The organism is Phyllobacterium sp. GQ127, from assembly GCF_059758635.1.
Map to the genome: position 1 here is coordinate 173015 of NZ_JCAXDZ010000005.1, position 57671 is coordinate 230685.

The 57671-nt window shown below is 53.9% G+C and carries 50 protein-coding genes (2 of these 50 running past the window's edge); 22 read left to right on the plus strand and 28 right to left on the minus strand.

Features of this window, described 5'->3' with window-relative positions; all coding sequences use genetic code 11:
• The 3 genes from AC6CHM_RS18535 to AC6CHM_RS18545 all read right to left on the minus strand — a co-directional run.
• Window positions 1-773: the 5' portion of a carbohydrate kinase family protein gene (locus tag AC6CHM_RS18535; RefSeq protein WP_337355006.1), read on the minus strand. 163 nt of this gene lie to the left of the window's left edge; only the first 773 of its 936 coding nucleotides appear in the window; the start codon lies at window positions 771-773; the stop codon falls past the left edge of the window.
• Between the two features lie 17 nt (window positions 774-790).
• Complete coding sequence (locus AC6CHM_RS18540; protein ID WP_498173991.1) at window positions 791-1228, minus strand: RbsD/FucU family protein; 438 nt, start codon at window positions 1226-1228, stop codon at window positions 791-793.
• Window positions 1229-1293: 65 nt separating this feature from the next.
• Window positions 1294-2442 carry an ROK family protein gene (locus AC6CHM_RS18545; RefSeq protein WP_336442021.1) on the minus strand — a complete coding sequence of 383 codons (1149 nt, stop codon included), beginning with the start codon at window positions 2440-2442 and terminating at the stop codon, window positions 1294-1296.
• 322 nt (window positions 2443-2764) lie between these two features.
• Between AC6CHM_RS18545 and AC6CHM_RS18550 the strand changes: the two genes are divergently transcribed.
• From AC6CHM_RS18550 to AC6CHM_RS18575, 6 genes are all read left to right on the plus strand, one after another.
• Window positions 2765-3781, plus strand: coding sequence for a sugar ABC transporter substrate-binding protein (locus tag AC6CHM_RS18550; protein WP_115053843.1), 1017 nt, complete (start codon window positions 2765-2767; stop codon window positions 3779-3781).
• Window positions 3782-3969: 188 nt separating this feature from the next.
• Window positions 3970-5055 (plus strand): ABC transporter permease subunit, encoded by a 1086-nt coding sequence (locus tag AC6CHM_RS18555; protein WP_115053670.1) that lies wholly within the window; start codon window positions 3970-3972, stop codon window positions 5053-5055.
• A complete protein-coding gene (locus AC6CHM_RS18560; RefSeq protein WP_115053844.1) occupies window positions 5055-5846 on the plus strand; it encodes an ATP-binding cassette domain-containing protein in 792 nt (263 codons plus the stop codon). The genes AC6CHM_RS18555 and AC6CHM_RS18560 overlap by 1 nt, the downstream gene beginning before the upstream one ends.
• 84 nt (window positions 5847-5930) lie before the next feature.
• Complete coding sequence (locus AC6CHM_RS18565) at window positions 5931-6620, plus strand: D-lyxose/D-mannose family sugar isomerase (protein ID WP_115053671.1); 690 nt, start codon at window positions 5931-5933, stop codon at window positions 6618-6620.
• Window positions 6608-7267 (plus strand): nucleoside/nucleotide kinase family protein, encoded by a 660-nt coding sequence (locus AC6CHM_RS18570; protein WP_440808844.1) that lies wholly within the window; start codon window positions 6608-6610, stop codon window positions 7265-7267. The genes AC6CHM_RS18565 and AC6CHM_RS18570 overlap by 13 nt, the downstream gene beginning before the upstream one ends.
• A 57-nt stretch (window positions 7268-7324) precedes the next feature.
• Window positions 7325-8422 carry an SEL1-like repeat protein gene (locus tag AC6CHM_RS18575; protein ID WP_498173995.1) on the plus strand — a complete coding sequence of 366 codons (1098 nt, stop codon included), beginning with the start codon at window positions 7325-7327 and terminating at the stop codon, window positions 8420-8422.
• Window positions 8423-8533: 111 nt separating this feature from the next.
• Here AC6CHM_RS18575 and AC6CHM_RS18580 read toward each other — a convergent pair whose 3' ends face one another.
• Window positions 8534-12157, minus strand: a complete 3624-nt coding sequence (locus AC6CHM_RS18580; protein ID WP_498173997.1) for an autotransporter domain-containing protein — start codon at window positions 12155-12157, stop codon at window positions 8534-8536.
• 190 nt (window positions 12158-12347) lie between these two features.
• Window positions 12348-13169 carry an IclR family transcriptional regulator gene (locus AC6CHM_RS18585; protein WP_498173999.1) on the minus strand — a complete coding sequence of 274 codons (822 nt, stop codon included), beginning with the start codon at window positions 13167-13169 and terminating at the stop codon, window positions 12348-12350.
• Between the two features lie 247 nt (window positions 13170-13416).
• Between AC6CHM_RS18585 and AC6CHM_RS18590 the strand changes: the two genes are divergently transcribed.
• From AC6CHM_RS18590 to AC6CHM_RS18620, 7 genes are all read left to right on the plus strand, one after another.
• The gene (locus AC6CHM_RS18590; RefSeq protein WP_498174001.1) at window positions 13417-14184 is read left to right on the plus strand and encodes an SDR family NAD(P)-dependent oxidoreductase; all 768 of its coding nucleotides are present in this window, start codon (window positions 13417-13419) and stop codon (window positions 14182-14184) included.
• Window positions 14181-15110: a 2-dehydro-3-deoxygalactonokinase gene (locus AC6CHM_RS18595; protein ID WP_498174003.1), complete on the plus strand. Its 930-nt coding sequence runs from the start codon at window positions 14181-14183 to the stop codon at window positions 15108-15110. The genes AC6CHM_RS18590 and AC6CHM_RS18595 overlap by 4 nt, the downstream gene beginning before the upstream one ends.
• Window positions 15107-15748: a 2-dehydro-3-deoxy-6-phosphogalactonate aldolase gene (locus AC6CHM_RS18600; RefSeq protein WP_498174005.1), complete on the plus strand. Its 642-nt coding sequence runs from the start codon at window positions 15107-15109 to the stop codon at window positions 15746-15748. The genes AC6CHM_RS18595 and AC6CHM_RS18600 overlap by 4 nt, the downstream gene beginning before the upstream one ends.
• Window positions 15749-15750: 2 nt before the next feature.
• Entirely contained in the window at window positions 15751-16626 is an 876-nt protein-coding gene (locus tag AC6CHM_RS18605; RefSeq protein WP_498174007.1) for an SMP-30/gluconolactonase/LRE family protein, read from the plus strand.
• Between the two features lie 122 nt (window positions 16627-16748).
• Window positions 16749-17252: a DUF892 family protein gene (locus AC6CHM_RS18610; protein ID WP_115053680.1), complete on the plus strand. Its 504-nt coding sequence runs from the start codon at window positions 16749-16751 to the stop codon at window positions 17250-17252.
• Between the two features lie 98 nt (window positions 17253-17350).
• Entirely contained in the window at window positions 17351-17497 is a 147-nt protein-coding gene (locus tag AC6CHM_RS18615; protein ID WP_307275307.1) for a hypothetical protein, read from the plus strand.
• Between the two features lie 152 nt (window positions 17498-17649).
• Window positions 17650-18786: an anhydro-N-acetylmuramic acid kinase gene (locus tag AC6CHM_RS18620; RefSeq protein ID WP_498174183.1), complete on the plus strand. Its 1137-nt coding sequence runs from the start codon at window positions 17650-17652 to the stop codon at window positions 18784-18786.
• A gap of 201 nt (window positions 18787-18987) precedes the next feature.
• Here AC6CHM_RS18620 and AC6CHM_RS18625 read toward each other — a convergent pair whose 3' ends face one another.
• Window positions 18988-20289 carry an MFS transporter gene (locus tag AC6CHM_RS18625; protein ID WP_115053681.1) on the minus strand — a complete coding sequence of 434 codons (1302 nt, stop codon included), beginning with the start codon at window positions 20287-20289 and terminating at the stop codon, window positions 18988-18990.
• Window positions 20290-20545: 256 nt separating this feature from the next.
• Between AC6CHM_RS18625 and AC6CHM_RS18630 the strand changes: the two genes are divergently transcribed.
• Complete coding sequence (locus AC6CHM_RS18630) at window positions 20546-21130, plus strand: glutathione S-transferase C-terminal domain-containing protein (RefSeq protein WP_498174010.1); 585 nt, start codon at window positions 20546-20548, stop codon at window positions 21128-21130.
• Window positions 21131-21287: 157 nt separating this feature from the next.
• Window positions 21288-22373, plus strand: a complete 1086-nt coding sequence (locus AC6CHM_RS18635) for a GGDEF domain-containing protein (RefSeq protein ID WP_115053683.1) — start codon at window positions 21288-21290, stop codon at window positions 22371-22373.
• A 9-nt stretch (window positions 22374-22382) separates the two neighbouring features.
• Here AC6CHM_RS18635 and AC6CHM_RS18640 read toward each other — a convergent pair whose 3' ends face one another.
• The 15 genes from AC6CHM_RS18640 to AC6CHM_RS18710 form a co-directional block, all read right to left on the minus strand.
• Window positions 22383-23153, minus strand: a complete 771-nt coding sequence (locus AC6CHM_RS18640) for an amino acid ABC transporter ATP-binding protein (RefSeq protein WP_115053846.1) — start codon at window positions 23151-23153, stop codon at window positions 22383-22385.
• Window positions 23153-23833: an amino acid ABC transporter permease gene (locus tag AC6CHM_RS18645; RefSeq protein WP_115053684.1), complete on the minus strand. Its 681-nt coding sequence runs from the start codon at window positions 23831-23833 to the stop codon at window positions 23153-23155. The genes AC6CHM_RS18640 and AC6CHM_RS18645 overlap by 1 nt, the downstream gene beginning before the upstream one ends.
• Window positions 23834-23920: 87 nt before the next feature.
• Window positions 23921-24691, minus strand: a complete 771-nt coding sequence (locus tag AC6CHM_RS18650; RefSeq protein ID WP_115053685.1) for an amino acid ABC transporter substrate-binding protein — start codon at window positions 24689-24691, stop codon at window positions 23921-23923.
• Window positions 24692-25082: 391 nt separating this feature from the next.
• Window positions 25083-26153 (minus strand): ABC transporter ATP-binding protein, encoded by a 1071-nt coding sequence (locus tag AC6CHM_RS18655; protein ID WP_498174013.1) that lies wholly within the window; start codon window positions 26151-26153, stop codon window positions 25083-25085.
• 16 nt (window positions 26154-26169) lie between these two features.
• Window positions 26170-27018, minus strand: a complete 849-nt coding sequence (locus AC6CHM_RS18660; protein WP_307275296.1) for a carbohydrate ABC transporter permease — start codon at window positions 27016-27018, stop codon at window positions 26170-26172.
• Window positions 27018-27947 (minus strand): carbohydrate ABC transporter permease, encoded by a 930-nt coding sequence (locus AC6CHM_RS18665; RefSeq protein WP_115053688.1) that lies wholly within the window; start codon window positions 27945-27947, stop codon window positions 27018-27020. The genes AC6CHM_RS18660 and AC6CHM_RS18665 overlap by 1 nt, the downstream gene beginning before the upstream one ends.
• A 247-nt stretch (window positions 27948-28194) precedes the next feature.
• The gene (locus AC6CHM_RS18670; protein WP_498174185.1) at window positions 28195-29466 is read right to left on the minus strand and encodes an ABC transporter substrate-binding protein; all 1272 of its coding nucleotides are present in this window, start codon (window positions 29464-29466) and stop codon (window positions 28195-28197) included.
• A 38-nt stretch (window positions 29467-29504) separates the two neighbouring features.
• A complete protein-coding gene (locus tag AC6CHM_RS18675) occupies window positions 29505-30692 on the minus strand; it encodes a PLP-dependent transferase (RefSeq protein WP_115053690.1) in 1188 nt (395 codons plus the stop codon).
• Window position 30693: 1 nt separating this feature from the next.
• Window positions 30694-31443 carry a FadR/GntR family transcriptional regulator gene (locus AC6CHM_RS18680; protein ID WP_498174016.1) on the minus strand — a complete coding sequence of 250 codons (750 nt, stop codon included), beginning with the start codon at window positions 31441-31443 and terminating at the stop codon, window positions 30694-30696.
• 480 nt (window positions 31444-31923) lie between these two features.
• A complete protein-coding gene (locus AC6CHM_RS18685) occupies window positions 31924-33528 on the minus strand; it encodes an ABC transporter ATP-binding protein (RefSeq protein WP_115053691.1) in 1605 nt (534 codons plus the stop codon).
• Window position 33529: 1 nt separating this feature from the next.
• On the minus strand, window positions 33530-34660 hold the full coding sequence (locus AC6CHM_RS18690; protein ID WP_115053692.1) for an ABC transporter permease: 1131 nt from the start codon (window positions 34658-34660) through the stop codon (window positions 33530-33532).
• Window positions 34653-35576, minus strand: a complete 924-nt coding sequence (gene oppB, locus AC6CHM_RS18695) for an oligopeptide ABC transporter permease OppB (protein ID WP_115053693.1) — start codon at window positions 35574-35576, stop codon at window positions 34653-34655. The genes AC6CHM_RS18690 and oppB overlap by 8 nt, the downstream gene beginning before the upstream one ends.
• A 54-nt stretch (window positions 35577-35630) precedes the next feature.
• Window positions 35631-37226: an ABC transporter substrate-binding protein gene (locus tag AC6CHM_RS18700; protein WP_115053694.1), complete on the minus strand. Its 1596-nt coding sequence runs from the start codon at window positions 37224-37226 to the stop codon at window positions 35631-35633.
• A 386-nt stretch (window positions 37227-37612) separates the two neighbouring features.
• Window positions 37613-39211 carry a peptide ABC transporter substrate-binding protein gene (locus AC6CHM_RS18705; RefSeq protein WP_115053695.1) on the minus strand — a complete coding sequence of 533 codons (1599 nt, stop codon included), beginning with the start codon at window positions 39209-39211 and terminating at the stop codon, window positions 37613-37615.
• Between the two features lie 233 nt (window positions 39212-39444).
• On the minus strand, window positions 39445-40905 hold the full coding sequence (locus AC6CHM_RS18710) for a cryptochrome/photolyase family protein (protein WP_498174187.1): 1461 nt from the start codon (window positions 40903-40905) through the stop codon (window positions 39445-39447).
• Between the two features lie 149 nt (window positions 40906-41054).
• Here AC6CHM_RS18710 and AC6CHM_RS18715 point away from each other — a divergent pair, with 149 nt between their 5' ends.
• Entirely contained in the window at window positions 41055-42242 is a 1188-nt protein-coding gene (locus AC6CHM_RS18715) for a TIGR02281 family clan AA aspartic protease (protein ID WP_498174020.1), read from the plus strand.
• 287 nt (window positions 42243-42529) lie between these two features.
• Here AC6CHM_RS18715 and AC6CHM_RS18720 read toward each other — a convergent pair whose 3' ends face one another.
• Together AC6CHM_RS18720 and AC6CHM_RS18725 are read right to left on the minus strand one after the other, a co-directional pair.
• A complete protein-coding gene (locus tag AC6CHM_RS18720) occupies window positions 42530-44155 on the minus strand; it encodes a cisplatin damage response ATP-dependent DNA ligase (protein WP_498174022.1) in 1626 nt (541 codons plus the stop codon).
• A complete protein-coding gene (locus AC6CHM_RS18725) occupies window positions 44155-45171 on the minus strand; it encodes a ligase-associated DNA damage response exonuclease (RefSeq protein WP_498174024.1) in 1017 nt (338 codons plus the stop codon). Before AC6CHM_RS18725 ends, AC6CHM_RS18720 begins: the two co-directional genes overlap by 1 nt.
• 279 nt (window positions 45172-45450) lie before the next feature.
• Between AC6CHM_RS18725 and AC6CHM_RS18730 the strand changes: the two genes are divergently transcribed.
• The 4 genes from AC6CHM_RS18730 to AC6CHM_RS18745 all read left to right on the plus strand — a co-directional run bounded on the left by AC6CHM_RS18730 (window position 45451) and on the right by AC6CHM_RS18745 (window position 49428).
• Window positions 45451-47970 carry a ligase-associated DNA damage response DEXH box helicase gene (locus AC6CHM_RS18730; RefSeq protein ID WP_337354807.1) on the plus strand — a complete coding sequence of 840 codons (2520 nt, stop codon included), beginning with the start codon at window positions 45451-45453 and terminating at the stop codon, window positions 47968-47970.
• Window positions 47967-48683 (plus strand): ligase-associated DNA damage response endonuclease PdeM, encoded by a 717-nt coding sequence (gene pdeM / locus AC6CHM_RS18735; protein ID WP_498174026.1) that lies wholly within the window; start codon window positions 47967-47969, stop codon window positions 48681-48683. Before AC6CHM_RS18730 ends, pdeM begins: the two co-directional genes overlap by 4 nt.
• A gap of 83 nt (window positions 48684-48766) precedes the next feature.
• Window positions 48767-48994, plus strand: coding sequence for a CopG family transcriptional regulator (locus AC6CHM_RS18740; protein ID WP_115053850.1), 228 nt, complete (start codon window positions 48767-48769; stop codon window positions 48992-48994).
• The gene (locus tag AC6CHM_RS18745; RefSeq protein ID WP_498174029.1) at window positions 48994-49428 is read left to right on the plus strand and encodes a TA system VapC family ribonuclease toxin; all 435 of its coding nucleotides are present in this window, start codon (window positions 48994-48996) and stop codon (window positions 49426-49428) included. The genes AC6CHM_RS18740 and AC6CHM_RS18745 overlap by 1 nt, the downstream gene beginning before the upstream one ends.
• Window positions 49429-49637: 209 nt before the next feature.
• Here AC6CHM_RS18745 and AC6CHM_RS18750 read toward each other — a convergent pair whose 3' ends face one another.
• The 3 genes from AC6CHM_RS18750 to AC6CHM_RS18760 all read right to left on the minus strand — a co-directional run bounded on the left by AC6CHM_RS18750 (window position 49638) and on the right by AC6CHM_RS18760 (window position 52755).
• Window positions 49638-50399, minus strand: a complete 762-nt coding sequence (locus AC6CHM_RS18750; RefSeq protein ID WP_115053701.1) for an ABC transporter permease — start codon at window positions 50397-50399, stop codon at window positions 49638-49640.
• Entirely contained in the window at window positions 50396-51322 is a 927-nt protein-coding gene (locus tag AC6CHM_RS18755) for an ABC transporter ATP-binding protein (protein WP_307275253.1), read from the minus strand. Before AC6CHM_RS18755 ends, AC6CHM_RS18750 begins: the two co-directional genes overlap by 4 nt.
• A gap of 212 nt (window positions 51323-51534) precedes the next feature.
• On the minus strand, window positions 51535-52755 hold the full coding sequence (locus tag AC6CHM_RS18760; RefSeq protein ID WP_115053703.1) for an MFS transporter: 1221 nt from the start codon (window positions 52753-52755) through the stop codon (window positions 51535-51537).
• Between the two features lie 295 nt (window positions 52756-53050).
• Here AC6CHM_RS18760 and AC6CHM_RS18765 point away from each other — a divergent pair, with 295 nt between their 5' ends.
• Together AC6CHM_RS18765 and AC6CHM_RS18770 are read left to right on the plus strand one after the other, a co-directional pair.
• Entirely contained in the window at window positions 53051-53947 is an 897-nt protein-coding gene (locus tag AC6CHM_RS18765; RefSeq protein WP_115053704.1) for a bile acid:sodium symporter family protein, read from the plus strand.
• Window positions 53948-54062: 115 nt separating this feature from the next.
• Window positions 54063-54890, plus strand: a complete 828-nt coding sequence (locus AC6CHM_RS18770; RefSeq protein ID WP_498174032.1) for an AraC family transcriptional regulator — start codon at window positions 54063-54065, stop codon at window positions 54888-54890.
• A gap of 3 nt (window positions 54891-54893) precedes the next feature.
• Here the strand turns inward: AC6CHM_RS18770 and AC6CHM_RS18775 are convergent, their stop codons facing one another.
• Together AC6CHM_RS18775 and metH are read right to left on the minus strand one after the other, a co-directional pair.
• On the minus strand, window positions 54894-55841 hold the full coding sequence (locus AC6CHM_RS18775; RefSeq protein ID WP_498174034.1) for an NADP-dependent oxidoreductase: 948 nt from the start codon (window positions 55839-55841) through the stop codon (window positions 54894-54896).
• A 13-nt stretch (window positions 55842-55854) separates the two neighbouring features.
• Window positions 55855-57671 carry the end of a methionine synthase gene (gene metH, locus AC6CHM_RS18780; RefSeq protein WP_498174036.1) on the minus strand. 1960 nt of this gene lie beyond the right edge of the window, so 1817 of the gene's 3777 nt are visible here — the last part of the coding sequence; the start codon falls outside the window, past its right edge — the gene reads right to left on this strand; its stop codon occupies window positions 55855-55857.

Genomic DNA, 57671 nt, shown 5'->3' on the forward strand with positions numbered 1-57671 from the left:
CCGGCGGTAAATGTATCGCCAGCGCCCACCGTATCGACAACCTCAACACGCTGCGCATCGACATGCACGGTCTGATCCTGCGTATAGCCGGTAACGCCATCAGCGCCATGGGTAACGAGAATGAGTTTCGGTCCCTGTTGATCTGCCGCAACGATCCAGCGTTTTGCGATTTCGTCCATCGTTCCGGCTTCACCGAACCATCGCATATCCTCATCGGAAATCTTGACAATATCGGTCATGGCGATCATGCGGCGCATGCGGGCGAGATGCTTTTCCTTGTCAGGAATGAAACCGGGTCGGATGTTCGGGTCGAGCACGATGACGCGCTTTTCATGCTCGCGCGCCATCAGCGCTTCATAGGTCGCGCCGCAAGGTTCCGGAATGAGACTGATCGCCCCAAATTGCACTGTGGTGACATTATCGTCCAGCACCGGCAAATGGTCTGTTGTCAGGGACCGCCCCGCGCTGTTTTCATCATAGAAAATATAGCTGGCCTGTCCGTCAACAAGCCGCACGAAAGCCAATGTGGTCGGCTGCGGCGAAATATGCGCATAGCGTGTGCCAACATGGTTTTGTGCCAGGCTGTCCCGCAACATCTGGCCAAAGAAATCCGAAGAAATTCCCGAAAAGAATTCGGTTGGCACCCCAAGCCGTCCGAGGGCAATCGCCGTATTGAAAACAGCGCCGCCGACATAAGGAGCAAAAGCAGCTTCTCCGGCGCCGGTCTGGCGCGGCAGCATGTCGATCAGGGCTTCACCACAACATAAAATCATAGAATATCTCTCTGGATTCAGGACTTATCTGGATAAATCACACCCTTGCGGATGATGATATTGGCATAAAGTCGAGGTTCACCTGTCGCAACAATCGTGTGCGCCTTTTTGATGCGCGCATAGAGTGCCTCGCCATTGAGCGCAACCAATTCAAACCCCGGCGCGCGTCTGGAGCAGACAGCCTGCATTTCGTGGTGAACGGGGTCGGCGCGGTCCGGATCGCCCATTACGGAAGCGCGGAACAATGCCTGTGGTACGAAGTCATCGACAGGCAGCACTTGCAAGATTGCATCGAGAAGCGGAATCAGCGGCAGGCCATCGGCGCGGATCAGCCGCCGAGCATCTTCCTGCGCCGGATAATTGCCGTCGACGAGTGCAATCTCGTCGCCATGTCCCATGGCGCGCAGTGTCGCCAGCAGTTCCGGCCCCAGCATTGGGGAAATTCCAATCAACATGAGACATCACCAGAGAGAATAGCAATCGGCATCCCATTTTTCTTAAAGCCATAATTTTGCATGCACTAAATTTCTTTCCTGAAAATCTTCTGGCCCAGAAGGAAACGGTCAGCCAGGGGCAGGCTGGCGGCTCCCAGTGAACGGGCATGGATCCCAACAGTTCCTGCAAGAATTGAGGGAAGCGATAGTCCCTCCAGCCGGAACGTATTTATATGTTTTTGAACGGCCTCCACGACCCGGGCGCGAACATCTTCAGGCATCCAGCCATCGATAATTGCGGCTTCAAAATCCACAACCGAGGCCGATGCGACGACAGCCTGCGCAATCGCTTTGCCGGCTGTGTCGATCCACTCGTCGAGTTCGGGGCCCATCTGTCCCCAATCGTCAGGCGAAGCCCAGAGCGGCGAGGGGTCACGGCCAAGCGTGGTGACGACGCGCTCAAGACCGGTGATTGAAGCCATATCGATGAGCTGGCGGGCTGTGCCGTCATTCCCGAATACCGGCATTGAGCCAAGCGCACCCGCATTGCCGCTGCGCCCGGGATAAAGACTGCCATTGATGACGATACCGCCGCCGATAAACGAACCGATATAGAAATAGACGAAATCATTGATATCTTTGGTTTGGCCAAAGACAAGCTCTGCGCCGCAGGCGGCGGTCATGTCATTTTGCAAATAGGCGGGGAAGGAGCAGAGCTCCTGGATTCGGGCACGGATATCGCAGTCGCGCCACTGGTCCAGCACCTCCTGCGGCGCGCCGACGGCATCGGCCCATTTCCACAGCTCAAACGGCGCGGCAATACCGATCCCCGCGACCCTTTCGCGCTGTTTGGGTGTCAATTCGGCCAGCATGTCCCGCATGCCTTCTGCAGCAATGCGAAAGATCGGCGTCGGTGCCAGATAATCATAGGGCGTATGGCGCATTGAGCGGATGCGCCCGAGAAAATCGATCAGCACAAGGTCGGCGCTGCGCCGCCCGATCTTGAAGCCAAAGAAGAATGCGCCTTCAGGATTAAGCGCCATGGGGATCATGGGTTGACCAATCCGCCCGCGCAAAGGCTCTTCGCGGATCAGCAGTTCATCGGCTTCCAGCATGCGCATGATGATTGAGCTTGTCTGGGCGGAGAGCCCGCTCATCCGCGCAATCGCCGTCTTGGCAAGGCTGCCATGCTGGCGAAGCAGCGACAGCACCACACGCTCATTGTGATCGCGCATGCCGCTCTGGTTCGTACCGTGATGATGCGACGGCCGCGCGGCGGCACTTCGCTCCGATACTCGAATAGCCAACGAAATTCCTCCCGATTTCCCTGGGACAATGGAACGGGGACCGGCTTCTGTCAATATTAAATCACAGTGATTTATTAATGTTGACAGGTTGGGACGAGTGGTATTTGCTTATAGGGCACTTGGCCGGGAGGATAACTGTCCGAGATGTTTAGAAAATTGAACAGGGACCTGTCGAACACGGTCTCAATGCGGACGAGTATGCGCTTGCCGCGTCCATAGGAGGAAGTCACACATGGCTAAGAATCTATATTTGAAATCCACGGTATTTGGAGCGGCTGTCGTTGCTCTGGCCGCTTTGGCCGCGCCTGCACAGGCTGCGGATGTCAGCGCATGCCTGATCACCAAGACAGACACCAATCCGTTTTTCGTCAAGATGAAGGAAGGTGCGCAGGCCAAAGCCAAGGAACTCGGCGTTGAGCTGAAGGCCTATGCGGGCAAGATCGACGGCGACAGTGAAAGCCAGGTCGCGGCAATCGAGACCTGCATCGCCGATGGTGCCAAGGGTATTTTGATCACAGCATCCGACACAGCCGGTATTGTTTCCTCGGTCAAGCAGGCACGTGATGCCGGTCTTCTGGTTATCGCGCTCGATACGCCGCTTGATCCTGTCGATGCTGCCGATGCGACCTTCGCAACGGATAATCTTCTGGCCGGTGAACTGGTCGGCAAGTGGGCTGCCGGTACTTTGGGTGACAAGGCGAAGGATGCCAAGATTGCTTTCCTCAACCTCACCCCATCACAGCCATCGGTTGACGTTCTGCGCGATCAGGGTTTCATGAAGGGCTTTGGCATTGATGTTGCCGATATCAACAAGATCGGCGACGAAACTGACCCGCGCATTGTTGGCCACGACATCACCAATGGCAATGAAGAAGGCGGCCGCAAGGCAATGGAAAGCCTTCTGCAGAAAGACCCAAGCATCAATGTCGTGCACACGATCAACGAGCCTGCAGCTGCCGGTGCCTATGAGGCTCTGAAAGCGGTCGGCAAGGAAAAGGACGTTCTGCTCGTTTCCATCGATGGTGGTTGCCCGGGCGTCAAGAATGTTGAAGCCGGTGTTATCGGCGCGACATCGCAGCAATACCCGCTTGCCATGGCAGCGCTCGGCATTGAGGCCATCAAGAAGTTTGCCGATACCGGCGAAAAGCCAAAGCCAACGGAAGGCAAGACCTTCTTCGATACCGGCGTCGCGCTGGTCACTGACAAGCCGGTCAAGGGTGTTGAGTCGATCAGCGTCAAGGACGGCCTGGCCAAGTGCTGGGGCTGATCTGAGCGGTCTTACCCTCCCCTTGGGGGGGAGGGACGGAGCGTAGCGACGGGCAGGGGTTCTTCTCACTTTGTAAAGACCCCTCCCTGCTGCTTCGCAGCTTCCCTCCCACAAGGAGGAGGGTTAGCATCGCGCCCAGCCTTTTGTTTTCAACAGAATTCATTACCCTGTTCTAGGGAGGTCACATTATGACAGAAACAGAGCGAACGCCTCATAAGGGGCAGGAGTTCGAAAGCGTGCTGACGCAAAGCGCGACGACCGTCGCCAGCTTTGACAGCGATGACAAGAGCGCGCTGGAAAAGATACGGCATTTCCTGCATTCAAGTCCGGCAGCCGTCCCCCTTATTGTTCTGGTCCTGTCGCTGGTCATTTTCGCCGCGCTGGTCGGATCGCGTTTCTTCACGCCATTCGCGTTGACGCTGATCCTGCAGCAGGTGGCCATTGTCGGCATCGTCGGAGCGGCGCAGACCCTCGTCGTTCTTACCGCCGGTATCGACCTTTCCGTCGGCGCCATCATGGTTCTGTCTTCGGTGGTCATGGGGCAGTTTACCTTCCGCTACGGCCTGCCTGTCGAGGTGGCTGTCGCCTGCGGGCTGGCGCTCGGTGCCTTTTGCGGCTTCATCAACGGCATGCTGATTGCCTATGTGAAACTTCCGCCATTCATCGTCACCCTTGGCACGTGGCAGATATTTCTTGCCACGACCTATATCTATTCCAATAATGAGACGATCCGCGCCCAGGAGATCGAGCAGAACGCTCCCTTGCTGCAATTCTTCGGCGACAAGATCAATCTGGGTGGCGGGGCCATGTTCACCTATGGCGTGTTCGCCATGATCCTGCTGATCATGCTGCTTTGGTATGTGCTCAACTATACTGCCTGGGGCCGTCATCTTTATGCGATCGGCGATGATCCGGAAGCTGCGCAGCTTTCGGGCGTGCGAACCAAGCGCGTGCTTGTCTCGGTCTATGTTCTTGCGGGCCTCATTTGCGGGCTGGCCGGTTGGGCGCAGATTGGCCGCAATGGCTCGGTTTCACCGCAGATTGGCCAGTTCGCCAATATTGAATCCATAACGGCTGTGGTTATCGGCGGCATGTCGCTGTTCGGTGGGCGCGGCTCCATTCTCGGCATGCTCTTCGGTGCGCTCATTGTCGGCGTATTCTCTTTCGGCATGCGCATGTATGGCACGGATGTGCAGTGGACCTATCTCATGATTGGCGTGCTGATTATAGCAGCTGTGGCAATCGACCAGTGGATCAGAAAGGCGGCAAGCTGATGAGCACGACACAAACCTCCGCGACCCCGCTGCTCACAGCACGCGGTCTGGTCAAGCGCTATGGCCGTGTCACGGCACTGGATCACGCCGATTTCGACCTTTACCCCGGCGAAGTGCTGGCAGTTATCGGCGATAATGGTGCCGGAAAATCCTCACTGATCAAGGCGATTTCCGGTGCCGTGCATCCCGATGAGGGCGAGATCAAACTGGATGGCAAGGTCATCAATTTTCGCTCGCCCATGGAAGCGCGCGATGCGGGTATCGAGACGGTCTACCAGAACCTCGCTCTGTCTCCCGCGCTTTCCATTGCCGACAATATGTTCCTCGGCCGTGAATTGCGTAAACCTGGCATTGCGGGAAGCCTGTTCCGCATGCTCGACCGCAAGGCGATGGAAAAGATGGCGCGTGACAAGCTCACGGAGCTTGGCCTCATGACCATCCAGAACATCAGCCAGACGGTGGAAACCCTGTCGGGTGGCCAACGTCAGGGCGTTGCCGTGGCGCGTGCGGCGGCTTTCGGCTCCAAAGTCATCATCATGGATGAGCCGACAGCTGCACTCGGCGTCAAGGAATCGCGCCGCGTTCTGGAGCTTATTCAGGATGTAAAAAAACGCGGGCTGCCAATCGTGCTGATCTCGCATAATATGCCACATGTTTTCGAAGTGGCAGACCGTATTCACATCCACCGCCTGGGAAAACGCTTAACAGTGATCAACCCCAAAGAATATACGATGTCGGACGCCGTCGCCTTTATGACCGGAGCGAAAACGCCGCCAGCACAGGTAAACTGAACGAATATTACAAGTATATCTTCCCCGCAAAGGGGAGATATACAGCTGCCAATCGACCCACTATACCCATAGGAATTTTTGAGAATGAAGCGTTCTGAAATCAATGCGATCATCCGCGAGAGCGACAAGTTCATTCGCTCGTTCGGCTATGTCATGCCGCCCTTCGCCTATTGGTCGCCGGAAGAATTGAAGGCTCGCACATCAAGCGATGCCAAGGCAATTCTCGATGCGCGTCTTGGTTGGGATATCACCGATTACGGTCAGGGCAAGTTCGATGAACTTGGTCTGTTTCTCTTCACCACCCGGAACGGCAATCAGGAAGATCTGAAAAAGGGTGGCGGCATGCTTTATGCCGAAAAGATCATGATCAGCCGCGAGAAGCAGCTGTCACCCATGCATCGCCACATCGTCAAGGCGGAAGATATCATCAATCGCGGCGGCGGCACGCTGGTGCTGGAACTTTTCAACTCCAATGAAGATGGCAGCGTAGACGAAAAGACCGATGTGGAAGTTGCCACTGATGGCCGTATCGTGCGCCAGAAGGCCGGCGGCCTTTTGAAGCTGCAGCCGGGTGAGAGTGTGACGCTATTGCCGGGCAATTGGCACGCTTTCTGGGGCGAGGGCGGCGATGTGCTGATCGGTGAAGTTTCGACGGTCAATGACGATCTGACCGACAATATTTTCCGTGAGCCGATCGGCCGCTTCTCCAATATCGAAGAGGATGAAGCGCCTTTGCATTTGCTCGTTTCCGATTACGACAAATGGCTGGCCTGACCCTATTGGACGACAGGCAGGAAGCCGTGACCGCGCAAGAGCTGGTCTCGGCCATTCTCGCCCGTGCCGCCGATACGAAACGGCTTGTCGTGGCGATTGCTGGCCCTCCGGGTGCCGGCAAATCCACGGTTTCAGCGACGCTTTGCGCCGCCATCAACGCGCGCGATCCGGATGCGGCGGTGGTCGTGCCGATGGATGGGTTTCATCTTGATAATGCCATTCTCGATGCGCGGGACATGCGCAAGCGCAAGGGTTCTCCACCCACATTTGATTGCGCTGGCTTCGAGGTCATGCTGAGGCGGCTTCGCGAGGGCGGCGAGGATATCGTTATCCCACTTTTCGACCGCAAGCTCGATCTGGCGCGCGCGGGAGCAGATATCGTAAAGGCCGATCAGCGGATTTTGCTTGTTGAAGGTAATTATCTCCTGCTCGATCAGGCGCCCTGGAACCGTCTGGAACCGCTGTTCGACATGACGGTATTCTTGCAGGTGGACCGGCTTGAGCTTGAAAACCGGTTGGTGCAGCGCTGGCTCGGTTTCGGCTATAATGTTGGCTCGGCACAGGCGAGGGCATTGTCCAATGATATGCCCAATGCCGATCTCGTGCTTGAGCACTCACGACCTGCGGATTTCATCTTGAAGAATTAGAGCTTGGTGGCTCCCGATTGAAAGAAAATTTCAGAATCGGGCCACTTGCATTCCGGCATGCCGCGCCATAGTCCTCAAAGGATCAATGAGGCGCGGGGTGCGATCGTGAATTTCAGAGCTATTTTCCTGGCGGCCAGCCTTGTGCTGTCCGTTCCGTCCTTGGCTTGGTCAGATGCGGCCCAGACCGCCTTTGACAATGAAGATTATGTCACTGCATTGAAGCTTTGGGAGCCGCTCGCCGATAAGGGTGAAGCTGCAGCACAATATGGCGTCGCCAGCATTTTTCTCAACGGCTATACCGGTGTGGAGGATTATGCAAAGGCCCGCGATCTGCTCAACAAATCGGCGGATCAAAATTATGCGCTCGCGCAAAATGCCATAGGGGATGTTTATCGCTTGGGGCTTGGCACGGAGGAAAATCCGGCGGAAGCCGCGCTCTGGTATCGCAAGGCGGCAGAGCAGGGATTGGCGCGGGCCGAACGCAATCTCGGCTTTCTCTATTCCAACGGCATTGGCGTTGAAGAAGATGATGCGCAGGCACTCATCTGGCTGACCAAAGGTGCCGATCAGGGCGATGCACTGGCCCAATATTACCTCGCCAATGTCTATGCCAATGGCTATGGCGTTGAGGTGGACAAGGCTGCTGCTGCTGCCCTCTACCGGAAATCTGCGGATCAGGGCAATGCGGATGCGCAGAACTATCTGGGTTATGCCTATGAGAGTGGCGAAGGCGTCGAGCAGAGCGATAAGGAGGCCGTTGTCTGGTATACGAAGGCAGCGGAGCAGGGTTCATACCGTTCGCAGATGAGCCTTGGAAACATGTATCTTGAAGGGCGGGGCGGTTTGCCCAAGGACCCGAAAAAGGCTGTTGAATTTTATCAGCTTTCAGCCGATCAGGGCTACTCGGTCGCGCTTGACAATCTTGGTCTGCAATATGCGGCAGGCGTTGGCGTGGACAAGGATTATAAAAAGGCCATGGAGCTGTTTCAGCTGGCTGCAGAACAAGGTTATGCCGCCTCGCAATATAATATCGGCGTCTTTTATAATATGGGACGCGGCGTTAAAAAGGATATGAAGAAGGCTCTCCATTGGTGGAAGCTTGCTGCCGATCAGGGCAATGAACTTGCAGCGGAAGCGCTTAAAGCCAACCAATAAAGAACGCTTGCGGCAGGCTCGTTCGGAAGCGTTCTTTGTTTAATCCAGCTATCAATTTCAAATGCGAAACCCTCCCCCATGCGGGGAGGGTTTTTAGTTTGTTGTGCAGTCTCAGAACTTGACTGTCAGGTCGGCTTTGACGGCATTGTCGCGTGTGTCGCCGGAGAACTGGCCGGTATAGGCGAGGCCGAGCGTTGTACGTTTGCCGATGCCGACATCAAACCCGGCTTCGACAGCAAAGGCATTCTTGGCAATGGGCAGGCCCTCGATGGAGAAGGGCGCGCCGCCCGCAAAGGCCAGCTCACGTTCAGGCGTTACATCACCGAAGGCGTGGTTCCAGCCAACCATGCCGCGTGCCGTCAGCACGGTTGTTTCGCTAAGCGCAAAATTGCGCGAAAGGCGAAGCCCGAGCGTTGTCGTGGTAACATCGCTGGAGCCGGACAGACCGGTCAATGCGCCATCGCCGCCATCTTCCTGGAAACTATCGGTTTTCAGATGGGTGTAGCGGGCAGCAGCAAAGGGTTCGAGCGCCGCATATTGCGTCTCGACCTTGTAGCCGAGTTCACCGAAGACCTGAACGGTCTGGGCATCATAGGATGCATTCTGGCCGTTGGTAACACCGCCAAGCACCACATCGCGATCCGTGTCGATCTCGTGATGACCAAGATTGACACCCAGGCGAAGCCCGAGCGCATCCCACTGCGTACCGGCATAGACACCGACCTGATAGCTGTCCACATCGGCCTTGGCCCCACCGCTATGCAACGAGGTGTTGCCATAGCTTGCCAAGAGGCCGAAGCGCCATGTTTCGGCAATCACGCCATCAAGGCCGGTAACAAAGCCGCCCGTATCGCGGCTGTAGCCGGAGGCATTGCCGTCGCTGTCGGCATGCGCCCAGGCGCCATAGGCCTGACCCCAAAGGGTAGGGGAGAGATCGGCCGGAGCAATTGCGGCAAAGGCTTCGCTGCCCGTTGCTTTTTCGCCCGGACCATAGGCGAGAGGGGTGATCGTTGCCTGCGGGGTGACGGCCACGCCGTCAAAGGCCGCACGAAGACGTTCTGTTGCCGCCTGACTGATAAAGTGCCCATCCTCGATCAGTACACCGTCCAGCGTCGCATGGATTTCGCCGGTCAGCGATTGGTAGGTGCCTGCAACGGCGTCAAAAACCGTGCTGGTTTCGATTGTGTCGTAAAGGGAGCTTCCAGCGCCGCCAGTTTCAATGGATTTTGCAACCGCTCTTTGATTGCGCGTCTTGGCGAAATCGTCAAAGCCCAATGCGTTGCGTTTGAAGCTTGCCGCAATGCCGGTCGGAGCATAGGCGAGAACGCCATCATAGAACACATAGGCCGACTGAACACTTGCAAACTGGCCGTTTATGCCGCCCGTCGATGTCAGGAAATTATAGCTGTTACTATTGAGGGCGGAGCGCACCTCCTGTGCGCTGGGTTTTGTCGTGGCTCCGGTCTCCGGCGTCAGGAGAACAACGCCGCCAAGCAGGGTCGTCGTGCCATTGACGACGAGCTTGTCAGCCTCACTGCCATTGACTTCAATATGCAGGGTTGAACCCGTGTTGAAGGTCGCATCGCCATTTGAGGTCAAGGTGCCTACCGAATTGCCGGGAGCGACCGTGCCGCCATTATTGGCTATGATACCGCCAACTGCGCCAATGCCGCCGAGCGTACCTCTATCGTTGATGACAGCCTTGGAAGTGATGGACCCATCAATTGCAAGCAAGCCGCCATTGATGAGCGTATCACCCCTATAGGTACTGTCGCCTGTCAGCCGCAGCGTGCCCATGCCGGTTTTTGTCAATCCGCCAATATAATTGTTCGGGTCATTCAGTTTCTCGGTCAGTGTCGGAACGAGTGCTTCATAGGCAGTAAATTCTTTCAGCGCTCCGGCAATACGGTCATCGGTGATCGTGCCGCGAATTGTTTCGGCACTGGCTTCAGGCGTAGCTGAGAAATCGACAAATTGCGGCGCCCGCGGAATGCTTGTGTTTGGAGCTGTTGCCACGAATGCATTCCATAGGGCAGTTGCTGCAGGGTCCGCCAGCATCTTGGCATCCGCCGCCTCGAATGCTGCATTGGCAGCTTCGAGCTGCTCATCAGTTAAAGGCGGGTTTTGAGGAAGATTGATAATGTCGAGTTTCGCGTATCGGTCCCTGACAAGTTCGATGGCCGCAGGGAAGTTGGAATCCGGAAATTGCGTTATGACCTGCTGCCGGATTTTTTCCTTGCTGGCTTCGGTTATGCCATTCTGCCAGCCTTCTGTGATTTTCTTGGCTTCCCAATCGGCGATTGTTTGCTGGTCTTCAACGAACCGCTGGTCCAGCGCGTCCTGTGAGATATCATTGCTCCAGACTTCTTCATTGGTGCCGCGATAGGAGGCGGGCAGATTTGCCTCGACACGGCTCAGGAACTGGCCGGGACCCTTTATTGCCTTGTCGAGATTGATCAGACCCCAGCCGAACACATTATCAACCCCGGCTTCGCCAAGATCGGTGGATGTCGTCTTGAGAATTTCGTTGACATCGCCATTGGAGAGATAGGGGAAGCGTTGCTTCAGCACCATGAAGGCACCGGTCGCGGCCGGGCCTGCCATAGAAGTACCGCTCAGTTCTTCATAGCCAGACGTAAATCTGCTGTCGTCCATTACATCGCCGGGATTAAGGCCGGTAATGTCGCCAACCGGCACACCACTATTGATGTTTGTGCCAGGAGCGGCGACGCAATGATATTTGGAATAGCCGCAAATGCTGGAAAAGCCACTTCGTGAATAGCCATCCGGGTTTGTCTCGTCAGCAACGACACTCATTGTCGTCAGCCAATTTTTCTCCAGTTCAGGACGAAAAGTTGCAAGCCCTGCAAGGGCGTCTGGTTCCAGTCCACCATCATTGCCGGCTGAGAATTCGACGACGATGCCGCTTTCCGCAGCCTTGATCGCGCCGTTATAGGCACCGCCTTCGGGAGTGCCGAGAATGGCCTTGATCTCCTGATATTGCCCATAGGCTTCCGCATAGGTCCAGGATGAGCTTGAAAGACCAATGCCCCAGCTGTCGGTGATGATCGAGACGCCGCTATTGATCATGGCATCCCATGCCGCAGCATAAACTGCGCCATCATTGCCAAGTACAACGCCATCTTCTGGACCTGCGTCATAATTGCTGGCGGCAAAGATACTGGTATCGAAGGCCACGCCCATCATGGCTTTGCCATCGCGATTGGCGCCAGCGATACCGGCGACGTGCGTACCATGGCTGGAAATGCCACCATAGCCGTCAATATACTGCCTGCCATCGGCAACGAAGTGGTCACCGGCTTTCACGGGAATATAGGGATCGGTATAAAGCCTTGTGCCTTCGGTTTTGACAAAGTTCATTTTGCCGTTACCGGCAAATTCCGAGTGAGCGGCATAGACCGGCTGATCGATGACGCCAAGCTTGGTGCCCTTACCGGTGAAGCCCATTGCATAGGCTGCATCGGCATTGAACGCTTTCAGGACATCATTGCCGTTGAACTCGGCATCATCGCGCCAGCTCTTCTTTGCGGCTTCGAAATCATCGGTTCGCGTGCCGTCAGCATTGTAATATCTGGGCTGTTGCTGGGCGATTGCACCTGCCGTTGCCGCGGTGAGCAAGATGGTGGTGAAGACTGTTGTAGTAAGATGTTTGCGGAATGTTTTTAGACGGGTTTTACGGGCGGAAACAGCTGCGTCAGAAGCATAAAAAGACATATAATATTCCTCCGATTCTCGGATCACCTAATCCGAAAGTACTAGGAGGTTGAAATTTATCGGCATCTTACGTCAAGTGGGAAAAAGGCCAATTGTGTTAACTTTGTGGTAACTTTTTGATTTCAATGACAGAAATTTGACAAAGCCGCGTGTGCAGCTTTAAAAAAATTAATTCAATTTTTTCAGTATATTAGCTGCGCGGAGACAATTGGATTGCCATACTCTGCATGATGGCCGACGCGGTATCGCGGGTTATTTCCGTCCAGGAGGCCAGCATTTCCGGCGTTACCCGGTAGGCAGGACCTGTCACGGAAACGCTGGCGGTGAACAGCGCATCGGTGCGGGAAAAAATCGGTGCCGCAACGCAGGTAATCCCCAGTTCATGCTCTTCCCGGTCATAGGCATTTCCGGTGCTTCGTATGGTGCTGATCTCGGATAGGAGGGCTGCGGCATCGGCCAAAGTGTTGGGGGTGTATGGCCGGAATTCGATGCGCTCGACCCGCTCGCGCAATTCATCGTCTGGAAGGGCCGAAAGCGCAGCTTTGCCGACCCCGGTGCAAAAGGCGGGCGCGGTGTTGCCGATCTGTGAAACCATGCGGATATTCTGGCGGCTCTCGATTTTGTCCAGATAGATCACTTCTATATCGCGCAGCACGCCAAGATGCACTGTCTCGCCTGTCGCCTCATGCAACTTCTGGATGTGAGGGGCGGCGACATTGCGAAATTCATTGCCAGCCCACGCTTTGGATGCAAATTGCAACAATCGCAATCCTAGCGTGTAACAATTATCCCTGTTAACCGCGATAAGCCCCTCGTCGATGAGATTGGAAATTTGCCGGTGGAGGGTGCCGCGCGGTTGGTCGGAAAGTTTCAGCACATCCGTGAAACGCAGCGCCTCGGAAGAGTTGGCTATGATGTCAAGAACGCTGATGGCTTTGCCGAGCGTGCCGGTATCTTGACTGCCACCGGATTTTTTTACCCTATCGGTCGCCACTCTTTGCGGTTCGCTCATGTTTTTCCTGTTCTTGGAGTGTCTGGGGCGATTTGCTCCTGCTTTTGCTGTAACTTGAGCAATATTTGCCGAAGAATCTCCGATTTTTGCTGAAAATTTACAATCGCCAATAGAAATTTGGTTGTGCGAAGTTGAACCATTGACCAGACTCATTTTCCTTGACTTCTTGCAGCATAGGATGACAATTCAGCATAGTCAAACACAGTTCCATATAATGGAATTAACTCAGCCTTATGAGAATCCTGCCATGATGCCTTCCGCTATTTTTCCAGACCTGAAAGATCGATCTGTGCTTATCACCGGCGGGGGTTCCGGCATCGGCGCTTCATTGACTGAAGGCTTTGTGCGTCATTGTTCGCGCGTTGCCTTCATCGACATTGCCGACGAGCCTTCCAATGCGCTGGTGGAACAGATGGAAAGCCAGTACGGAAACCGCCCGCTTTATATCAAGGCTGATCTTTCAGACGTGGCGGCTCTGCGGGCTGCCGTGGCACAAGCCATTGAAAATATTGGCCTAATCACCGTACTTGTCAACAATGCTGCTTGGGATGACCGGCACGATATTGATGAAGTGACGCCGGAATATTGGGATAAGAACCAATCTATTAACCTGCGTCCCCAGTTCTTCGCAGCGCAGGCCGTTGTACCATGCATGCGTCAGGCGGGTGGTGGTTCGATCATCAATTTCACCTCGACTTCGTTCATGATCAACCATGGCGAAATGCCTTCCTATACGGCCGCGAAAGCCGGAATCATCGGTCTTACCAAGGGGTTAGCGGGACGATTGGGGCCGGAGAAAATCCGGGTGAATGCCATTGCCCCTGGCTGGGTCATTACGGAACGCCAGCGCGAATTGTGGGTATCGGGAGATCGCCTGAAACACCACGTTGAACGGCAGGTTTTGCGGGAGGAAATTCAGCCCGGTGATATGGTCGGGCCTTGTCTTTTCCTCGCTTCCGATGCAGCGCGCATGCTGAGTGCCCAGACCCTGATCGTTGATGGAGGCTATCTGTGAGCCAGGTCCCGATCTATGCGCTAAGTGATTGGGGAACAACGCGTTTCAGGCTCTGGCTCGTCGATGGCGCGGGCAATGTTCTTGGCGAAAAACGTGCCGATGACGGGCTTGATGTATCGCGCGTTAAGGGGTTTGCCTCTGTGCTTGAGGGGCATCTTGCAAGCCTTTCAGCACCCTCAGATCTGCCCGCCGTCATATGCGGCATGGCAGGCTCGCGTCAGGGCTGGGTTGAGGCGAATTATGTGCCGGTTCCTGCCGATTTGAATGCCATTCTTGTTGGTGCCGTCAAACTGCCAGACATGGCGCGCGACGTTCGCATTATTCCCGGTCTTTGCCAGTTGGACGATACGCCAAATGTCATGCGCGGCGAGGAAACCCAGTTGCTTGGAGCCATTCTGGATAGAAATTTATCCAGTGGAATCATAGCGATGCCCGGAACCCATTCAAAATGGGTAGAGTTGAAACAGGGCAGGGCCAAGTCATTCGGCACCTATATGACCGGCGAGCTTTATGCGCTAGTCAGCCAGCAATCGATCCTGCGCCATTCCATTCAGGATGCAGCGGAATCCGCTTCGGCGGATCATCCGGAATTTATTGCCGCGCTGAAATCCATGCTCGCCGGAAACTCTCTCCTGGGTCAGCTCTTTGGCATACGCGCCGCCATGCTTTTAAATGATTTGAAACCGGAGGAAGCTGCTTCTCGGCTTTCGGGCCTGCTTATCGGTGCAGAAATAGCCGGGCAAAAAGCGATAACAAACAATAGGATAGTCTTGGTCGCGTCGGGTGCAATGGCCACTCTTTATGGCAAGGCGTTCGACGTCGCCGGACTGGATTTTGATCTGGTGGATGCAGATGAAGCCGTGCGTAAAGGATTGTTCGTTGCTGCCTCCGGTATTTGGCCAAACGTTAAAGGAAACTTCAAATGACCCTTTCTTCCGCTCCATGGCCCAAGCTTAAACGCGACCTGATCGCAATCTTGCGGGGCGTCCGGCCAGATGAAGTTTTGGCAATTGGGGAGGCGCTTGTTGCTGCGGGAATCGATGTCATCGAAGTGCCGCTCAATTCCCCTGATCCGTTCCAATCCATTGAACTGCTTGCAAAAAAACTGCCTTCGCACGTTCTTGTTGGCGCTGGGACAGTGCTCGATGCAAATGACGTTCAACGGCTTGGGGATGCCGGAGGGCGTCTTGTCATTTCGCCAAATATCGATCCTTCCGTGCTGGCAGCCGCTGCCAAAGCAGAGATGGTGTCCATGCCGGGCGTTTTCACGCCGACTGAAGCGCTTGCTGCTTTGAAAGCCGGTGCATCCGGCTTGAAGTTCTTTCCGGCAAGTGTGCTCGGTCCCGACGGCATAAAGGCGATCAGCGCAATTCTACCCAAGAGAACCATTATCGGTGCTGTTGGCGGTGTCGATGAAAACGGCTTCGCGTCCTATGCGAAGGTCGGCGTTAGAACGTTCGGGCTAGGTTCCAGTCTTTACAAGATTGGCGCGACAGCGGGAGAGGTGGGTGACCGCGCAAGAGCAACAATTGCCGCATATGATCGGGTTTTTGGGGAAGTTTGACGATGAATCAGCCAAAAATCAGCGTTTTTCACGATGTTCCATGTCAATTGGGCGAGGGGCCGGGTTACGATCCACTAACGAAGAATGCCTGGTGGTTCGATATCGTCACGGGCCGTCTGTTCGAAAAACCCTTGGCTCGCGGCGACGTCGCAATCCATCAACTCGGGCAAATGGCGAGTGCGCTGGCGGTGGTCGACGCGCAGCATCAGTTGATTTCCACGGAGACCGGGCTTGTGCTTCGTGATCGCCATACGGGCGTGCTGAAAATGCACCAGCCAATCGAGGCGGATAATCCGATTACCCGCTCAAACGATGCGCGCGTGCATCCAGCCGGTGCTTTCTGGATTGGCACAATGGGCAAGAAAGCAGAGCAGGGGGCGGGCTCGATCTATTGGTATCGAAAAGGCGAATTACGTAAAATATTCAACGACATAACAATTCCAAACTCGATCTGCTTCTCGCCCGATGGCAGTATTTCATACTTTGCAGATACAGATAAAAATATAATCTGGCGAGTCGATACCGATCCTGAAACCGGGCTTCCCATTGGCGAGCCGACAGAGTTTTATCGACACCAGGAAAAGGGCGGCGTTGACGGTTCTGTAGTCGATGGCGATGGCAATCTGTGGAATGCCTGTTGGGGCCGTTCAGCCGTGGATGTCTATTCGCCATCCGGTAAGCGCATACATTCCATCACGATGCCCGTAAAGCAGCCTTCCTGTCCCGCATTTGTCAGCGAGGATACGGCGAGCATGATCGTTACAACGGCCTATCATGATATGAGCGAGGCTTATCACAAGACTGATCCTGATGCGGGCAAGACGTACCTTGTTGAGCTGGCTGGTAAAGGCCGCTTTGATCGACCTGTGCAATTGTAATTGCAACTCAGGAACCATTGCCGGGCATCATCGTTTCCTCCCTGTAACCAAATATCAACGACTACGAACGCAAGCCGCCTGGCTGCGAGTGGTGGTCTGTGTCTGTAATCAGGAGAATGAACATGGGATTTTTTTCCAAGGATATCAAAACGATGGACGACCTGTTCGTCCATACGCTTCGGGATATTTACTATGCGGAAAACCAGATCGTAAAAGCTTTGCCCGAGATGATCGACAAGGCTACTGATCAAACTCTCAAGGATGGATTTGAAAAACATCTGCAGGAAACACATCTGCAGATTGAGCGTCTGGAGCAGGTTTTTGCCCAGCATGGTGTTGAAGTCAGTGGTGTGAATTGCCCAGCCATTGATGGCATTCTGGAAGAGGCCGACGACATTGCAGGCGAGGTAGATGATGATCGCGTTCTCGATGCGGCGTTGATCGCTGCCGCTCAGGCTGTCGAGCATTATGAAATTACACGCTATGGCACGCTCGTCGCATGGGCCAAGCAGCTTGGTCGCCATGATTGCGCCGCCCTGCTTCAGCAAAATCTCGATGAAGAGCTAAAGACTGATAAGGCTCTGACCGGCATGGCAGAAAATCGCATCAACGCTGCTGCAGCGTAAGTTTTGGCATCCGTACGGCCAGTCTTTCAAGCCACCACTTGAAACGGCTGGCCGCACCATTTTTTGTTGGTCAGAACCATAAGATTTGAGGATTAACAATGGCCAAGAGGATCGAAGCGCCAAGGATAAAGCAGGGCGAACAGGGTTACCCAATTCTGGTAGTGCTGGTCGTGTTGTTCGGGCTAGCAGCGCTTATCTGGCTGGGCGTTGAGGTCTACAGTCAATATATTGCCAGTGGCGGATAGCTGGAGCCGTTCGCAAATAGCTCCTCTCTTGCCCAGATTACAATAGGAAACGGCGCTTGCGGATCATGCCGCCAACGGGTTAACAAGGCTGCGAAATACCGCAATCGCTCGGGAGCGCAGTCCGCCGTATGAACCATCCTAAAACCTCCGATATGAAGTCAAGCTGGGCAGTCGGTCTCATGACCGGCACTGTGCTGGATGGTTTCATCGATATTGCAATGATACGCAGTGATGGCGAAACCATTGACGAGTTCGGCCCCTGGGAATTGGCACCTTATCCCACCGATATTCGCTCGCTTTTGGCGGAAACTTTGGACATTGCCCGTGAATGGCAATTCAAGGGTCCTGAGCCGGAAATCTTTCGCAAAGCGGAAATCGCGTTGACGGAAGCGCAATCGCTTGCCGTCAATCTATTCCTTGAAAAGCATGGCTTCCAGTCTTCCGATATTGCAGCTGTCGGCTTTCACGGTCAGACGGTTCTCCATGTGGCGCCTCAAGGTGGAAATCGCGGATTCACACGACAATTGGGCGATGGCGCAATCATGTCGCGGATTGTTGGAACGGATGTTGTGTTCGATTTCCGTTCTGCGGATGTAGAGGCAGGCGGGCAAGGAGCGCCGCTTTCGGCGATTTATCACAAGGCCATGTTGCAAAAGATTGGAGCTGGCGCCGATCATGCCATGCTCAATCTGGGCGGTGTCGCCAACATCACCTGGTGCAATTCAAGCGACATGATCGCCTTTGATACCGGTCCGGCCAATGCTCCGGTCAATGACTGGATTCGGGCGAAAACGGGCAAGGAAATGGACCGTGACGGCAAGATTGCCGCAAGTGGAAACGTTGATGAGGAGCGCTTGCGCGTGCTTCTCAGCCATCCATTCCTCCATGCACCATATCCTAAATCGCTTGATCGGTTTGATTTCCCGGCATCTATGGCTGACGGTCTTGGTCTTGAAGATGGTGCAGCGACCCTGACAGCTTTTACTGCTGGCGCGGTGGGAAAAGCGTTGGACCTTCTGCCGGAACGACCCAAGAAGATTGTCGTATGTGGCGGTGGGCGCAAGAACCCGGTCATGATGAAGGAAATTGCCAAGCGAGCTAGTGTGGAGGTGATCATCGCTGACGATGTGGGCCTGCGCGGCGATGCGGTAGAAGCGGAATGCTTCGCTTATCTGGCAATGCGTTCGCTTAAGGGACTGCCACTCAGTTTCCCGCACACAACAGGCGTTGCAAAACCACAGACCGGCGGCAGAATTGCACGCCGCGGCGATTTAGAGGTCTCAAGCTAAAACAGAGAAATTCGAATTGCTTCAGATCGCGCATTGCTGGATCTGGCTTGGTTCCATAAGATAGATTACGCGATAACTATGTGTATCCGGGGTGGGTTCAAGGATGAAGTGCGACACGTATTGAATGTCTGGTTTAGGAGGATGCAACGCGCCCGGCGGTGCATCCCAATCTAATGCGTACTTCGCCAAAGTACCCTGCTATCAGAAATGCTCGTTGCTATCTGCCCTCTTGCCGAGGATCAATGCAGCGATGAGGCCGAGCGCCACGCCGAACATGACATAATAAGTCGGCGCCATGGGTGATCCGGTCTTCTGGATCAGCCAGGTCACGATGAACTGTGCAAAACCACCAATGAGCATCACGGCAATATTGTACGAGATTGACAGGCCCAAAGACCGCACGCGTGTTGGAAAGAGCACGGCCATGACTGTGCTGAACACGGCAAAGAATGCTGCCGCGCAAAGACCGGTTGCCAGCTGTACCACGATAAGCCTGCTGATCGTGGGAGCGGCTGTCAGCCACGAATAGAGCGGAAACAAGATGACGAGATAGACCGCAAGCGAGGTGATCAACAGCTTGCTTCGGCCCACCCTATCGGAAAGGATACCCATCAAGGGTGTCAGGACAACAACCCACAATGCCCCAAGCATCTGAACCTCGAACGTTTCCTGAAGTGGCAGCTGAAGGATCTTCGTCGCGAAGGTCACGAGATAGGTGAAGGTTATATACACCGTAACAGTAGCAGCTGCGACAAGCCCGATGCCCAATACTGTTTCGCGCCATGAGCTTGCCAGCAATTCTCCGATACTGATGTGGGTGCCTTTAACGGTCTCTTCCCGTTTGGCATTGCGGAATACTTCGGTCTCATCAAGCCGTTGACGGATATAGACGGCAACAGGAATGATGACCAGGCCAACGAAAAAGGGAATGCGCCAAGCCCATGCCTCGATCTGTTCCTGCGTAAAATAGACTGTCATTAACGTGCCTGCGGCGGCGCCAATCAACAATCCGATCATCTGGCCGGTCATTTGCCAGGAGCCATAAAAGCCACGCTTTTCGCGAGGTGCCATCTCGATGAGCAATGCTGTCGCCGTGCCGAATTCGCCGCCGGCCGAAAAGCCCTGTATCAGCCGGGCGATAAGGATCAGCAATGGAGCCAACACGCCCGCCGCTTGATAGGTCGGAGCGAATGTGATGATCGCCATGGAAACCGCCATGAGCGAAGTGATCAACACCATGGCAGCCTTGCGGCCATGCTTGTCGCCATAAAGACCAAGAATAATGCCGCCGACGGGACGCATCAGAAACCCGACGCCAAAAATGGCCGTGGTCATCAAGATAGCATTCAAGTCGCTGCTTGAGGCGGAGGGATCGACCGGGAAAAACAACCGCGCGATGATGGGTGTCATAAAGGCAAACACAAGAAAATCATACCATTCGAGCGCATTGCCGATAACAGCAGCAACAAGATTACGCACCGGCACTTTGTGAGGCTGCTGCATGATTATTCCTTTATCAGTGGGGTTTTCTGTCAGAAGGTCGTAGCCAGCCTGCCAGGAGACTCGCTTCAGCTACAGTTGAACCCCTCTCCCGGATTGGTCCAGTCCCTAGAAGTTGTTTTCCCCATGAACCAATGGTGCGCTGCAAAATCCCTTATGTTGCGCCGGGACAAGGCTCGCTGTTGCAAATTACTGAAACAGGCTTTTATCTTGGCCGCGCGCCGAAACCGGGTCTAACGCTATTCGAGAGGGTCCAATCATGAAATATTTCTATTCTCCCGACACTTGTGCTTTAGCCGGGCATATCGCCCTTGCGGAAGGCGGTCATACGCCGCAGCTGATCAAGGTGGATGTTTTCACGCGAACCATCAAGGAACCTGGCGATTACAATAAGGTAAATCCCAAGGGCTATGTACCCCTGCTGGAATTTGACGATGGCCGGCAACTTACGGAAAATGTTGCAATTCTCAACTGGCTCTCACGAAACTCGCCGCGATTTTCGGAAGGGTCAAAGCCTGATATCGACAGGCAAACTGAGATGCTGGCTTTCATATCAAGCGAAATTCAAAAGCCCTTCGTCTTTTCCTTTTTCCTGCCGGGTGACGAAGCAAAAAGCGACCTGACCAAAATGGTCGCCGGGCGGTTCGCCTATCTCACCGAGGTGCTCGATGAACCATTTCTGTTGGGCAGCGATTTCAGCGTGGCGGATGCATTTCTCTATGTCATGTTACGCTGGGCGCGCATGTCGAATATGGAAGTATCGCGGCGGCTCCTCGAATATCGGGATAGGATCGAGCGTATGCACTCAGTACAACGAGCTTTGACTGAAGAAGGACTGGCCTAAAGGCTTTAGAGTCTCTTGCTCCCAAGGTGCTTGGACCAGGTTTAACATCAAATGAAAGCCCCAGTGACATTCAGAGGTTGTTTTTGCGTGGTGCACAGGCCATGCTCCAACAATACCGAATGTAGATCAACTGTCGGTTCTATACGTTGAGAATGAAATGGAATTAAGCATACTGGCGACGGGGATTGTGCGGATACTTGGTATAACCGCGCTCGTCATCCTTTCCTATTCGATGGTCATTCGTAATTTTCCGAATGGTTGGAAAAAGAGCGCTGCTATCGGCATCCTCTTTGCCACTGGTGCCATATTGTCGATGAACGATGCGGTGATGCCGGCACCGGGTGTCTTCTTCGATGGCCGCACCGCTCTCCTGGCAATTGTTTATCCTTATGGGGGACTTATTGGCACCGTCATTGCTGCTTTATTGATCGCTGCCTATCGCATATGGCTCGGCGGCGTTGGTGTCGTGCCAGGGCTGTTGTCCATCTTGATGCTTTGCTGCGTGAGTTATGCTGCAGCGCGTGTTCCGGTCCGAAAAATTCCGGTTGGCTTTGGTCGCTCGACGCTCATCGGGCTGGCTGCATCGCTCTCGATTATTTCCGTTGTGCTGCTGCCAGGTGAAGTCGTTGCAACCATTGTCGGCGCGCCATTGATCGCAGTCATATTGGCCAATATTGCCAATGTGGTCATTATCGTCAATTTCCTGGAAAGGGAAAAATCCCGCTTGAGGATCATCAGGGCGCTGGAGCATGAAGCTTCTGTGGATCCCCTGACAAAGCTCCAGAATCGCAGGGCCTTCGACAAGGCAGCTTTAAGAGCAATGAATGATAATCGAGCCAAAGCGGCCCATTGCTCGTTGATAATGATTGATATTGATCATTTCAAAACAATCAACGACAGGCTTGGACATTATACGGGTGACACGGTACTGGCTGATGTGGCGGCAATCATCCAGAAGAATGTGCGCCTTGGTGATGTTGTGGTCCGCTATGGCGGCGAAGAAATCTTGCTACTGCTCGCCAATACAAAACAGGATGCTGCCAATGCATTGGCAGAACGCGTGCGCAGCGAGATTGAAAATACGGATTTTGTCTCGGGATCGGAAAGCGTCAATGTCACTGTGAGCGCCGGTGTTGCCAGCTTGGGCGAGAAATATGCAAGCATGGAGGCCTTGCTCAAGGCTGCTGACAAGGCACTTTATCATGCAAAGCTAAGCGGCCGAAATCGCGTCGAGGTCGCTTAGCTCGGTTTTTTAAATACCCTCGCCATGCATATGACCATCGTGAGTCAGCGTGGCTATGAAGCGTTTTGTACGTTCATGCTTGGGCTGAGTGAAGATATCACGTGAAGTACCCGTTTCAACAATTACGCCGCCATCCAATACGATCACTTCATTGGCGATGCGTGAAGCCAGCCGCAAATCATGCGTGGCCATGACCATTGTTGTGCCTTCCCGCGCCAATTGAGCCAGAACATCGACCACCTCGCCCGATAGTTCCGGGTCGAGCGCAGAGGTAGGTTCGTCGCACAAAAGGACCTTGGGTGATGGAGCCAATGCACGGGCAATGGCGACACGCTGTTGCTGTCCGCCGGAAAGTGTTGAGGGCCAGACCTCCGATTTATGTGCAAGGCCAACTTTTTCCAAGAGGGCCTTTGCGCGCTCCCTCGCCTTCTCTTTGGGCCATTTGAGAACGGTGGTCAGGCCCTCGGTCACGTTCTCAATCACGGTTCGATGCGGAAAGAGCTGGAAGTTCTGAAAGACCATGCCGGTGTGACGCCGGAGCAATTGAATTTGTTTCGTCGAAGGTTTGACGCCCGGCTGAAACTCAAGACGGTCTCCGGCGATTTCGACGCTGCCAGCGGTGGGAATTTCAAGCAGGTTAATGCAGCGAAGCAACGTGCTCTTGCCGCCACCGGAGGGGCCGACAAGTGCCATGACCGCACCTTCTGCTACATCAAGAGAGACATTCTTCAGGACTTGAAGATCGCCAAAATTCTTCTCGATATTCTTGAGTTGGATCATCATGACCGGGCCTCCAGAAAGCCACCATACCGGTTGAGCCGCGTTTCCAGTCTTGCCTGCAAGGATGAGAGAACCGAGCTTAAAATGAGGTAGATGATCGCCGCTTCAATGTAGAGAATAAGTGGCTCATAGGTCGTGGCGACAATCCTCTGTGCCGCCTGGAAAAGCTCGGGCACGGTGATGGCGGCAGCGAGAGAAGTGTCCTTTACCAGTGAGATAAATGTGTTGGATAAGGGGGGCACTGCGACGCGGGCAGCTTGTGGCAGGATCGTGCGTCGCATGGCTTGCGACCAATTCATGCCGATAGAATATGCCGCTTCCCACTGGCCTTTCGGAACAGAGGAAATGACGGCACGAAGAATTTCAGACGTATATGCGCCGATATTGAGCGTGAAGCCAATCAGTGCAGCGGTGAAAGCATCAAGAACAATTCCGGCGCTTGGCAGGCCATAGAAGATCAGGAAAAGCTGAACCAGCAACGGTGTGCCACGGATAATCCAGACGTAGAATTTGATGATGGCCGCAAAGGGCGCGGGAGCGAAAAGCCTTATAAGCGCTGCGAGCAGGCCAACAGAGAGCCCCAGCACAAACGATAAAAGCGTCAGCGGAATGGTGAAGATCAAGCCAGCCCACAAGAGTGAGGGCAAGGATTCGAGCATCAAAGTAAGCCAGCTGGGCACGGCCTCTTCTCCTTGGAAAAAATAAAAGGCAGGGGGACAAACCCCCTGCCCTGTTAGAGCGTAAATTCTGTTTGCCGTAAACGGTGATTACTTGGAAACGTCCTGGCCGAAATATTTGTCGGCAATCTGTTTATAAGTGCCATCGGTCTTGATTGCTTCAAGCGCCTTGTTGATTTCTGCCAGCAATTCAGGCTCGCCTTTGCGAATGATGATTCCGGAGAAATCCGCATCGGCCTGTTCAGCTGCAATTTTTACATTGGCGTCGGGCTTGTGTTTTTTGAAGTCAAGAAACGACAGGCTGTCATTGACGGTTGCATCGGCGCGTCCGCTCAACAGAAGCTGGATTGATTGATCGAAGCCGTCAGTTCCAACCAGCTCTGCGCCATTGCTCTGGGCGATCTTGCCGAAATTGCTGGAAAGAGATTGAGCAGACTTTTTACCCTTCAGATCAGCAAAACCCTTGATTTCATCATTGTCGCCTTTGACGATGAGAACGGCCTTGGATGCGATGTAGGGTTCGGAGAAGTCATACTTGGCCTTGCGGGCCTCGGTAATGCCGACCTGATTGATAACAGTATCGTAGCGCTTGGCGTCAAGACCGGCAATCAAACCATCCCATTTGCCTTCCAGGAATTCGGCTTTCACGCCGAGCTTTTTGGCAATGGCTTCGCCGATTTCCACATCGAAACCAACAAGCTTGCCGGCGGCGTCGTGATAGGTAAATGGCGCATAAGTGCCTTCAGTACCAATCTTGAGAACACCTGCGGACTTGATTTCCTCAAGGTTCGAGCCTGCGAATGCATGCACGGGTGAGATTGCCAGAGCACCGATGACGACGATTGATTTCAGCCAGTTCATTTTATTTCCATCCGATATCTATGCGCCGCTGCGTCTTTGTACGCATTTGGGCTAATGATTGGAAAATGTCACTTTGTAGATCGCCTGTATAGGCATTCTAGCGTCATGAAAGTAGAATTAGACGAAATTCATACCACATTTTACGGGATATCAGGAATATAATTTCGGTGCGGTTGTTTTCTTCAATTGCCAACCTTACGGGCGCAGGCACAATTTCTTGAACCATTTTGCATAGACCTTCCGCGTGGTTCGACAAGCTAACCATGAGGAAGGTTTATGCCATTGCATCGAGCTCGATTCACGAGACTTGCAGCCCACCCATCCCCTCATGCGAGCTCCTGAGCTTGACGAAGGGCGAACCACGCAAAGACGTCTATGCTCTCTATATGGCCTACCCGATGCGCAAACCGCTCGCGCCATGGAAAAGATGGACATTCTCTGGCTTGATGCCAAGTCCAATCATATCTCCGGGTTGCCGGTCTGTCCTACCCATGGCGAATATACAGGTCTGGTGCCCGGAAAGCTTCGTATAGAACTGCGTCGACAGACCAAGAGGCTCTATGACCTCTATCTGCGCCTTCAGACCGGTGCCGCCGCCGACTTCAATATTCTCGGGGCGAATGCCAATTGTCACTCTTTCGCTGTCCGAGATTTCCAATTGCGGAAGCAGGCCAATGGTCTGACCGTCGCTCAACTCGGCCCAAGCCTTATCCCCCTCGCGGCGTACCACAGCTGGAAGGAAGTTCATTCCCGGAGATCCGATGAATCCTGCAACGAAAATATTGGCCGGATTATCGTATAGTTCCAAGGGCGTGCCGACTTGCTGGATAATGCCATCATGCATGACCACAATGCGGTCTGCCATGGTCATTGCTTCCACCTGATCATGGGTGACGTAAACCGATGTGGTTTTCAGCTGCTGGTGCAGCGCCTTGATTTCCGTACGCATATGCACACGAAGCTTGGCATCGAGATTGGAGAGTGGTTCGTCAAAAAGGAACACTTTGGGATCACGAACAATAGCGCGGCCCATGGCAACCCGCTGGCGCTGACCACCGGAAAGCTGGCGCGGCAGACGCTGAAGAAGCACATCCAGCCCCAATCGCTTGGCGGCGCCGCCGACCCGATCCAGAACAAGTTCCTTGGCAGTTTTGCGCAGCGTGAGACTGAAGCCCATATTCGCGGCCACATCCATATGCGGGTAAAGCGCGTAGGATTGAAACACCATGGCAATGTCACGATCCTTTGGCGCTACATCATTGACGACGCGGTCGCCAATCCTGATCTCTCCGGCGGAGATTTCTTCAAGCCCGGCGATCATGCGTAGCAAGGTGGACTTGCCGCAGCCTGACGGCCCGACAAGCACGACAAATTCGCCATCCGGAATTTCGAGATTAACGGCAGAGAGCACATTCATGGCGCCGTAGCTTTTCTGGACGTTGGTAATAGTGACAGAAGCCATCGTGTTAAATCCCTTATTAGCCCTTCACCGCACCGGCCGTGAGGCCTGTGACGAGGTATCGTTGCAGGAAGGCGAAGAATAGACATGCGGGTATCAAAGCCAGCACCGAGGCGGCCATCATCTGACCCCAGTCGACCGCAAACTTGCCAATGAATGTGAGTAGGCCAACCGCGAAGGTTTTCTGGTTGTCGCTGCTAATAAGCATCAATGCGAACAGCAATTCGCTCCATGCCGCAGTGAATACGAAACCGAGTGTTGCCCCCATTCCCGGTAGGGTCAGAGGAATGATAACGCGGCGCAAGGCTTGGCTGCGATTGCAGCCATCGATCATCGCTGCCTCTTCCAGGTCTTTCGGGATGCCATCGAAAAACGATTGCATGAGAAATGTGGCAAAGGCGATGTTGAAGGCAGTATAGATGATGATCAGACCGGTCAGGCTGTCAGTCAGCCCAAGCTGGCCCATTATTCGATAAATTGGCGGTATCACCATGACCAGAGGAAACGTCTGGGTCAGCAAGAGTGTGACGGCGACAGTCGTTTTTCCACGAAATGAGAAGCGCGACATTGCATAGCCGGCCGCCGATGCAATGATTGTTACCAGCACTGCCGTTATGACTGATACAATGACACTATTGACGAAGTAGCGCGGAAAGTCTGTAGCGCGCAAAACAGTCTTGTAATTCTCGAATGTTGCTGATGACGGCCAAAGCGTTATGCCCTCTGAATAGAGAAGCGATTGCGGCGTGACTGAAATTTTCAGTGTCCAGAACAGGGGAAAGAGCGCAAAAATTACATAGGCGGCGACTGCGCTATAAAGGCCAATTCCGCCAAGAATCCTGGCATTGCGTGAGCGACCGGCGATCATCAGGAATACCTCACGAGAGATTTGCGAATGCGGATCAAAACAATCGCGTAGAGGATGAGGAGTGCAAGCAGGAGTACCGCGACCGCTGAGGCGTAGCCTTTGTCCAGCGTCTTGAAAGCGCTCACATAAATATAGGTTGCAACTGTATTGGTTGAGCCCGCGGGTCCGCCCTCGGTCATGACATAAATCAGGTCGGCAAAAGTGGCGATCCATATGGTGCGCAGCATCACTGTGATCGCAATGGTGGGCGCGAGAAAAGGCAGGGTCACTTTCATGAAGCGCTGCCACGGGCTCGCCCCATCAATGGCCGCAGCTTCATGCAGTTCGCCGGGAATGGATTTCAACGCAGCCAGCAGGGTGATGGCGAAGAAGGGCACGCCGAACCAAACATTCGCTATGATAGGCCCCCACATGGCGGTGGCTGGATCAGCGAGAATATTGGTGGGTTCGGACTTGAGCCCCAAAGCGAACAGCCAGTGTGGCAAAGGCCCGACAATCGGATTGAAAAGCCACGCCCATGTAAGACCTGAAAGGAAGGACGGAACTGCCCAAGGCAGGAATACGATGGCCTGCACCACTTTCTTGCCGTAAAAATTGCGATCAAGCAGCAATGCCAATCCTAAACCAAGGAAGAACTGCAAAACGAGGCTGGCAACAGTCCACCACAGTGTATTCATCAGCGCCTGACCGAGATTTGCATCATGCAGCAGGGCTTCATATTGACCAAGGCCGACAAATTCAGATTTGAACGCCGAGAACTTCCGGAAAGAATAGCTGATACCGAATATCAGCGGAACGACGAGCACGAGCAAAAGCAGGACAAGTGCGGGGCTCAGATAGAGCCATGGTTCGAAAACAGTCGAGAAACGGCGCTTGCCACCTTCCCTTCCATTCCCCTGCGGCAAACCCGCCGCTGTTGCGTGTGTCATTAGAATCTTTCTCCATAATACACGACACAATGCTTTAAGCTCGTTTGCATAGGTTTTGTGCGTGGTTCGACAAGCTCACCATGAGGGACGTGGTTAGTTGCAAGGTTTTCTGCAACGTCTCAGAATCCGGCTCCCCGCAGCTTATAAACTTCCCTCATGGTGAGCTTGTCGAACCACGCACAAGGCAATTGCAATCCCCGCAATGAATGCTCCGGCACAGCGCACCGGAGCATTCATTCAACTTAGATTATTTCTTGTTCTTGGCCATCCAGGCTTGCTGCTGTTCGGTGAGGAAAGCAGCCCACTCATCAGCAACGGCTTTTGGCGTTTTCTGGCCGAGCAATACTTCCTGAAAATTCTTGACTGAAACGGAGTCATAGAAATTGCCGAGGTTTTCAAGATGGGTTGGTGGTGTCACCAATTCGAAGGTTTTTGGGTCGTTGATTTCCTCAAACCATCCTTTGAAGGCTTCAGCGCCGAAATATGGGTCTTTGTCCGCACCATTGTGAATCGGCAGAACCCCAACATTCTTGGCGAATTCGATATTGTCTTCAGGCGAAAGCAATGTCGCCATCAGTTTCCATGCGTCATCCTTGACCTCGGAATCAGCAAACATCGCCCAACCTGCATAACCCAAAGTCGGGTAGGATTTACCGTTTGGTCCTGTTGGCAAGGGAGCGACGCCGAAGTCTTCCGCTTTCATTTTTTCAGCAATGCCGATCAGTGCATCTGGATCCTGATCAAGCATTGCGCAGGTTCCGGAGTAAAAGCCGGTGACGATCTCGTTGAAGCCCCAGCTCACGCTGTCTTTTGGAGCATAGCCATTCTTGTAAATGTCGGCCAGCAACTCCAGACCCTTGACCGAGCCGGGTTCGTTGATTGTCGCTGTGCCATCGGCATTGAAATAGCCGCCCTTGCCATTGGCAATGTTCATGAACATCTGAACGCCGTTGAAGCCGCCAGGACCACCGCGCAGGCAATAACCATATTTGCCTTTGATCGCAGAAATCTTCTTATTGGCTTCCATGAATTCGTCGAGTGTCTTCGGCGCTTCTTTGAGACCTGCCTCGGCGAAGAGCTTCTTGTTCCAGAACATGGCTCGGATGTAATAGCCGTAAGGGATCATGTACTGCTTGTTATCGACGACCGAACCGAACTGCTTGGCGCGATCACCGAGCGTGCCAGCATCTTTCCACTTGGCGAGATAAGGCCCAAGGTCTTCAAGCTGCGCGTTGTTGGCATAAAGGCCCATCCAGCGTTCGGGCATCTCGACGATGTCGGGCGTGTCCCCGGCCTGGACCATGGTCAGGAATTTCTCAAACGCCTGTCCCCATGGAAGCGATACAAGTTCCACCTTTATGCCGGGGTTTGCCTGTTCGAAGCTGGCAATCTGCTTTTTCAACAGCTCGGTACGAGGCGGGCTGGTGATGACCTCCACCATTTTGATTGTCGTATCAGCAAAGGCTGCCGATACTGTCATGGACAGTGCTGCGATTGCGCTGGCCAGAAATATTCCCATTCTTTTTTGCATTTTATGCTCCCATCTTGTTTTTAAGTTCAGCGTTTTGCCGCGGTGAATGCGTTGGCGAGGTCCGCCCAGAGTTCCTCGACATTTTCCAGTCCGACATGTAGGCGGATCGTTCGGGGGCTGACACCGAAGCGCCCGATCGAATTTGCGTCCGGCGTTTGCTGCAAGGAAGCAAGTGCGGGGACAACGAGGCTTTCATGACCGCCCCAGCTGACGCCGATGCGGAACAGTTTCAACGCATCGACAAAGGCAGGCACGTCGATATCGTCCGTTACCTCGAATGAAAACAGGCCCGAATAACCGCTAAGCGTGGCTTTGCCAGGATGGTTTGAATAGACCGGGTGCATGACCCGCTCGACATTGCCGTGGCCTTTAAGCCTTTCAGCGATGATAAGGCCGCTCTTCATGTGATGCGGCAACCGCAATGTCAGCGTGCGCAGCCCGCGCAAAAGAAGCCAGGCCTCGAATGGCGAGAGCTTTGCGCCGAGGTAAGAATAGGTGCGGCCATTGATCCGGTCGATCATTTCTTGCGAGCCGGAGACAATGCCAGCGACCGTATCGCTGTGTCCGCCCAGATATTTGGACGCGGAATGCATAACCAAATCAATGCCATGGCTGATTGGCTTTTGGAAAAGCGGCGTTGCCCAGGAATTGTCGATTGTGGTGACGACGCCATGTTGTTTGGCAAGACGCGCATAATGAGCGATGTCCTGCAATTCGAACATCATGGAACTTGGACTTTCCAGATAAAGCAGCTTGGCGCCCGGCAAAGCAGCGGCGACAGCATCGGGATCGGAGCCATCGACATAGTCTACCTTGATGCCAAGATGAGGCAGAAGACGTTCGAACAGACGGTAGGCATCGCCATAACAATTGCGAACAGAAACAATGCGTTCGCCTGCGCCGACGAAGGCAAGAACCATGGCGCTGATCGCACCCATTCCACTGGAAAAAGCCCGTGCCGCCTCAGCGCCTTCAAGCGCCGCGATCTTCTTTTCAAACTCCATGACAGTCGGGTTATCACCGCGGGAATACATTGGTTGGCGCTTGCGACCGGCGAAAGCATCGGCCATTTCGGCGTAATTCGTGAAGGTGAAAAGTGAAGTTTGATAGATTGGCGGAACAACAGAACCGCCTGGAAAAGGATCGTCATGCGCCAGCAGAGTTGCGGCTTGCGCCATCATGTCCTGATCGTGGAAAAAAGGGTTATCATTCATTCTAAATATGAACTCGGTTTTTCTGGGTTTGTTTTTTCAGGTTGGCGGCACCGCGCTTCAGGTCATCCTCGACTGTGGCGATCAACTTCAGTGCCTCTGCTCTGGCAGCAATAGGATCGCGCGCGGCTATCGCATTGAACAAGGTGCGATGGTAGGGAAAGCTGGCATGACCGAAGTCGCGCACGCCAAGCGGGTGCTCCCAGAAGCGGTGAAACATTTCATACATGGCAGCGATAATCTGCTCGAATAAAGGATTGCCAGATGTGCGGAAGACAGCCAGATGGAAGTCCCAATCCTCATCGGCGGACATGCCATGGCGTTCATGAAATGCCTCTTCCATCTTGATCAGTTTTTGCTCGATCATGGCGATATCCGCATCGCTGACACGTGCTGCCGATAGAGCCGCCGCCTCAGCTTCAAGGCCGCGCCGAATTTCCAATGTATGCATCAAGCTATTGAAATCATTGCCAGAAGCAAGAGTGAGCGGCATGTGCAGCATATTGCGCGTAACGGCTGCCTTCAAATAAGTGCCACTGCCCTGCCGCCGCTCCACGAGGCCCAATTCCTGCCAGCGGGTGAGCGCTTCGCGGACAGTTGTCCTGCTCACCTTCAAGCGCTCGGCAAGGACACGTTCCGTCGGTAAACGGTCGCCTGGCACAAGCCCCTCATCCGTCACAAATCCAACAAGCGCCTGCAAAACCGCATCGTCCCGTGAAGATGTATGAACTGGAGAAAGGATCTGGCTGATCAAGCGACGCTCTTTCTAAATTGGTTGGACCATTGTGCCAATTGAGCACGAAAGAAACCGGGAGTCAAACAGGAATGTCAGGAAGCCTGTGGGACTTGCCTGTGCTCCTCGGGTGAATTGGGTGAGCAGCCTCAAAAGTTAGTCCCGCGACAAGGTGATGAGTTTTCCGCATAACCATGGAGGCAAATGCAAAACGCCCGCTTGCGGGGACAAGCGGGCGCTTTCAGAAAGCTTCAATATCCAGATCGGGCATCATTCAACCGACAACAACTAAATTGCATGCGTAGGTTGTATTTTTTGGGTAAAAATCGACGATTCTTCAGCAAAATTCCGCCCTTTTGCGGAAAAAGTCTTCCCAGTTCAAATAAAGTCGGGAAGAACTCCTGCCTTTTTGTGGTTTTCCAGGTAGGCACGGAAAATCGCTTCGATTTTTTCCCGTGCCTGTCCTGTGTGAAGCTGGATCACGCCTGGTTTTGCCCCCGGTTAATCGAGATCGAAAGCAGCACCAATGAGCGTCTTTGTATATTCATGATGCGGGCTTTCAAATATGTCTTCGGTCTGACCTTCTTCGACGATTTTGCCGTTCTTCATCACCACCACATAATCGGACATGGCTTTGATGACCGCCAGATCATGGCTGATGAAAATATAGGACAGTCCATGCTTTGACTGAAGATCACGCAATAGTTCGATAACCTGTCCCTGCACCGAGCGATCCAGCGCGGATGTCGGTTCATCGAGGATAACGACCTTCGGCTTCAAAATGATAGCGCGGGCAATGGCGATGCGTTGCCGTTGTCCGCCAGAAAACTCATGCGGATAACGGTTGCGGGCAGCGGGATCCAACCCAACTTCCTTCAAGGCGGCAACCGCCCGTTTGTCACGGTCTGATCGGCTTAGTTGCGGCTCATGGATGAGCAGCCCCTCTGTGATGATTTCACCAACAGTCTGCCGCGGCGAAAGCGAGCCGTAAGGGTCCTGGAATACCAATTGCAACTGTTTGCGCAATGGCCGCATGGCGGACCGGCCAAAGCTCGAAATATTCTTGTCGGCGAAATGATAGTGGCCACTGCTCGGCAAGAGACGCAGCAGAGCGCGACCCAAGGTCGATTTGCCCGATCCGGATTCCCCCACGATGCCGATTGTCTGGCCTTCCTGAAGACGGATAGTCACGCCATCCACAGCACGGAAAAGCGTGTGGGCACTGGTAAGGAACCCTCCACCTATTCTGAAGTCGACGGAAACATTGCGCCCTTCAAGCACGACAGGAGCGGTTTCCGCCGGGGGAGCCTTGCTGCCGCTGGGAACAGCGTCCAGCAACATTTTGGTGTAGTCTTCCTGCGGCCGTTCGAAGATTTGCTCGACAGTGCCTCTTTCGACCACTTCACCTTTGCGCATCACAACCACAGTTTCGGCAAAATGTTTCACAATGCCAAGATCGTGGGTGATGAGCACGATGGCCATGCCAAACCGCTTTTGCAGGTCGCGCAGCAGGTCCAATATTTGCGCTTGAATGGTAACGTCGAGCGCAGTTGTGGGTTCGTCGGCGATCAAGAGGTCGGGCTCATTGGCAAGCGCCATGGCAATCATAACGCGCTGGCGCTGGCCCCCCGACATTTCATGCGGATAAGAATTGATGCGCCGCTCAGGCTCAGGAATGCCGACAAGCTTGAGCAATTCCAGCACACGCACCTTAGCCTGTTTGAAGCTGAGACCCTTGTGGTGAACGATAGGCTCGGCAATCTGCCGCCCAATCGTATAAAGCGGATCAAGCGAGGTCATGGGTTCCTGAAAGATCATCGTGATCTTTGAGCCGCGGACCTTATTGAGTTCCTTGATCGGAAGCCCGATCAATTGCTTGCCGCGATATTCCGCGGAGCCGGTGACTTTGCCATTGGCTGCAAGCAATCCCATGATACCCATCATGGTCTGGCTTTTTCCGGAACCTGACTCACCGACGACGGCAAGCGTTTCTCCGGCCTTCACATCAAGGTCAATGCCCTTGACGGCATTCACGTCACCATCCGGTGTTGTGAAGTCTACTTTCAGTCCGCGAACGGACAATATGGTTTCATTCTTGTCCGTCATCTCAGCGGTCCTTCGGATCGAGTGCATCGCGCAGCCCATCGCCGATGAAGTTCAGCGAGAACAGTGTGACGACAAAGAAGATGGCGGGGAAAATCAGCAGCCAGGGTGCAGACTGCATTTTGTTGGCTCCTTCGGAAATCAAAGCGCCCCAGCTTGTCAAAGGCGCTTGAACGCCAAGGCCGAGGAACGACAGAAAGCTTTCCAAAAGAATGACCTTCGGCACAACCACTGTGACGAACACAATGACGGGACCAATCGTATTTGGAATGATGTGACGACGGATAATCTGCCAGTCAGTCAAGCCCAATGCCTGCGCAGCGCCGATGAATTCGCGGCGTTTCAAGGCCAGGGTCTGGCCACGCACGATACGCGCCATGTCCAGCCACTCAACGGCACCAATGACAAGGAAGATGAGAATGAAACTTCGCCCGAAGAACACGACGAGGACAACGACAAGGAACACGAAGGGCAGTGAATAGAGAATTTCGACAAGGCGCATCATGACATTGTCGACACGCCCGCCAAGATAACCCGATATCGCACCATAGGTGACACCGACAGCCAGCGAAACGAGGCTGGCCAAAAAGCCGACAGCAAGGGATATCTGGCCGCCAAGCATGACACGGGCAAGCAGGTCGCGCCCGTTATTATCTGTACCAAACGGGAAATATTCGCGATTGACATCGCCCGTCAATTTCAGAGTTGCGCCACCATCTTCCGTGGCCGCAACCTGTGTATTGTCGAATTCATTGGCGCGATCGAAATAGCGCGTTGAACGCGGGTCAATCGGCTTGTCGGAATGAATGGTTGCGGTGAATGTGTTGCCGTCCACGGCAAATTCGCGCAACTCAACTCTGGCGCGGTCGGCGACGCCTTTCATCACTTCACCAAGACTATCCGCCTTGGGAAGCGGCTCGATGCTGGGTGGCACCGTGACATAGGACGAGAACACCTGATCATAGCTATGGCTGATGACATAGGGCCCGAGGAACGAGAAAACAGTGATCAGGAACAGCAGAATACTGCCCGTCATTGCTGCTTTATTGCGGCGGAAGCGAATGGCGGCGAGCTGGAAAAGACTGCGGCCTTTGGATTCTTCCGGTGGAATAATTGTTGCAGGAATATCAGTCATGACGAACCCTCGGATCGAGAAGGCCGTAGAGAATATCGACCACTAGATTGAATACGATGACAAAAATGGCGACGAGGACAACGGTTCCCATCACCAATGTGTAGTCACGATTAATGGCGCCGAGGACGAAATAACGTCCGACACCGGGTATTGTGAAAATGCTCTCCACGACAGCGGAACCTGTGAGAAGCGCGGCAGCACAGGGTGCCAGATAGGAAACCACGGGGAGAAGAGCACCGCGCATGGCATGGGTGATCACAACAGAGCGGGAGGGCAATCCATAAGCCTTGGCCGTTCGAATATGGTCGGCATGCAGCGCCTCAATCATGGACCCGCGCGTCAACCGTGCAAAAACGGCCAGCTGCGGAAGCCCAAGCGTTATGACGGGCAATATCAAAAACGGCCAAGAGCCGTCTCCCCACCCTCCTCCGGGTAAAAGCGAGAATGTCAGTGAAAAAATCAGCAGAAGAACCGGGCCGACAACGAAGTTCGGAACCGTAACACCGGTCGTCGCGACCGACATGGTCAAGAAGTCAAAAAATGAGTTTTGCCGAAGTGCTGCAAGAGTGCCGACAAGCACGCCGCCGATGAGCGCGAACAAAAGGGCAAAACTACCCAGCTTGACCGAATAGGGCAGGCCTTTGCCGATGAGTTCGGCAATCGTATTGTCCTTGTAAATATAACTCGGCCCGAAATCGCCGGTAACGGCGTTCTTCAGATAGTTGAGATACTGGTTCCATAGAGGCTGATCAAGATGATAGGCCTTCATGAGATTTTCCATCGTCGCCGGTGGTAATGGCCGCTCAAGATTGAAGGGCCCTCCGGGCGCAAAGCGCATGAGGAAAAACGAAATGGTGACGACAATGAACAATGTCGGCACCGCGCTCGCCAGTCGGCGAAGGATGAAATGGAACATGGGCTACTCTCCAATCATGGGCGCAATCCGTAAACCGGATCGCGCCTCAAGGTCTTATTCCGTGACGCTAAAATATTTGCTGAGATGGTCGTTCGATCCGTTATCCACCCAGCCCTTGACCTTGTTCGACACAAGCCAGAGCTGTCCAAAATTCATCATGGGTGCAATCGGCTGGTCACGCAGAACCATGGCTTCGGCTTCATGCAAAAGCTTGGAACGGGCGGCCGGATCTTTCTCGGTGTAGGATTTTTCGACCAAAGCATCATATTCGGGATTGTCATACCGGCCGTAATTAAAGGTCGGATTTTTCTTCATGTTGATTGTCATGAAGTTTTCCGCGTCCGCATAATCGGCTGTCCAACCTGCACGCGCCACATTGAATTTTCCGCCTTCCTTCAGATAGGCGTAATGGGCGCTGATATCGATCTGCGAGAGAGTGACCTTGGCGCCGAAGACCGTTTTCCACATGTCGGCGACGGCGGTGGCCACAGCTTCGTGGTTGGGGTTTGTATTGTATCTGATCTCGATTTCGAGCTGCTTGCCGTCTTTGCCGTAACCGGCTTCCTTCATCAGTTCGATAGCTTTGTCTTCGCGATCGATCTGGGTCCACGTGGCAAAGTCTGGCTCTTCCGGTTTGCCATAATTGGTTATACCGAGAGGGACCAATGAGTAGGCTGGTAGCTGCGCACCCTTGTAGATTTCCCGCGAGAGGAAGTCGCGATCAATTGCCATGGAAAGCGCGCGCCGGACGCGGACGTCGTTGAACGGTTCTACGCGTGTATCAAATGAGTAGAAATAGGTCGACAATGCCGGATTCACATGGACCTGATCCCCATATGAGGCGCGCAGGCGCTCGATCTGGTCTGCCGAGAAATTATAGACGAGCTGAATTTCACCAGCTTCAAAACGGCGGACTGCCGCTGCCTGATCTTCGGTCGGATAGAAGATAACCTTATCCAGCTTTACATTGGCGGCGTCCCAATAATCCGGATTTTTGACAGCCGTCAGATGATCGTTCTGCACATGCTCGGCCAGTTCAAAAGCGCCGTTGGAAACCAGCTTGCCGGGTTTGATGAACTCGGCACCATTCTTCTCAAGGCTTGCCTTATTGACCGGCAGGGCGGTCTGATGCGCCAGTAGCTGAAGGAAGAAAGGCGTCGGGCGTTCGAGCGTTATTTCCAGGGTTTTGGCATCGAGTGCCTTCATACCCAGCTCTTCAAGCTTGGCCTCACCCTTGTTCACCTTCTCGGCATTCTTGATCGGATAAAGAATATTGGAATAGCCGGCTGCTGTTTTGGGATCTTCCACGCGCCGGAACGAGAATATGAAATCCTCGGCAGTGACAGGCGACCCATCGGACCAGTTGGCTTTAGGGTTGATCTTGAATGTATAGACAGTGCCGTCATCGGAAACCGTCCAGCTTTCGGCTGCGCCGGGGACGATATCGCCCGCCGCATCATAGATCGTCAGTCCTTCATACAAATCTTTCAGAATGAACGCCTCGATCTCCAGAGAAGTCTGCGAGGGATCAAGTGTCTGCGGCTCGCCGCTATTGCCACGGTGCAGGACAGCTTCCGCCAGTGCCGGAGCAGCGCCCAAAAGCAGCGAGGCAGCGACTGCTGTTGTTAAAGTGAACTTTGAAAAGTACATCTTATGAAAACTCCTATTTCTGCCCAAATTCTACAGTGCTTTGGCTGAGCCTGGTTCTTGGTGCGTGGTTCGACAAGCTCACCATGAGGGAGGTTGAGGACTGCACGAGCGCAGATTTGCAATGTCGCAATTATCATTGCAGCTCACAATCTTCCTCATGGTGAGCTTGTCGAACCACGCACAGCACCTTTGCAGAGGTTTTAATGCCAGACCGCCACCTGCAAAGTGAGCTTGTCGAAGGGCGAACCACGCATAGAGCCTTTGCCAATCCTCATGTGAAATGAGGTGGCGTCCAAAATCATGTGGATTTGAGTTTTGTAAATTTGGCACGGGACATCGGTAAGCGGAATGTGGGTGACCGGCGGCCACCCACATTCAGGCTTTCCTTATTCTGCGATGCTCAGATATTTGCTCAGATGTTCATTGTTGGGGTTGTCGCCCCAACCCTTGACCTTGTCGGCAACGAGCCAGAGATTGGCATCGTTCATCAAGGGAGCAATCGGTTGATCGCGTGCGATCAATGCTTCAGCTTCGTGCAGGATCTTGGAGCGCGCAGCAGGGTCACGTTCCGCATAGGACTTCTTCATCAGCGCATCAAATTCCGGATTTTCATAATGTCCGTAATTGAAAGTCTTGTTGGTGCTGACGTTCAGATTGAGGAAGTTTTCGGCATCCGCATAGTCGGCGGTCCAGCCTGCACGGGCGACGTTAAACTTGCCGCCTTCCTGCAGATAGGCGTAATGCGATGAAATATCGAGATTCATCAGCGTTACGGTTGCGCCGAAAGTCTTTTTCCACATATCGGCCACGGCTGTTGCAACACGCTCATGGTTTGGATTGGTGTTGTAGCGGAGTTCGATGTTGAGCGGCTTCCCGCCTTCGCCATAGCCCGCCTCTTTCATCAGCTCGACAGCCTTGTCTTCGCGATCAAGTTGCGAAAGGCCGGCAAAATCTGGCTTCTCGGGATCGCCATAGGATTCAAGGCCCGGAGGAACGAGCGAGTAGACCGGCAATTTTGTGCCATCGTAAATTTCGTTGGCAAGGAAGTCACGATCGACAGACATGGACAAAGCGCGGCGGACGCGGACGTCATTGAATGGCTCTGTGCGTGTGTCGAATGGGTAGTAATAGGTTGCAGCTGCCGGAGTGACATGAACCTGCTTCGGATTTGCGGCGCGCAGGCGATCAATCTGATCGGATGAGAAGTTGTAAACGAGATCGAGTTCACCCGCCTCATAACGACGGACATTGGCTGCCTGATCGTCGATTGGATAGAAGATCACCTTATCCAGTTTGACATTGGCGGCGTCCCAATAATTCTCGTTCTTGACGACGGTCAGATGATCATTCGGCACATGTTCGGTGAGCTTGAATGCGCCATTGCCGACCAATTTGCCGGGCTTGACGAATTCAGCCCCGTTCTTCTCGAAGCTCGCCTTGTTGATTGGCAGCGCTGTCTGATGCGACAAGAGCTCGATGAAGAAAGGCGTTGGCTGTTCGAGGGTGATTTCCAGCGTCTTTTCATCAACGGATTTTACGCCAAGCTCTTCAAGCTTTGCTTCGCCCTTATTGACCTTCTGCGCATTCTTGATCGGATAGAGAATATTGGCATAGCCAGCAGCAGTCTTGGGGTCTTCGACACGTCGCATGGAGAATACGAAGTCTTCAGCCGTTACCGGCGAGCCATCGGACCATTTTGCATCGGCGCGAAGCTTGAATGTATAGACGAGACCATCATCGGAAACGGTCCAGCTTTCTGCGGCACCGGGAACAATCTTGCCATCGGCATCATAGACTGTGAGACCTTCATAGAGATCTTTCACGATGAATGCTTCGATATCAATCGAGGTTTGGGACTGGTCGAGTGTCTGTGGTTCGCCGCTATTGCCGCGATGGAGCACAGCTTCAGCCAGGGCCGGGCTGGCGCCGAGCATGAGTGATCCGAGCAGCAGCGCGGTGCGGAAATTAAGTTTCATTAGGGTCATTTCTTGTTCCTTCCCCTCTAAGAGAATTGTGAAGAGCTGAACAAATGCCAAAATTTGCCGCAAAGCAAGGAGGCTCTAATAGTTTCGACGTAATATTTTGGTTTAACAAGAGTTACGGGGGCGTCAAAAAATATTGCACTATATGGACCCAAGGGCCATTTTACGCCATTTTTGCGTGCTGATGCGCCAATATTGACCCTGCAATATTTTTTTTCGTTTATGTGGAAAACCCGTCAGCGTGTGCGTGAATAGGCTTCCAGAGCGCGTTTTCGCGCTGCGCCATGCTCCACAATCGGGCCGGGATAGTCTTTGTCGAGTTCGATATTTGCCGAGTTCAGGACGACAGCCGGTGCGGTCCATGGTCTGTGCAAATATTTATCCGGCAGGTCTTTAAGCTCCGCAACAAACTGCCGGACATAATTTCCCTTTGGATCGAATTTTTCGCCTTGGAGGATGGGATTGAAGATACGGAAATAGGGTGAAGCATCCGCACCCGATCCTGCAACCCATTGCCAGCTCGCGGCATTGCTGGCGGGATCGGCATCGACAAGCGTATCCCAGAACCATTTCTCCCCTTCCCGCCAATCGATCAGTAGGTGCTTAATCAGGAACGACGCCACGATCATCCGCACCCGGTTATGCATCCAGCCGGTCTGCCAAAGCTGGCGCATGCCGGCATCGACAATGGGATAGCCGGTCCTGCCGGTTTTCCAGGCATTAAAATTTCTGGCGCTGCTGCTCCACTCAAAACTATCGAAGCTTTCGTTGAAATTATCCTCATGCAACTTTGGGTTGTTGAAGAGGAGATGATAGGAAAATTCCCGCCATCCCACCTCTTTGCGGAATGTGTCGAGTCCGGCATTTTGGTCCTTTATTGCCGGTGATTTTGATGCATGCCAGATCTGAAATGGCGTGATTTCACCATGGGCAAGATGTGGCGACAGGCGCGAAGTGCCTTCAATACCGGGCAAATCCCGGTCATTTTTATAGGCTGCGACACGATCTTCCAGAAAGTCCGACAGCTTTTCTTGCGCGCCTTCTTCGCCGGGCGTCCAGTCACCGTGAAAGCCTTTAGCCCAATCAGGCCGCGTCGGAAGCAAAGCCCAATCCTTTAGTTCCTCTGAGAAAATATTGCCGGTCCAGTGAGTCAGCTCCGTGGGTGCGGGAACCGGATCGCGCGGCTCCGGGCCGCCTAGAAATGCGCGCCAGAACGGCGTGAAAACGCGGTAATATCCGCCCGCTCCTGTTTTGAGCGAATAGGGCTCATGCAGCAAATGCCCGTCAAAGCTCTCTGCTCTCAAGCCTCTTTCGAGCAATCGCGCTTTGAGCGCCGTATCAGTCTCGATTCCTGCTGGATCATATCGGCGGTTCCACAGGACCATATCAGCCTTGGTCTGGCTAATAAGCTCATCGACAATGGCTTGAGTCCGGCCTTTTTGCAGGATCAGCTTTACACCGATTGCACGGAAGGATTTGTCGAGCGATGTGAGCGAATGGTGCAGCCACCATTGCCGCGCACCACCCAGGGGTCTCGTAGAGCCGGCAGTCTCCTCGTCCAGGACAAAGACCGGAATGACAGGCTTTCCGGTCTGGGAGGCAGCATAAAGCGCGCGATTATCCGCCAGGCGCAAATCATGGCGGAACAGGACGATGACCGGGTTTTCGGTTGTATCACTTCCGATTTTTCTGACCATATTCATTCAACCACTTCGAGCATTGCGTGCACATAATGCAACCGCCATTGTTTTTGTTTGCCGGGCAATCCCATTTCCTATAAACTTTTGAATGTAGATTTGGTTGCCTGATTATTCATTGCCATTATATTGATATTAAAGAGATTTTTATGCTCAAAGCTGATATGGAAGACCGTAATGGCGGCCCGCCACGCTATAATGCATGGCGTGAATATGCGGCCATCACCACCGTCATTTGCATTTTGATCGTTGCTGTCGCCGCCTTCTTTTGGGGCGGTGATCTGTTCCCTACAGATTTGCAACAATTGACTGCGGCCAAGCCGGTCGAAGTGCGGGATTCCCAGCCCAACCTCGAACTTGCCAGGCTTTATGCGCGTTATGAAATGAAGCCACTACCGGCGGAGATTGCCAGAAAATCTCCGATTGCAGGGCAAATCGCAAGGCTGCAAAGCGAACCTTGCGACTGGAACGTCACTTATGATTTTGCAACGGCATTGAAAAGAGAGAGTTATAGCCGCGAGAGCGCGAGGGTTTTTCAATCATACTCCAACAAATGCCGACCATCAGATGTGGCACTCTATAATGCGGCAGATGCCCTGTATGGACTGAGCGATTTCGACGGCGCGCTCAAGATCGTTGATGACCTGCTTGTCATGTCCCCTGACCTTGCGCAATTCTACTATCTCAAAGCGCAAATTTTAAGCGATGCAAAGCGCTACAAGGAAGCGATCAACGCATTTGAATCGACGATTGGTCTGACAGATAATCTGGAAAACATAAGTGGCGAAGTGTTTCGTCAGATGTCCCTGAGCTATGTTGCACTCGGCGACTATTGTGGTGCGATTACCCCGATCCAGATGTGGGTATCGATCAATCCAGCTGAAAATGACACGGCGCGTTCACAGACAATGCTGAAGGACTACACTTCAAAGGGCAAATGTGAGCAGCAATATGCCAAGGGCAAAGACCGTTTTCCCATTACGGGAAAGAATGTCATCCGGGCAACCGTCAGCATTAACGGTGTGGCAGGCAACTTCATTGTCGATACAGGCGCAAGTTTTGTATCGATAAGCAGGGATTTTGCGACGCGCATCAAACTGCCGCTTTCAGAAGATTTCACGGTGCGTATGCAAACGGCGAATGGCGTGTCTCTGGCCCAACACACATCCGCATCGAAGGTCAATATTGGCAATGTCGAAGCCAATGACGTGGCGATGATTGTCATGGCCGACAAGAAAGCACTCGGCGATGAGATTGACGGGCTTTTGGGCCGTTCGTTCCTCTCCAGATTCAATGTGACTTTCGGCCCGAAGGCTTGGGAGATTCAAAGCAAGTAGTCGGTGGTTTGCCATATGTTTGCAGTGGTGCTGTGTGTGGTTCGCCCTTCGACAAGCTCAGGATAGCTCAACATAAATTTGCAATTAATGCTGTGCGTGGTTCGACAAGCTCACCATGAGGAAGGTGATTTGATCGCAGGGAGTCAGATCTTGCAAGGTTGGCGACCAACTTGCAGCCCATCACATTCCCTCATGGTGCTATCCTGAGCTTGTCGAAGGGCAAACCACGCATAGCACCACTGCAAAGGCTCTCTCATAACCTTCATGGTGAGTTTTCCTGACCGGTTTCAGACCAAGGGCTGGTCGTCGCGCAGCATTGCTTCAAGCGTTTCCAGCCGGTCCGCCTCGATGGGCGGCTTGTCCCATCGCAGGCGCGATATGCGCGGGAAGCGCATGGCGACGCCAGACTTGTGCCGCTTGGAACGGTTAAGTCCTTCAAAAGCAACCTCCAGCACCAGACCGTGCTGGGGTTCGGCCCGCACCGAGCGAACCGGCCCAAAGCGTTCCGTCGTATTGTTGCGCACGAAAGCGTCAAGTTGTTTCAACTCTTCATCGGTGAAGCCGAAATAGGCTTTGCCCACCGGCACCAGATGCGGCTCTGTTTCAGGTCCGGTCCAGACTGCAAATGTATAGTCGGAGTAATAGCTCGACCTTTTACCGTGGCCGCGCTGCGCATAGACCAGGACCGCATCAATGATGAATGGATCACGCTTCCACTTGAACCAGGGGCCTTTCGGTCGTCCGGGCACATAGGTGGAAGAGCGTTGTTTCAACATGAGCCCTTCAATGATGGGATGCGGCGGTGTCTTGCGCAGTTCCACCAGATCGTCAAAATGATCATAGGCGATGAGTGGCGAAAGATCGAACCGCGTCGGCTCAAGCTGCTTTGCGAAAGCTTCAAGCCGCGTGCGCCGCTCGATGAATGGCAAGGTGCGAATGTCATCCCCGCCATCGACAAGCAGATCATAGAGCCTGACAAAGGCAGGATGACTTTCAAGCTGCTTGGCTGAAACCGTCTTTCGGTTGAGCCGTTGCTGGAGATCGCCAAATGCGCCGATCTCCATTTCATTGTCTCCGCTTCGCGCCACCAGCAACTCACCATCAAGCGTGCCTTCAAATGTCATATAGTCGACAATATCGGGAAAGGCGTGGGAAATGTCGTCACCGGTGCGCGAGTAGATGCGGCGCTGCCCCCGTTCGGAAGTCAGCTGAACCCTGATCCCGTCCCATTTCCACTCGGCAACATATTCTCCGGCATTGATGCGTGAGTAATCGGGCTCCTCCAAAGGCGTCGACAGCATGACAGGCCGGAATGGCGCAGCGCTGAGGCTTTCGGGCTTGTCCGCGCTCTTTTCCAACCAGGCAAAGAGCGGTTGATAGGGCGGGGTCAGCCCATGCCATAGCTCTTCGATTTCGGTGACATCCACTTGCCCGAACTGGGCCAGAGCCTGCTTTGCCAAGCGGGCTGAAACACCAATGCGCATGCCGCCTGTTACCAGTTTCAACAATGCATAGCGCGCCGATGCATCAAGCTGATCCAGCCATTTTTCCACCATGCGGACGGCATCGCTGCGCGAAGCACGCTCAAGAGCCGTCACCACATCGCCAAGTGTCGGCACGCTGTTGGAACGTAAAGGCTCGTCAGCGGACCAGACGAGCGAAATAGTCTCGGCAAGATCACCAACATAATCATAAGAATAGGCGATAAGCTGTTCATCCATGCGCTCTGCGATGAGAGTGCGCAGCATGGCCGGTTTGACATTGGCGATGTTTAGATCGCCGGTAATGGCGGCAAGTGCCAAACCGCGATCAGGGTCTGGCGTATCATGGAAATAATCGGAAAGCAGGGTCAATTTTCCATTGCGTGAAGGCGTCAATACAAGCCGGTCGAGAAGCGCTGCAAATTCTTCCATCAATCGCCCTCATCTTCATAGCCGACAAGGTGGAGCGGCCGGGCTGAATATCCGTTCAGATCGCACCAACGGACCAGGGCTTCTTCACGCCCATGCGTGACCCAGACCTGCTCCGGATCAAGTTCGGTGATCGTCTGCGTCAGCTCATCCCAATCGCAGTGATCGGAAAGAATGATCGGCAGTTCGACACCGCCTTGACGCGCACGCTGGCGAATACGCATCCAGCCGGAGGCAAAGCAGGAAACGGGATCGGGGAAACGTCTTGCCCACCTGTCCTGAAAGGCCGATGGAGGCCCGACCACAATGGTTCCGGCAAAGTCCGGCGCGCTATCCTTTTCCAGTGTGGCGGGGGCAAGAGGCCCAAGCTTTATGCCCTGCGTTTCATAATAGTCGCAAAGCTTGGCCAGTGCCCCGTGAATATAGATCGTCTGATCATATCCGGCATCGCGCAACAGGCGGATCACGCGCTGCGCCTTGCCAAGCGCATAGGCACCAATGAGATGCGAACGCTCGGGAAATTGCTCGACCGATTTGAGCAGCTTTGCCATTTCATCGCGGCTGTCCGGGTGGCGAAACACCGGCAGGGCGAAGGTCGCCTCGGTGATAAAGACATCGCAGGCGATGGGTTCGAAACCGAGGCAGGTGGGGTCGCTGGCTCGCTTGTAGTCACCCGACGCCACAATGCGCATGCCATCCTTTTCAACAGCAATTTGCGCAGAACCCAGCACATGCCCAGCCGGATGAAAGCTGATAGTCACGCCATTAAGCCCGGTGGTTTGGCCAAGCTCTGCCGCTTGCGTTTCGCCAGCAAAATCCGCTCCATAGCGCAAGGCCATAATATCGAGCGTTTGCTGTGTCGCCATGACCTTGCGGTGGCCGGAACGGGCATGATCGGAATGGCCATGGGTGATGAGGGCGCGCTCAACAGGACGGATCGGATCAATGTAAAAATCACCGGCTGGCGAATAGAGACCGGCAGGTGTGGATCGCAGAAGTTCTTCGGGTCGTTTAACCAAGCTGATGTTCCGTTCTGTACCATGTTTGCCAAACATAGAACGAACATAGGGTGGATTTAGCTCCATGCAATCTTTGTAAGTGACGATCTTGCATTGCTTCTGTGCGTGGTTCGACAAGCTCACCATGAGGGAGGGAGTGACTGGCAGGGATGCCAAACCTACAATGATGGCACTATGCAATCAAATCACTTTCCACATGGTGAGCTTGTCGAACCACGCACTGCTCTGTTGCCAAAAGAAAACTTGGCGCTTTGATGCCGGACCACTACATTCGCCCCAGTGAAAATCAGCAAAGCACCCACCGCCGACACCGGCTCCGCCCTTTTGCCTCCGCTTTTCCTGAACTGGTTTCAGGCCAAGGGCTGGTCGCCGCGTGCCCATCAGCTGGAACTGCTTGAGGCGGCGCAGGCAGGGCAGTCGACCCTGCTGATTGCCCCAACCGGTGCGGGCAAGACGCTGGCGGGTTTTCTCCCCTCGCTGGTCGATTTAGCCCAGCGCGGCAAAAGCAATGCAGCGAGCCGCGGCATTCACACGCTCTATATTTCGCCGCTCAAGGCGCTGGCCGTCGATATTCAGCGCAATCTTGCCAAACCTATCGAAGAAATGGGGCTTGGCATAAGGCTTGAAACGCGCACCGGCGACACGCCTGCCCATAAGCGCCAGCGGCAGAAGCTGGCGCCGCCCGATATATTGCTGACGACGCCGGAGCAATTGGCACTGCTGATTGCGGCCAAGGATGCAGGGCGGTTTTTCGAAGATTTGCGCTATGTCATCTTTGATGAATTGCATTCGCTGGTAACATCGAAACGCGGGCATCTTCTATCGCTGGGACTGGCGCGATTGCGCCGCCTGCAACCGGGATTGCAGACAATCGGCCTGTCGGCAACCGTTGCCGACCCTGATGAATTGCGCGGCTGGCTTGTGCCGCAAACCGATGGCTCGCCCTTGGCAAGTCTGGTCAAGGTTGAAGGCGGTGCAAAACCGCATATCACCATTTTGCAAACGGAAGACCGGGTTCCCTGGGCGGGACATTCGGCGGTCTATGCTTTGCCGGGCATATATGAAGCAATCAAACAGCACGCCACGACGCTGATCTTTGTCAATACGCGCAGTCAGGCGGAGCGCTTGTTTCACGATCTTTGGATGGCCAATGAGGATAATCTGGCGATTGCGCTGCATCATGGCTCACTCGATGTAAGCAAGCGGCGCAAGGTGGAACAGGCGATGGCTGCCAATGCCTTGCGCGCCGTGGTTGCGACTTCGACGCTCGATCTTGGTATTGACTGGGGTGATGTCGATCTGGTCATTCATGTAGGCGCGCCAAAGGGTGCGAGTCGCCTTGCGCAAAGGATCGGGCGTTCCAATCACCGGATGGATGAGCCATCGCGGGCGATACTGGTTCCAGCCAATCGCTTCGAAGTCATGGAATGTCAGGCGGCGCTCGATGCCAATTATATCGGGGCGCAGGATACGCCAGCCTTGGGCGAAGGTTCGCTGGACGTATTGGCCCAGCATGTGCTGGGCATGGCTTGCGCCGAGCCATTTCAGGCGGATGAGCTTTATGCGGAAGTCACCACCGCCCTGCCCTATGCCGCTTTGCCGCGCGATACATTTGACCGGATTATCGAATTTGTCGCGACGGGTGGCTATGCGCTGAAAAGCTATGAACGCTTTGCAAAAATCCGGCAGGCGGCAGATGGCTCATGGCGGGTGACGCATCCGCGTGTCGCCCAGCAATACCGTTTGAATGTCGGCACAATCATTGAAGCGCCTTCGCTCAATGTGCGGCTGACACGGCAGCGGGGCAAGGGCAGCAATGTGCGCGGCGGGCCGGTGCTTGGCAAAGTCGAAGAGCATTTTATCGAGGCGCTCAGCCCTGGCGATACGTTTTTCTTTTCCGGCCGCGTGCTGCGGTTTGAGGGAATACGCGAGAACGAATGTATTGTGTCAAAGGCGGATGGTTTTGACGCAAAGATACCTTCTTATGCGGGCGGCAAATTTCCGCTGACCACTTATCTCGCCGATCAGGTGCGCAATATTCTGGCGGACCCGGCTCGCTGGGGCGCGCTGCCCGATCAGGTGAGTGATTGGCTGCGGATCCAGAAGGAAAAATCCGTGCTGCCGCAACCGGGAAGCCTTCTGGTGGAAACATTTCCGCGCGGCGAGCGATCCTATATGGTAATCTATGCCTTTGAAGGCAGGCTGGCGCATCAGACGCTGGGCATGCTTTTAACGCGCAGGCTGGAGCGGGCAAAGGCGCGGCCACTCGGGTTTATCGCCACCGATTATGCGCTGTCAATCTGGGGCCTGCGCGACATGGGCCGCATGTTCAAAAAGGGCGAGCTACCGCTTTCGGAACTTTTCGACGAAGACATGCTTGGCGATGATCTGGAAGCGTGGCTGTCGGAAAGCTTCATGCTGAAACGAACCTTTCGCAACTGCGCGCTGATTTCCGGTCTCGTTGAGAAGCGGCATCCCGGACAGGAAAAGACCGGGCGGCAGGTGACGGTTTCCACCGATCTGATTTACGATGTGCTGCGGGAGCATGAGCCGGATCACATTCTCATTCAGGCAACCCGCGCCGATGCGGCGACCGGACTTCTGGACATTCGCCGCCTCAGCGATATGCTGGGGCGAATCAAAGGCCATATCATCCATAAGGATCTGGACCAGATTTCGCCGCTGGCCGTTCCAGTCATGATGGAAATCGGCAAGGAACGTGTTCCCGGCGAAGCGCATGAAACCTTGCTTGAAGAAATCGCCGAAGAATTGACCCGGGAAATGTCGGACCATTCATGAATCTCGTATCGCAAATAACCAAGACTATGTTGCATGGGGCGGCCGAAATGGTTGTCGCCGGGCATAGATGCGTTTGCGACCCTTCCGGCGCTATGTATCTGGAAGATGAACGGATTCTTGTCGTATCGGATTTGCATTTCGAAAAAGGTTCATCCTTTGCGCGGCGCGGCATGATGCTGCCACCCTATGATACGGCAACAACGCTTGCCGCCTTGGGGCGAGTGATCGCGCGCTACAATCCTGCCAGTGTCATCAGCCTTGGCGACAGTTTCCACGATGGAGAGGCGGCTGCGCGCTTGCCGGAGCAATATGCGGCGCAGCTCGGTTCACTGATGGCTGGACGCGAATGGGTATGGATCACGGGAAACCATGATCCGGACCATCCTGCGGAGCTTCCGGGTGAAACATTTACCGAATTGGCTTTCGGTAATCTGATCTTCCGGCACGAGCCTTCCAAACGCCCCTGCCCCGGCGAAATTGCCGGACATTTGCATCCAGCTGCCAAAGTGGTTCGCCGTGGACAGGCGGTGCAACGCCGCTGTTTCGTCAGTGATCGCTCCCGCATGATCATGCCGGCTTTCGGCGCCTATACGGGCGGCATGAATATTCTCGGACGGCCATTTCACGGGCTGTTCGATGCACAGGCCATCATCGCCTATATGCTTGGCAGCAAGCGGGTCTATCCTATGACCGCCAAGGCGCTTTATATTTGAGTGCTGGCTTTGCTGTTTGAAAAAATCAAACAAATGCCTTATATCTGATGCGAGATGTTTGATGCGTGATGCAGGGCACGAAAATGAGAACGACACTGGCAATAGATGATGATGTACTTGCTGCGGCTAAAGGTTTGGCGGCAAGACAGCACAAGACTGTCGGAGAGGTGATTTCGACGCTGGCTCGTCAGTCGCTTCAGACTCCAGGCATGGGGAAAGATAAACGAAATGGCGTGCCTCTGCTTCGGATAAAAGACAACACCCCGGTAACAATGGAATTCGTCAATCAGCTTCGTGATGAACTGCCATAATGGTATTTCTACTCGACGTTAGTGTACTGATCGCCTTATTCGACCCGGTACATGTCCATCATGATGCAGCACATGAGTGGTTTGATCGTGTAGGCAAAGCGTCGTGGGCAACGTCTCCGCTGACTCAGAACGGTGTGCTCAGGATCATAGGCAATCCACGCTACCCCAATTCCCCCGGCACACCGGCGGCGGTCATGCCGCTACTTTCCAGCCTGACAGCTTTGCCCGGACATGCCTTTTGGCAAGATGATTTAAGCTTTGTAAGTTCTGACCTTATTGATCCAACAAGGCTTCTCAGTTTCAGCCAGGTTACGGATACTTATCTGCTCGCGCTCGCCCGTATGCGAGGCGGCCAACTGGCGACATTCGACCGGAGGCTGGTAACGGATGCTGTAGATGGAGGCAAGGGTTGCCTCCATGTCATAGACCAGTAGGCAGGCCAAGTGACCGGCACGTTGGTAATGCGTGCTTCGACAAGCTCAGCATGAGGAACTAGAGATTGGCAGGAAGCTAGTTCTGAGATTTTGCAACTCACTACCTCCCTCATGCTGAGCTTGTCGAAGCACGCATCAAATTCATGCAAAATCACTGCGTCTCCCTGGAGCACCGTTTTGATTCAATCAAAACACCAAGCGCTTTAGCCTCAGCTCTTCAACCGATATCCTGTCTTGAAAATCCAGCGCAGGATCAGCATGCAGGCCACAAGGAATACGGCAGTCATGGCAAGGCTGGTGCCGATATGCACATCGGACAGACCATAGAAGCTCCAACGGAAGCCGCTGATCAGATAGACAACCGGGTTGAACAGCGTCACCGTCTGCCAGAATGGCGGTAGCATGTCGATGGAGTAGAAGCTGCCCCCAAGGAAGGTCAGCGGCGTGACAATCATGAGCGGCACGAGTTGCAGCTTTTCAAAACCATCCGCCCATATGCCGATGATGAAGCCGAACATGCTGAAAGTCACCGCCGTCAGGACGAGGAACAGCAGCATGATGAATGGATGCTCAATGCGCAGCGGAACGAACAGCGCTGCTGTGGCGAGAATGATCAAGCCGAGGATGATGGATTTCGTGGCGGCGGCCCCGACATAGGCAATGACAATTTCCACATAGGAGACGGGCGCCGACAAAAGCTCGTAGATCGTGCCGACAAATTTCGGAAAATAAATGCCGAAGGAAGCATTGGAAATGCTTTGGGTCAGCAGCGACAGCATGATCAGGCCCGGCACGATGAATGCGCCATAGCTGACACCGCTGATCTCGGGAATACGTCCACCGATCGCGGAACCGAAAACGACGAAGTACAGGCTGGTCGACACGACAGGCGAAATAACGCTCTGCATGATCGTGCGCCATGTACGGTGCATTTCGAACAAATATATTGCTTTGACCGCATAGAGGTTCATTTGCGTTCTCTCACCAGGCTCACGAAGATTTCTTCAAGTGAGCTTTCTTTTGTCTGAATGTCATTGAAGCGGACAGATGCCTTGTCGAGGTCCTTGAGCAATGAGGTAATGCCGGTCCTCTCTTTCTGCGTGTCATAGGTATAGACCAGTTCGCCGCCATCCTGCGACAGTTCCAGCCCGTATTTTTCCAGCGCTGCCGGAATATCCTGGCGCGTTTCGGACAGTTGGAGCCGAAGCTGCTTCTTGCCCAAAGACCGCATCAGCTCATCCTTTTCCTCGATCAGGATAATCTCGCCGTGATTGATGACGCCGATACGGTCGGCCATCTGCTGGGCTTCTTCGATGTAATGCGTGGTCAGGATGATGGTGACACCGGACTCCCGCAATGCCCGAACCACATTCCACATATCGCGGCGCAACTCGACATCCACACCGGCAGTCGGTTCGTCCAGAAACAGGATTTCCGGCTCATGCGACAATGCCTTGGCAATCATGACGCGGCGTTTCATGCCGCCGGAAAGGGTCATGATCTTGGAGTCTTTCTTCTCCCAGAGAGACAATTCTTTCAGGATCTTTTCGATATGCGCCGGATTGGCAGGCTTGCCGAAAAGACCCCGGCTGAAGCTGACTGTTGCCCAGACTGTTTCAAAGGAATCAGTCGTCAGCTCCTGCGGCACAAGACCGATCTTGGTGCGGGAGGCTCTGTATTCCTTGATGATGTCGTGACCATCGGCGAGAATTGTGCCCGATGTCGGATTGACGATACCGCAGATTATGCTGATCAGCGTCGTCTTGCCCGCGCCATTTGGCCCAAGCAGGGCAAAGATCTCGCCGTGACGGATTTCAAGATTGATATTTTTCAGCGCCTGAAACCCGGATTCATAGGTCTTGTTGACGCTGGAGACGGAGATTGCTGATGACATGATTTGTATCCGGAAGGAAACTTTATGCAATCTGAACACTGACACATGAATCAGATCGCCTGATGTGAAGCATCTAGGAAATGACGTTCCTTATATGGTGTTGAAAAAGGAATTTCAAACCACCCTGCTGACAAATGGCGTCAGTAGCCAAAAACAAAAAGGGGAAGCCACGCAAAGGCTTCCCCTTTTTTAAGGATTGTCAGATCCTGATCTTAGGCTTTTGCAATCTCGCCCCGAACTTCTCGCATGCTTGGCAGGAAGATGGTCAGCAAGCCGAGGAAGGGCAGATAGGCACAAATCTGATAGACAAAATCGATGCCCTTATTATCGGCGACGAAACCGAGCACAGCCGCCGCAAGCCCGGCCATGCCGAAAGCAAAACCGAAAAAGATGCCGGCTACCATTCCAACCCGTCCGGGCACCAGTTCCTGCGCAAACACGACAATTGCAGAAAAGGCTGAGGAAAGAACGAAGCCGATGATGACGGTCAGCACGCCGGTCCAGAACAGGTTTGCGTATGGCATCATGAGCGTGAATGGCAGAACACCGAGAATGGAGAACCAGATCACGGCCTTTGTGCCAATCCTGTCGCCGATAGGTCCGCCAAGGATGGTCCCGGCAGCGGCTGCACCAAGGAACAGGAACAGCATCATCTGAGACTGCTGCACCGTAATCTGGAACTTGTGAATGACGTAGAAAGTGTAATAGCTGGAAATGCTGACCATATAAATATTCTTGGTGAAGACCAGCAGGGTCAAGATGAACAGCGACATCATGATCTTGCCGCGCGTGAGGTTCACGATCTTTCTTGGCTGGGTTTTCTTGGCATTGGCAACACGGTAATCCTGATACCAGCTACCCACACGATAAAGAATGATCATGCCAAGCAGTGCAGCGGCCGAGAACCAGATAATGCTCTTTTGGCCATAGGGCAAAACGATAAAGCCTGCCAGCAATGGGCCAAGGGCTGTGCCGAAATTTCCACCAACCTGAAAAAGCGACTGGGCAAGCCCGTGCCGGCCACCGGAAGCAAGCCGGGCAACGCGCGAGGATTCCGGGTGGAATATGGAAGAGCCTATGCCAATCAAGGCGGCCCCGACAAGCAGCATTGCATAATGGGTGGCGAACGAAAGCGTGGCGAGACCCGCCAGCGAAAAGGCCATCCCGACCGGCAGTGAATAGGGCATGGGGCGCTTATCCGTATAGGTTCCCACAAGAGGCTGAAGCAGGGAGGCAGTCCCCTGAAAAATAAGGGTCAGAATGCCGATCTGCTTGAAATTCAGGCCATAATTCTCTTTCAGCATCGGATAGATGGCCGCAAGTAGCGACTGCATCATATCATTGAGCAGATGACAGAAGCTGACGGCGAATATAATAGCGAAGACGGTTGTTTCGGCAGCGGAACGCTGCGCGGGCATGGCTGTATCGGTCATTAAACTGGTCCATCAACTATGAGCGGATAAGCGAGGTTGCGACGCTCAGCTCATCCTCATACAGAAATTGCATGGAACCTGCTTTCGTGGTTTGGTCCATTTCTTTCGCAGGTGGGCCAAATGTACATGGTCGTGCGATATTTCGACTGGATACAGCCTATGTACGACCACTGGACTTTAGTCTCATTGAAATCGAAATAAATATAACGTTGAGTGGGGGCCGTTCATTGGGGAGTGATGAACGTTCTTTCCTGAAGCATATCAGGTGCTCGGGAAACATATGTGAGGGGGAACTATGGAAAATAGTCTTGCGCTGACAATATTCCTGCCTGTGTCGCTGGGCATTATCATGCTCGGTCTTGGGCTGGCCTTGACCTTGAAAGATTTTCAAAAGGTGCTCAAGGCACCCAAAGCGGTTCTGGTAGCACTTGTCTGCCAGACATTCATTCTGCCTTTGGCCTGTGTTGCGATTATTTATCTATTCAATCTTGAACCGGCGCTTGCCGTCGGAATGATGCTTCTGGCAGCCAGCCCCGGTGGCACGTCCGCCAATCTCTATAGCCATCTTGCTGACGGGGACGTTGCGCTGAATATCTCTCTTACTGCAATCAATTCCGCACTTTCGATCATAACTCTGCCGCTGATCGTAAATTGGTCGCTGGCGCATTTTTTCTCAGAAGGGCAAGCGATCCCGTTGCAGTTTGCCAAAGTGATGCAAGTATTCATCATTGTGCTCGGGCCGGTGATCATTGGTATGTGGATACGCCACCGCTTTCCTGCTTTTGCCGACAATATGGCACGGCCCGTCAAGATATTGTCTCTGGTATTTCTGATGATGGTCGTGTTGGTCGCGCTTGTGCAGGAATGGGAAACACTCCAAATTTGGGCGCCGATAGTCGGACTCGCGACTTTGACATTCAATCTGGTCAGTCTCGCTATTGGTTATTTCGTGCCAAGGGCAGTTGGTATCGATAACCGCCAGTCGACCGCAATCGGCATGGAGATCGGTATTCACAACGGCACGCTTGCCATCGCCATAGCGCTCAGCCCGTTTCTCCTCAACAATCCTACAATGGCTGTCCCCGCAGCAATTTATGGGCTGATCGCCTTTGTCACGGCCGCTCTCTTTGGCTACTGGCTGAAGACGCGGCAAAAAGCTGCCGGAAAAGTGACTTTTGTCGATCCTATGTGAAACGGGCGGCTTGCAGGGGTTCGACAAGCATGCTCCAGGATCGGCAAGCCTTTAGCAGTTGAGCCAGCCTCGTTTTCATGGTTTGGTCTACTTCTTTCGTAAGTGGGCCAAATCCATGCGTTACAAAAACTTCCCGGGCACGAACTCTGCCGGAATGGAGCTGGAGAACCTGCACCATCTCCGGTTAACGTGGCTGGATCAGGCGGAAGGAGATGTTCTTGCGCTTGCAACAGCCTATCCGGCGGGACATCATATCGCGCGTCATTATCACAACCAGTCGCAATTGTTGCACGCTATAGCGGGTGTGGCGATGGTCACGACCAAGTTCGGGCGGTGGATGGTTCCTCCACATCATGCCTTGTGGTTGCCTGCAGGGATTGAACATGCTGTCGACATGTTTGGTAACGTTTCCATGCAGTCGATCTATGTGCGGCCAGAGGCTGTGGATGGATTGAAAGGGCACCTCCATGTGGTGGGGCTGACGCCGCTGATGGACAGCTTGATCCGGGAGGCCGTTAACCTGCCAGCGGATGCCACGGCTAATACGCGGGCAGCCTTTGTCATGGGCTTGCTATTGCACGAGATTCCAAATCTACCCGAACGGCCGCTGGGTCTCCCCTTTCCAGATGATCGCCGCTTGGCAGCGCTTTGTCATGATTTTCTCAAAAGCCCATCGCCGCATACGAATATTGATCATTGGGCCGATGAGCTTGGCATGAGCAGGCGCACATTTACCCGCATATTCAAGCGGGAAACGGGTTTGAGTCTTTCCACCTGGCGTCAGCAGGCATGTCTGCTCGCCGCCTTGCCACGACTGACAGCGGGTGAACCGGTGACAAGTGTTGCGCTTGATCTCGGCTATGACAGCGTCCCGGCATTCACAACGATGTTCAAGCGGATGCTTGGAACGCCGCCCCGCGCCTATCTTCATCAAAGACTTTAGACGTCAATCGAACTTGATAAGCGTTTTACCGGCAGAGCGGCCCGCGCGGCTCTGTTCGATATTTTCCGGTACTTCGTCCAGTGAAATGATCTGATCAACCGGCACGACCACGCGGCCTGCAACCACATGATCGACAAGACGACCCAGAAGGGCTTGATCGGCGGCGAGTTCAAAATTGCCGCCTTTGAGCGAGCGCTTTTGCAACTCTGAATCATCGGCCACAAAGGCTGTTGTATAGGCGGTTCCGCCCTGTTTGACCTGTGCTGAAAGTGCGGAAAACTCCGCAGCATTGCTCATCAGGTCGATCAAGCCGTCAATGCCGCCTGGATAGAGCTTATGCAGTTGTTCGCTAGCAGGCGAAGCAGTGTGGTCAATTGTGGCAATGGCACCGAGCTTAATCGTCGCGGCGGCTTTTGCAGGGCGGGCGGTCGCAATGACTTTCAGGCCGCGAGCCACTGCCAATTGCACGGCAAATGATCCGACGCCGCCCGTAGCGCCGACAATGAGGATGGTTGCGCCCTTTGGCAGATCAAGATTTTCGACCATTTGGAGCGCCGTCATCCCGGCAGTGGGAAGGGCGGCCGCCTGAAAGACAGTGAGGGCATCTGGCAGTTTTATCAAAAGGTTTGATGCGGGCACGCGCGCATATTCCGCATAAGGGCCCTCGCCGAGCGGCATATGCAGAAACTGGCCGAATATTCTATCGCCTACGGCAAAACCAGTAACGTCCTCACCGCAGGATTCGACGATACCGGCTGCGTCATTACCCAAGATCAAGGGAAAAACATGCGGCGCCTTGCCTTTGAGAATTCCGTTTGCCACTTTCCAGTCGAATGGATTGATTGCGGCGGCAGAAATTTTGACCAGAAGTTGATCTTTACCGGGCTGCGGCTTTGGAACGTCAATCAGTTCCACCTTTGCGCCAAATGACTGCACTGCTGCTGCCCGCATGATGAACTCCAAGCTATTCCGCCGCCAAAATGCGGGGCTGAGGAACATAGTTGAGAATTGGCCCAAGCCAACGCTCGACCTCTTCAATCGGCATGGATTTGCGCTGCGAATAATCCTCGACCTGATCGCGCTCCACCTTGGCGACACCGAAATAATAGGATTCGGGATGCGCAAGGTAAATGCCGGAAACGGAAGAACCCGGCCACATGGCATAGCTCTCGGTGAGCCGGACATTGATCTTTGCTTCCGCATCAAGAATGCGGAACAGCGTTTCCTTCTCCGTGTGATCCGGCTGCGCCGGATAACCGGGTGCTGGACGGATGCCGCGATAGGGTTCGCCGATCAGCTCATCGGGCGCAAGTGCCTCATCCGGGGCATAGCCCCAATAGTCCTTGCGCACATTCTCATGCATCAACTCGGCAAAAGCTTCGGCAAAACGGTCGGCCAAGGCTTTGACCAGAATGGACGAATAATCATCATTGGCGCGCTCAAAGCGTTCGGCAATGGCGATTTCCTCAATACCTGCGGTGACGACAAAGGCACCGATATAATCCTGTTTGCCGCTATCGAGAGGGGCGACGAAATCGCTTAAAGCAACGTTTGGACGGCCATCGCGCTTGGATAGCTGCTGGCGCAGCGTATAGAAGGTTGCCAGATCTTCATTGCGGTTTTCATCGGTAAAGACGCGAATATCATCGCCGACTGCACCGGCTGGCCAAAGACCGATGACGGCCTTGGGGTTGAACCATTTTTCAGCAATGATTTTCTTGAGCATTGCCTGCGCATCATCGAATAATTGGCGGGCGGCGGCGCCCTGTTTTTCATCGTCCAGAATTGCCGGATAACGCCCTTTCAACTCCCATGTCTGGAAGAAGGGCGTCCAGTCAATATAACGGGCAATTTCGGCCAGATCATAATTCTCGAATATGCGGGTGCCAATGAAAGCCGGTTTTGGCGGCGTGTAAGCTGACCAATCAACCTTGTGGGCATTGGCACGGGCTTTCGCCAGAGGCAGGCGCTGCTTGTCGGCCTCATTGCGCGCATGGGCATCGGCAACCTTGGCATATTCGGCGCGAATGGTTTCAATATAGCCCGGCTTGATATCTGCGGACAGAAGGTTCGAAACAACGCCGACCGCGCGGCTCGCATCGGTGACATAGATCGTCTGCCCCTGATGATAGCGGGGATTGATCTTCACGGCCGTATGCACGCGACTGGTGGTTGCGCCGCCAATCAGCAATGGAATGTCAAAGCCTTCGCGCTCCATTTCGGCGGCAACATGCACCATCTCATCCAGCGATGGCGTGATCAGGCCGGACAGGCCGATAATATCAACATTCTGCTCGCGCGCGGTCTGAAGGATTTTCGTGGCCGGGACCATGACGCCCAGATCAATGATCTCGAAATTATTGCAGGCAAGCACGACGCCGACAATATTCTTGCCGATATCATGGACATCGCCCTTCACCGTCGCCATCAGCACTTTACCGGCGCTTTCGCGCTCGCCCGTGCCGCCATTGGCAAGCTTTTCCGCCTCCATATAGGGCAGGAGCAAGGCAACGGCCTGTTTCATCACACGGGCGGATTTCACCACCTGCGGCAGGAACATTTTGCCCGCGCCGAAAAGATCGCCGACAACATTCATTCCGGCCATTAACGGCCCTTCAATGACATGCAGCGGGCGTTCTGCTTCAAGACGGGCTTCCTCTGTGTCCGCGTCGATGAACTCGGTAATGCCGTTGACAAGCGCGTGTTCAATACGTTTGTCGACAGTCCACTCGCGCCATGCAAGATCGCGCTCGCGCGCCTCCTTGCCAGCCGCGCCCTTAT

Coding starts and splice junctions, on each gene's coding strand:
- AC6CHM_RS18540 (WP_498173991.1), bottom strand. CDS start 1,228: ATGTTGATTGGAATTTCCCCAATGCTGGGGCCGGAACTGCTGGCGACA.
- AC6CHM_RS18545 (WP_336442021.1), bottom strand. CDS start 2,442: ATGCGCGATCACAATGAGCGTGTGGTGCTGTCGCTGCTTCGCCAGCAT.
- AC6CHM_RS18555 (WP_115053670.1), top strand. CDS start 3,970: ATGACAGAAACAGAGCGAACGCCTCATAAGGGGCAGGAGTTCGAAAGC.
- AC6CHM_RS18560 (WP_115053844.1), top strand. CDS start 5,055: ATGAGCACGACACAAACCTCCGCGACCCCGCTGCTCACAGCACGCGGT.
- AC6CHM_RS18565 (WP_115053671.1), top strand. CDS start 5,931: ATGAAGCGTTCTGAAATCAATGCGATCATCCGCGAGAGCGACAAGTTC.
- AC6CHM_RS18570 (WP_440808844.1), top strand. CDS start 6,608: ATGGCTGGCCTGACCCTATTGGACGACAGGCAGGAAGCCGTGACCGCG.
- AC6CHM_RS18575 (WP_498173995.1), top strand. CDS start 7,325: ATGCCGCGCCATAGTCCTCAAAGGATCAATGAGGCGCGGGGTGCGATC.
- AC6CHM_RS18580 (WP_498173997.1), bottom strand. CDS start 12,157: ATGTCTTTTTATGCTTCTGACGCAGCTGTTTCCGCCCGTAAAACCCGT.
- AC6CHM_RS18585 (WP_498173999.1), bottom strand. CDS start 13,169: ATGAGCGAACCGCAAAGAGTGGCGACCGATAGGGTAAAAAAATCCGGT.
- AC6CHM_RS18590 (WP_498174001.1), top strand. CDS start 13,417: ATGATGCCTTCCGCTATTTTTCCAGACCTGAAAGATCGATCTGTGCTT.
- AC6CHM_RS18600 (WP_498174005.1), top strand. CDS start 15,107: ATGACCCTTTCTTCCGCTCCATGGCCCAAGCTTAAACGCGACCTGATC.
- AC6CHM_RS18605 (WP_498174007.1), top strand. CDS start 15,751: ATGAATCAGCCAAAAATCAGCGTTTTTCACGATGTTCCATGTCAATTG.
- AC6CHM_RS18610 (WP_115053680.1), top strand. CDS start 16,749: ATGGGATTTTTTTCCAAGGATATCAAAACGATGGACGACCTGTTCGTC.
- AC6CHM_RS18615 (WP_307275307.1), top strand. CDS start 17,351: ATGGCCAAGAGGATCGAAGCGCCAAGGATAAAGCAGGGCGAACAGGGT.
- AC6CHM_RS18620 (WP_498174183.1), top strand. CDS start 17,650: ATGAAGTCAAGCTGGGCAGTCGGTCTCATGACCGGCACTGTGCTGGAT.
- AC6CHM_RS18625 (WP_115053681.1), bottom strand. CDS start 20,289: ATGCAGCAGCCTCACAAAGTGCCGGTGCGTAATCTTGTTGCTGCTGTT.
- AC6CHM_RS18630 (WP_498174010.1), top strand. CDS start 20,546: ATGAAATATTTCTATTCTCCCGACACTTGTGCTTTAGCCGGGCATATC.
- AC6CHM_RS18635 (WP_115053683.1), top strand. CDS start 21,288: ATGGAATTAAGCATACTGGCGACGGGGATTGTGCGGATACTTGGTATA.
- AC6CHM_RS18640 (WP_115053846.1), bottom strand. CDS start 23,153: ATGATCCAACTCAAGAATATCGAGAAGAATTTTGGCGATCTTCAAGTC.
- AC6CHM_RS18650 (WP_115053685.1), bottom strand. CDS start 24,691: ATGAACTGGCTGAAATCAATCGTCGTCATCGGTGCTCTGGCAATCTCA.
- AC6CHM_RS18655 (WP_498174013.1), bottom strand. CDS start 26,153: ATGGCTTCTGTCACTATTACCAACGTCCAGAAAAGCTACGGCGCCATG.
- AC6CHM_RS18660 (WP_307275296.1), bottom strand. CDS start 27,018: ATGATCGCCGGTCGCTCACGCAATGCCAGGATTCTTGGCGGAATTGGC.
- AC6CHM_RS18665 (WP_115053688.1), bottom strand. CDS start 27,947: ATGACACACGCAACAGCGGCGGGTTTGCCGCAGGGGAATGGAAGGGAA.
- AC6CHM_RS18670 (WP_498174185.1), bottom strand. CDS start 29,466: ATGGGAATATTTCTGGCCAGCGCAATCGCAGCACTGTCCATGACAGTA.
- AC6CHM_RS18675 (WP_115053690.1), bottom strand. CDS start 30,692: ATGAATGATAACCCTTTTTTCCACGATCAGGACATGATGGCGCAAGCC.
- AC6CHM_RS18685 (WP_115053691.1), bottom strand. CDS start 33,528: ATGACGGACAAGAATGAAACCATATTGTCCGTTCGCGGACTGAAAGTA.
- AC6CHM_RS18690 (WP_115053692.1), bottom strand. CDS start 34,660: ATGACTGATATTCCTGCAACAATTATTCCACCGGAAGAATCCAAAGGC.
- oppB (WP_115053693.1), bottom strand. CDS start 35,576: ATGTTCCATTTCATCCTTCGCCGACTGGCGAGCGCGGTGCCGACATTG.
- AC6CHM_RS18700 (WP_115053694.1), bottom strand. CDS start 37,226: ATGTACTTTTCAAAGTTCACTTTAACAACAGCAGTCGCTGCCTCGCTG.
- AC6CHM_RS18705 (WP_115053695.1), bottom strand. CDS start 39,211: ATGACCCTAATGAAACTTAATTTCCGCACCGCGCTGCTGCTCGGATCA.
- AC6CHM_RS18710 (WP_498174187.1), bottom strand. CDS start 40,905: ATGGTCAGAAAAATCGGAAGTGATACAACCGAAAACCCGGTCATCGTC.
- AC6CHM_RS18715 (WP_498174020.1), top strand. CDS start 41,055: ATGCTCAAAGCTGATATGGAAGACCGTAATGGCGGCCCGCCACGCTAT.
- AC6CHM_RS18720 (WP_498174022.1), bottom strand. CDS start 44,155: ATGGAAGAATTTGCAGCGCTTCTCGACCGGCTTGTATTGACGCCTTCA.
- pdeM (WP_498174026.1), top strand. CDS start 47,967: ATGAATCTCGTATCGCAAATAACCAAGACTATGTTGCATGGGGCGGCC.
- AC6CHM_RS18740 (WP_115053850.1), top strand. CDS start 48,767: ATGAGAACGACACTGGCAATAGATGATGATGTACTTGCTGCGGCTAAA.
- AC6CHM_RS18745 (WP_498174029.1), top strand. CDS start 48,994: ATGGTATTTCTACTCGACGTTAGTGTACTGATCGCCTTATTCGACCCG.
- AC6CHM_RS18750 (WP_115053701.1), bottom strand. CDS start 50,399: ATGAACCTCTATGCGGTCAAAGCAATATATTTGTTCGAAATGCACCGT.
- AC6CHM_RS18755 (WP_307275253.1), bottom strand. CDS start 51,322: ATGTCATCAGCAATCTCCGTCTCCAGCGTCAACAAGACCTATGAATCC.
- AC6CHM_RS18760 (WP_115053703.1), bottom strand. CDS start 52,755: ATGACCGATACAGCCATGCCCGCGCAGCGTTCCGCTGCCGAAACAACC.
- AC6CHM_RS18765 (WP_115053704.1), top strand. CDS start 53,051: ATGGAAAATAGTCTTGCGCTGACAATATTCCTGCCTGTGTCGCTGGGC.
- AC6CHM_RS18770 (WP_498174032.1), top strand. CDS start 54,063: ATGCGTTACAAAAACTTCCCGGGCACGAACTCTGCCGGAATGGAGCTG.
- AC6CHM_RS18775 (WP_498174034.1), bottom strand. CDS start 55,841: ATGCGGGCAGCAGCAGTGCAGTCATTTGGCGCAAAGGTGGAACTGATT.